Annotated in this window: 41 protein-coding genes and 1 other RNA gene; 19 read left to right on the top strand and 23 right to left on the bottom strand. The window is 62.5% G+C overall.

Annotated elements, in window-relative coordinates:
* Positions 1-18 precede the first annotated feature (18 nt).
* Positions 19-1,169, bottom strand: a protein-coding gene (locus AB5Y51_RS11680) for an IS3 family transposase (protein ID WP_319903933.1) whose coding sequence is annotated in 2 segments (ribosomal slippage) — positions 19-932 and positions 932-1,169 — 1,152 coding nt in all. Because the reading frame shifts where the segments join, the coding sequence is not laid out codon by codon here.
* A 95-nt stretch (positions 1,170-1,264) separates the two neighbouring features.
* Between AB5Y51_RS11680 and AB5Y51_RS11675 the strand changes: the two genes are divergently transcribed.
* The gene (locus AB5Y51_RS11675) at positions 1,265-2,338 is read left to right on the top strand and encodes a hypothetical protein (protein WP_368178484.1); all 1,074 of its coding nucleotides are present in this window, start codon (positions 1,265-1,267) and stop codon (positions 2,336-2,338) included.
* 411 nt (positions 2,339-2,749) lie between these two features.
* On the opposite strand, the gene AB5Y51_RS11670 is transcribed toward AB5Y51_RS11675, so the two are convergent.
* The 10 genes from AB5Y51_RS11670 to AB5Y51_RS11625 all read right to left on the bottom strand — a co-directional run bounded on the left by AB5Y51_RS11670 (position 2,750) and on the right by AB5Y51_RS11625 (position 13,442).
* Entirely contained in the window at positions 2,750-3,739 is a 990-nt protein-coding gene (locus AB5Y51_RS11670) for a tyrosine-type recombinase/integrase (protein WP_368178483.1), read from the bottom strand.
* Between the two features lie 212 nt (positions 3,740-3,951).
* Positions 3,952-4,048, bottom strand: an RNA gene (gene ffs, locus AB5Y51_RS11665) — signal recognition particle sRNA small type.
* 102 nt (positions 4,049-4,150) lie between these two features.
* Complete coding sequence (locus AB5Y51_RS11660; protein ID WP_042014760.1) at positions 4,151-4,939, bottom strand: sulfite exporter TauE/SafE family protein; 789 nt, start codon at positions 4,937-4,939, stop codon at positions 4,151-4,153.
* Positions 4,940-5,030: 91 nt separating this feature from the next.
* The gene (gene arcD / locus AB5Y51_RS11655; RefSeq protein WP_052815136.1) at positions 5,031-6,467 is read right to left on the bottom strand and encodes an arginine-ornithine antiporter; all 1,437 of its coding nucleotides are present in this window, start codon (positions 6,465-6,467) and stop codon (positions 5,031-5,033) included.
* A gap of 365 nt (positions 6,468-6,832) precedes the next feature.
* Positions 6,833-7,594, bottom strand: a complete 762-nt coding sequence (locus tag AB5Y51_RS11650) for an SDR family oxidoreductase (RefSeq protein WP_368178482.1) — start codon at positions 7,592-7,594, stop codon at positions 6,833-6,835.
* Between the two features lie 71 nt (positions 7,595-7,665).
* Positions 7,666-8,586: a 3-hydroxyisobutyrate dehydrogenase gene (gene mmsB / locus AB5Y51_RS11645; protein ID WP_368178481.1), complete on the bottom strand. Its 921-nt coding sequence runs from the start codon at positions 8,584-8,586 to the stop codon at positions 7,666-7,668.
* Positions 8,587-8,613: 27 nt separating this feature from the next.
* On the bottom strand, positions 8,614-9,714 hold the full coding sequence (locus AB5Y51_RS11640) for an enoyl-CoA hydratase/isomerase family protein (RefSeq protein ID WP_368178480.1): 1,101 nt from the start codon (positions 9,712-9,714) through the stop codon (positions 8,614-8,616).
* 78 nt (positions 9,715-9,792) lie between these two features.
* Positions 9,793-10,584: an enoyl-CoA hydratase gene (locus tag AB5Y51_RS11635; protein WP_041215244.1), complete on the bottom strand. Its 792-nt coding sequence runs from the start codon at positions 10,582-10,584 to the stop codon at positions 9,793-9,795.
* 118 nt (positions 10,585-10,702) lie between these two features.
* Positions 10,703-11,860 carry an acyl-CoA dehydrogenase family protein gene (locus tag AB5Y51_RS11630; RefSeq protein ID WP_368178479.1) on the bottom strand — a complete coding sequence of 386 codons (1,158 nt, stop codon included), beginning with the start codon at positions 11,858-11,860 and terminating at the stop codon, positions 10,703-10,705.
* Positions 11,861-11,930: 70 nt separating this feature from the next.
* The gene (locus tag AB5Y51_RS11625) at positions 11,931-13,442 is read right to left on the bottom strand and encodes a CoA-acylating methylmalonate-semialdehyde dehydrogenase (protein ID WP_368178478.1); all 1,512 of its coding nucleotides are present in this window, start codon (positions 13,440-13,442) and stop codon (positions 11,931-11,933) included.
* Between the two features lie 257 nt (positions 13,443-13,699).
* Between AB5Y51_RS11625 and AB5Y51_RS11620 the strand changes: the two genes are divergently transcribed.
* The 8 genes from AB5Y51_RS11620 (at position 13,700) to AB5Y51_RS11585 (ending at position 25,858) form a co-directional block, all read left to right on the top strand.
* Positions 13,700-14,848: an isovaleryl-CoA dehydrogenase gene (locus AB5Y51_RS11620; protein WP_368178477.1), complete on the top strand. Its 1,149-nt coding sequence runs from the start codon at positions 13,700-13,702 to the stop codon at positions 14,846-14,848.
* Positions 14,845-16,461 (top strand): carboxyl transferase domain-containing protein, encoded by a 1,617-nt coding sequence (locus tag AB5Y51_RS11615; RefSeq protein WP_368178476.1) that lies wholly within the window; start codon positions 14,845-14,847, stop codon positions 16,459-16,461. Before AB5Y51_RS11620 ends, AB5Y51_RS11615 begins: the two co-directional genes overlap by 4 nt.
* A 9-nt stretch (positions 16,462-16,470) precedes the next feature.
* On the top strand, positions 16,471-17,319 hold the full coding sequence (locus AB5Y51_RS11610) for an enoyl-CoA hydratase-related protein (RefSeq protein ID WP_048207575.1): 849 nt from the start codon (positions 16,471-16,473) through the stop codon (positions 17,317-17,319).
* 109 nt (positions 17,320-17,428) lie between these two features.
* Positions 17,429-19,393, top strand: coding sequence for a biotin carboxylase N-terminal domain-containing protein (locus AB5Y51_RS11605; RefSeq protein ID WP_368178475.1), 1,965 nt, complete (start codon positions 17,429-17,431; stop codon positions 19,391-19,393).
* Positions 19,390-20,361: a hydroxymethylglutaryl-CoA lyase gene (locus AB5Y51_RS11600; RefSeq protein ID WP_368178474.1), complete on the top strand. Its 972-nt coding sequence runs from the start codon at positions 19,390-19,392 to the stop codon at positions 20,359-20,361. The genes AB5Y51_RS11605 and AB5Y51_RS11600 overlap by 4 nt, the downstream gene beginning before the upstream one ends.
* Positions 20,362-20,415: 54 nt before the next feature.
* On the top strand, positions 20,416-20,829 hold the full coding sequence (locus AB5Y51_RS11595) for a MerR family DNA-binding transcriptional regulator (RefSeq protein ID WP_010674587.1): 414 nt from the start codon (positions 20,416-20,418) through the stop codon (positions 20,827-20,829).
* Positions 20,830-21,112: 283 nt separating this feature from the next.
* Positions 21,113-24,007 carry a DUF748 domain-containing protein gene (locus AB5Y51_RS11590; RefSeq protein ID WP_368178473.1) on the top strand — a complete coding sequence of 965 codons (2,895 nt, stop codon included), beginning with the start codon at positions 21,113-21,115 and terminating at the stop codon, positions 24,005-24,007.
* 1,254 nt (positions 24,008-25,261) lie between these two features.
* Positions 25,262-25,858: a GPR1/FUN34/YaaH family transporter gene (locus AB5Y51_RS11585; protein WP_029314465.1), complete on the top strand. Its 597-nt coding sequence runs from the start codon at positions 25,262-25,264 to the stop codon at positions 25,856-25,858.
* An 81-nt stretch (positions 25,859-25,939) separates the two neighbouring features.
* Here AB5Y51_RS11585 and AB5Y51_RS11580 read toward each other — a convergent pair whose 3' ends face one another.
* Complete coding sequence (locus AB5Y51_RS11580; RefSeq protein WP_048207569.1) at positions 25,940-26,749, bottom strand: zinc-dependent peptidase; 810 nt, start codon at positions 26,747-26,749, stop codon at positions 25,940-25,942.
* Positions 26,750-26,767: 18 nt separating this feature from the next.
* Positions 26,768-27,136 carry a GNAT family N-acetyltransferase gene (locus AB5Y51_RS11575; protein WP_233462931.1) on the bottom strand — a complete coding sequence of 123 codons (369 nt, stop codon included), beginning with the start codon at positions 27,134-27,136 and terminating at the stop codon, positions 26,768-26,770.
* Positions 27,137-27,511: 375 nt separating this feature from the next.
* Between AB5Y51_RS11575 and AB5Y51_RS11570 the strand changes: the two genes are divergently transcribed.
* Positions 27,512-29,005, top strand: coding sequence for a sodium:alanine symporter family protein (locus AB5Y51_RS11570; protein ID WP_041215253.1), 1,494 nt, complete (start codon positions 27,512-27,514; stop codon positions 29,003-29,005).
* A gap of 81 nt (positions 29,006-29,086) precedes the next feature.
* Here AB5Y51_RS11570 and AB5Y51_RS11565 read toward each other — a convergent pair whose 3' ends face one another.
* Positions 29,087-29,893, bottom strand: a complete 807-nt coding sequence (locus tag AB5Y51_RS11565) for a crotonase/enoyl-CoA hydratase family protein (protein ID WP_368178472.1) — start codon at positions 29,891-29,893, stop codon at positions 29,087-29,089.
* 157 nt (positions 29,894-30,050) lie between these two features.
* Between AB5Y51_RS11565 and AB5Y51_RS11560 the strand changes: the two genes are divergently transcribed.
* The 5 genes from AB5Y51_RS11560 (at position 30,051) to AB5Y51_RS11540 (ending at position 36,341) form a co-directional block, all read left to right on the top strand.
* Positions 30,051-31,838 (top strand): putative nucleotidyltransferase substrate binding domain-containing protein, encoded by a 1,788-nt coding sequence (locus AB5Y51_RS11560; protein WP_368178471.1) that lies wholly within the window; start codon positions 30,051-30,053, stop codon positions 31,836-31,838.
* Positions 31,839-31,840: 2 nt separating this feature from the next.
* Entirely contained in the window at positions 31,841-32,467 is a 627-nt protein-coding gene (locus AB5Y51_RS11555) for a 3'-5' exonuclease (protein ID WP_029314461.1), read from the top strand.
* A gap of 107 nt (positions 32,468-32,574) precedes the next feature.
* Entirely contained in the window at positions 32,575-32,886 is a 312-nt protein-coding gene (locus AB5Y51_RS11550) for a DUF485 domain-containing protein (RefSeq protein WP_039039049.1), read from the top strand.
* Positions 32,883-34,538, top strand: a complete 1,656-nt coding sequence (locus AB5Y51_RS11545; protein WP_039039048.1) for a cation acetate symporter — start codon at positions 32,883-32,885, stop codon at positions 34,536-34,538. Before AB5Y51_RS11550 ends, AB5Y51_RS11545 begins: the two co-directional genes overlap by 4 nt.
* A gap of 210 nt (positions 34,539-34,748) precedes the next feature.
* The gene (locus AB5Y51_RS11540; protein WP_010674576.1) at positions 34,749-36,341 is read left to right on the top strand and encodes an ABC-F family ATPase; all 1,593 of its coding nucleotides are present in this window, start codon (positions 34,749-34,751) and stop codon (positions 36,339-36,341) included.
* Between the two features lie 284 nt (positions 36,342-36,625).
* Here the strand turns inward: AB5Y51_RS11540 and ppiD are convergent, their stop codons facing one another.
* From ppiD to tig, 6 genes are all read right to left on the bottom strand, one after another.
* Positions 36,626-38,539: a peptidylprolyl isomerase gene (ppiD, locus tag AB5Y51_RS11535; protein WP_368178470.1), complete on the bottom strand. Its 1,914-nt coding sequence runs from the start codon at positions 38,537-38,539 to the stop codon at positions 36,626-36,628.
* Between the two features lie 149 nt (positions 38,540-38,688).
* The gene (gene hupB / locus AB5Y51_RS11530; RefSeq protein WP_005315375.1) at positions 38,689-38,961 is read right to left on the bottom strand and encodes a nucleoid-associated protein HU-beta; all 273 of its coding nucleotides are present in this window, start codon (positions 38,959-38,961) and stop codon (positions 38,689-38,691) included.
* Positions 38,962-39,201: 240 nt separating this feature from the next.
* A complete protein-coding gene (gene lon / locus AB5Y51_RS11525) occupies positions 39,202-41,556 on the bottom strand; it encodes an endopeptidase La (RefSeq protein WP_041215258.1) in 2,355 nt (784 codons plus the stop codon).
* 139 nt (positions 41,557-41,695) lie between these two features.
* Positions 41,696-42,970: an ATP-dependent protease ATP-binding subunit ClpX gene (gene clpX, locus AB5Y51_RS11520; RefSeq protein WP_368178469.1), complete on the bottom strand. Its 1,275-nt coding sequence runs from the start codon at positions 42,968-42,970 to the stop codon at positions 41,696-41,698.
* A 70-nt stretch (positions 42,971-43,040) separates the two neighbouring features.
* A complete protein-coding gene (gene clpP, locus AB5Y51_RS11515) occupies positions 43,041-43,664 on the bottom strand; it encodes an ATP-dependent Clp endopeptidase proteolytic subunit ClpP (protein ID WP_005324106.1) in 624 nt (207 codons plus the stop codon).
* A gap of 86 nt (positions 43,665-43,750) precedes the next feature.
* The gene (gene tig, locus AB5Y51_RS11510; RefSeq protein WP_010674572.1) at positions 43,751-45,061 is read right to left on the bottom strand and encodes a trigger factor; all 1,311 of its coding nucleotides are present in this window, start codon (positions 45,059-45,061) and stop codon (positions 43,751-43,753) included.
* A 430-nt stretch (positions 45,062-45,491) separates the two neighbouring features.
* Between tig and AB5Y51_RS11505 the strand changes: the two genes are divergently transcribed.
* Positions 45,492-45,926, top strand: coding sequence for a YccF domain-containing protein (locus AB5Y51_RS11505; RefSeq protein WP_039039046.1), 435 nt, complete (start codon positions 45,492-45,494; stop codon positions 45,924-45,926).
* Positions 45,927-46,010: 84 nt separating this feature from the next.
* Positions 46,011-46,601 carry a 5'-deoxynucleotidase gene (yfbR, locus tag AB5Y51_RS11500; RefSeq protein WP_010674569.1) on the top strand — a complete coding sequence of 197 codons (591 nt, stop codon included), beginning with the start codon at positions 46,011-46,013 and terminating at the stop codon, positions 46,599-46,601.
* Positions 46,602-46,731: 130 nt separating this feature from the next.
* On the opposite strand, the gene lolE is transcribed toward yfbR, so the two are convergent.
* From lolE to AB5Y51_RS11485, 3 genes are read right to left on the bottom strand one after another with little or no spacing between them, the layout of a single operon-like run.
* A complete protein-coding gene (gene lolE, locus AB5Y51_RS11495; RefSeq protein WP_324033076.1) occupies positions 46,732-47,973 on the bottom strand; it encodes a lipoprotein-releasing ABC transporter permease subunit LolE in 1,242 nt (413 codons plus the stop codon).
* On the bottom strand, positions 47,973-48,671 hold the full coding sequence (gene lolD / locus AB5Y51_RS11490) for a lipoprotein-releasing ABC transporter ATP-binding protein LolD (protein WP_368178468.1): 699 nt from the start codon (positions 48,669-48,671) through the stop codon (positions 47,973-47,975). Before lolD ends, lolE begins: the two co-directional genes overlap by 1 nt.
* 40 nt (positions 48,672-48,711) lie before the next feature.
* Positions 48,712-49,947 (bottom strand): lipoprotein-releasing ABC transporter permease subunit, encoded by a 1,236-nt coding sequence (locus AB5Y51_RS11485; protein ID WP_010674566.1) that lies wholly within the window; start codon positions 49,945-49,947, stop codon positions 48,712-48,714.
* A 76-nt stretch (positions 49,948-50,023) separates the two neighbouring features.
* On the opposite strand from AB5Y51_RS11485, the gene AB5Y51_RS11480 reads away from it, so the two are divergent.
* Positions 50,024-50,599, top strand: a complete 576-nt coding sequence (locus tag AB5Y51_RS11480; RefSeq protein WP_042863798.1) for a PilZ domain-containing protein — start codon at positions 50,024-50,026, stop codon at positions 50,597-50,599.
* A 42-nt stretch (positions 50,600-50,641) separates the two neighbouring features.
* Positions 50,642-54,106: a transcription-repair coupling factor gene (mfd, locus tag AB5Y51_RS11475; RefSeq protein ID WP_368178467.1), complete on the top strand. Its 3,465-nt coding sequence runs from the start codon at positions 50,642-50,644 to the stop codon at positions 54,104-54,106.
* Positions 54,107-54,571: the final 465 nt, after the last annotated feature.

Here is a 54,571-nt window from a genome sequence, read left to right as displayed (position 1 = left end):
TGAATCGCCCCTGGTTTTCTAGACACTTTGTTGCTGAAAAATAAACTGCCTTTCAAACTCTACCGGCGACAGCCCATCATTGGAACCATGACGCCTGATTGGGTTGTAAAACATCTCGATATAATCAAACACATCGCTGCGGGCTTCGTCTCTTGTCGCGTAAATCCTGCGCTTGATCCGCTCCCGTTTGAGCAACTGAAAGAAGCTCTCGGCGACCGCGTTGTCGTGACAGTTACCCCGTCGGCTCATGCTGCAACGCAGGTTGTGGGCCTTCAGAAAGTCCTGCCATTCACCACCGGTAAACTGGCTGCCCTGATCCGAATGCACCAGTACCGGCTGCTTGGGTTTACGCCGCCAGACGGCCATCAATAACGCATCAACCGCCAAGTCTGCCGTCATGCGTGACTTCATCGCCCAGCCGACGATCTGGCGAGAGAACAGGTCGAGCACCACCGCCAGGTACAGCCACCCTTCTTGAGTGCGAATGTAGGTAATGTCAGTCACCCAGGTGATGTTGGGGGCTGGCACCTTAAACTGACGTGCCAGCGTGTTTGGGGCAGCTTGCGTGCTCTTGCCTCCATAATGCCCCTTGCGGCGTTGATAGCCCGTTTGCGAACGCAGTCCCTCCCGCTTCATTAATTTGGCCACACGGTGCTTGCCGCAGGCTTCCCCTGCGTCACGAAGGTCGCGATGGATCTTGCGATAACCGTAGACAGCACCACTTTCCAGCCAGGATTGCTTGACCAATCCGGTCAGTCGTTCGTCCTCCTGCTGTCGTGGCGATGTGGGCTGTTTCAACCACGCGTAGAAGCCACTTCGGTGAACCCCCAGGGTTTGGCACAGGGTAACGACACTGTACCGGTCGAGTCGGGAGGTTATGAACGCGTACCTTTCCTTGACTCGCTGGCAAAGTACGCGGCGGCCTCCTTTAGAATATTGCGCTCCTCGGTGACCTGGCGCAGTTCAGTTTTCAGGCGGCGGATCTCGGCTTGCAAGGCAGACTCTTCTATTTGCTGGTCAGCAGGCTTACCGTACTGCTTGAGCCATGCATACAGGCTGTGGCTGGATACCCCGATGGCACGTGCAACGTCAGCCACCGGCCGCCCGCGCTCGGTGATTTGTTTAACGGCTTCGATTTTGAATGTTTCTGGATAACGCTGACGGGTCATAACACCTCCAATAGTTGCCTCATTTTAAGGCTGTGAGGTGTCTAGGGAACTGGGAGCGATTCAGCGGCATTGGTAAATCTACGCTAACATTCCAAATGGCTAATAGATATGCAGTAGATAATCCAGACGCCACAGTTATTATTATCGATTTAAGCCCTCAATGTGATGTATCTAGAATGATGCTAGGTGGAGGGCATTTAAATGGTGAGCAGAAAATATTAGATTTAATGCAACAAAGAAATAGACCTACAGTCTATAGCTATCTTGATGACTGTATAAATGATTTGCCAGCAGGACAAGGCTGGCCTGACACAGAAGAATTCATTTTAAATCCTAACACTCTAAGATCCCCTGAAGCAGAGCCATTACCAGATAATATTAAGTTAGTATGTGGTGATTTTGATTTAGAACGTATTACATATAGCCTAGATAATTTAAATCAACCACAAGCTAGAGGTGGTAGAGTTCCAACTGGAGCATTCTACTCTGCGTTTCTTTTACCTAGAACCTTTATTCGTAAAATGGTAGAGGATATAGAAGATTTATATGACAACGCTATTATTTTCATCGATACAGACCCATATTACTCTGTAGTAACAACGCATTTAGGGCTGCTTGGTGCTGACAATTTAATATGTGCATATTCACCATCGTCACAAGCTAGCCAATTTGCTGTATACCGTAGCTTAGAGTTTTTATATGCTCCAACATCTAGCCTTACTGCTGATGTTGACTTCCATTTAGCACACTATCCTCAACCTTGGTACGATAGTAAGAATAATGAAATCGAGCTGCCAGAAATTAAAGTTACGTCCTTGGATCTCATTATTAGCAATATGAATACGCCACAAGGTGGCCGAGGCGATCTTCCATATGCCCGTCCACAGCGATTGCATCGACAGGCATTCGATCACGTTGCAGATAGAGTTGCTGAGACACTAGATAATATTGGTGCTAGATTTAATTATGAGCATGACTATATGTGGGACCTAAAGCGACTTGGATTAATTTGTGATTATAATGGTATGGATTTGACTGCAATTGAACTCAGAGCCAGCTATCCTCAGCCGGGTGAAGACGATCCTTATTATGTCAATGCAACTGGCGGAACACCAATTCAATTGGAAGCCTATAAGGCTAGGCTTAAAGATATAACTGATCATTTATAAATTTTAAGGTGTGATGAGTTATTAAAAATATCATCACACCTTTATTAACAACCCTTCACAACTAGAAAACTTGTGGCTTCAATTGTGGAGTAAACTCTGAATTATAAATTTTAATTTTTTGATCTCTGCATAACATCAATCAGATTACCATAGTCATCTTTGGTTCTTAATGGGAATGCTTTTCCTGTATCTACTAAGTGTTGCGTACCTTCACAGTATAGAGTTTTGCATATATCCGAGAAGCTATAAAGATCTTGGGTTTTGACAAAGCGGCTTCAAGTGGCAATCAACTAAGTTATCGATTAAAGTAAACGCACTCCAAACCGTTCAGATAGCAGGACTCAGAGCTATAACTTGAATAAATGGTCATTAAATGACCACTCCGCATGTGCTATAGCGTTTCCTACATCATTAAATATTCCCTAATAATGCCGCTTCGATAACTGCTTGTAGCTTCTCCACTCCTATCCCACCACCGTACCGATCATAACTGATGGCTCCATTGGTATGACCAAGAATGGCCGCCGCATACTGTAGCGGCACACCATGATCCTTTAGCAATGTCGCCACGGTATGCCGCAGGCTGTGGAAATCTTTATCTACCGGACGATGACGGCTGAACCACTGACCCCAGAGATGGCTGTAACCATCTTGCCGATGTGGTAGCTCTGGGAACAACCGCCCCCCTGCCCTACCCTTCACGAACTCGATAAAGCCCGCCGCAATCAGCGATGAATGGATCGGCACAAGGCGGGCACTGTTAGCCGTCTTGAGCTTCTGGTCTGGGCGGCTGTCCCTAATGTTCAGGCACCATACCCCATCGACCTGCTGCACATCATCGGCATAGAGCTGGCAGATCTCGTTTGCCCTGGCTCCGGCATACATCCCGAGCAAAGCTATCCATTTGCGGTAAGCCTGCTGCTGCCGTGCCCACGCGATGAACTGGCGGCGTTCCTCTGCTGTGTACCCACTTCGAGTATTGACCTCCTTGACCCGTTGTAGCTTGAGCCCAGCGAAGTGATTGACGATCCCCTCGTGGTGGTTCGATAACCAGACGAAAAGCAGAGAGAGCTTTTGGAGATACTTGTTGATAGTCGTCGGGCTCTTCCCTGAGTTCAGCAGCTCGTCCTTGAACTTGACCACATCGGCCTTGCTGTATGCGGTGGGAGATCTATCCCCCAGCATCTTGATGAAGTAGCCGATGTAGTTCTTCTGATTGCTGAGTTCTTTGGGCGACCAAGAGACGGCTTTCTCTTTCAGATAGCGGTCACATAGGGCTGATAGGAGGGGTACAAGAGACTGAAGTTCCTGCTCAGATTGCAGGGGTTCAGGATCGTTTTGGAATTGCTTACAGGGGGATGAGATAGCACTAGATCGTACACAGGCAAGCAACTGGGCCACTTTGTTTCGTGCGACTAGTTTGTCTCGAGTTTGCAGAGATTTTTTGATCTCTTTCCGACGACCGCAGGGAAGAGTGGTGACTTTCCGGTAGTACCAGATGCCGTGACGGCTAAGACAAAGATTCACTTAGATCCCCCATAATCATCCACACAAAGTGGATCACCAAGAGAGCTAAATGCTGTAACTTATTGATCTACAGAAACAAGTGGTGGCCCTACCAGCCACATCCCGGCACTCGAGTCCCCCGCCTTGGCTGCTACCTTCCGGTCCTGACCAGGTCGACGGGTTATCAATGCGAGAGGACCAATAGGACCACCGGCGAGGAGAATAGGCAAACTGGCCCCTCAATGCAACGGCTTTCTGCCGCAGCGCGAGCTGTTCGCCTTATTTTTCAACAATCTGGCCAAGGGTTCAGCTAAAGAGCATGAATTTGGCACCCACCAGCAACATGAGCAGGGCAAAGGCCTGCTTGAGCCGCCGGGGTGACATTCTGTGTGCCAGTCTGGCGCCCAGACGGGCAAACTGGGTGCTGGTGAGCACGATGCCAAGCAGGGCCGGCAGATAGATGAATCCGACGCTCCACTCGGGCAGATCGGCGTCTCCCCAACCCGCATAGAGGTAGCTGAGGCTGCCTGCCAGGGCGATGGGCATGCTGCAGGCGGCGGAGGCGGCCACGGCGTTGCGCATGGGCACCGAATTCCAGGTGAGGTAAGGCACGGTCAGCGAGCCGCCACCGATGCCGAACAAGGCCGACATCCAGCCGATGACGGTGCCCGCGATCCCGGTACCAAGGGGGCCCGGCATGTGTCGCTCCGCTTTTGGCCTCAGATTGAGCCCCATCTGCAGGGCCATGGTCCAGGCGAAGCAGCCGATGATGATGTTGAGGGTGCTGGCGCTCAGCAGGTTGGCGGTCATGCCGCCGAGCCAGGCACCGACCAGCATGCCGGCGCCCAGGCGCCGAATCATCCCCCAGTCCACCGCTCCTGCCTCCTGGTGCGCACGCAGGGAGCTGAAACCGGTGAAGATCATGGTGGGCAACGAGGTGCCGAGGGCCAGATGGGTGATGATCTCCGGCGCCACGCCCTGTGCGTGAAAACTCAGGACCAGCACGGGAACGATGATGAGGCCGCCGCCGATACCGAACAGCCCGGCCAGCATGCCCGCGAAGGCGCCCAACACCAGATAGCCCACAAACAGCATAAACATTCCTTCAATAACGAAACAGCGGTCAACTTGACCGCCATTATCCATAAAAAAGAGATGGCATCTTGCCATCTCTTTATTGTGCCGATTAATGCAGGGGAATGGTACCGTCCATCACCTTGTAGAACGCCAGCACGGCGCAGCCGAGCAGGGCTGCCGTCATCCCCTGCTCCAGCCGATTGAGGCTGCGCAGGCCGTGGTGCTGGCGCGCCTTCCAGTAGATGAAGATCCCCGGGCTGTAGAGCAGCGCCACCAGCAAGAGGTACTCCACTCCGGCGGCATAGACCAGCCAGCAGCCATAGACGGTGGCCACCAGGGCCAGCAGCAGGTCGCGCTTGCGCTGATGGGGCTGGCCCGCGTAGGTCTCCCCTTTCAACGCCAGCTTGAGGCCGTAAGCACCGGAGAAGACATAGGGCACCAGGGCAGCCGAGGTGGCGATGTTCACCAACGCCAGATAGGTGCTGTTCTGGAAGTAGATGATGATGAGGAAGATCTGCACCAGGCAGGTGGAGCACCAGAGCGACACCTTGGGGGAGCCGTTCTTGTTCTCCTTGGCGAACCAGGCCGGGAAGACCCCGGTCTTGCCCGCGATGTAGGGCACTTCCGCCGCCAGCACGGTCCAGCTCAGCAGGGCCCCCATCACCGAGATCACCAGGCCGATGTTGATGAGCCAGGCGCCCCAGGGGCCGACCACGGCTTCCAGGATCATGGCGGTGGAGGGGTTCTTGAGGGCCGCCAGTTGCGGCTGGTTCATGACCCCCAGGGAGAACAGGGTCACCATGACGTAGAGCGCCAGGGCGCCGAGCAGCGCCAGCACGGTGGCGCGGCCCACGTCCTTGCGATGGCGGGCACGGGCGGAGACCACCACGGCCCCCTCGATGCCGATGAAGACCCACAGGGTCACCTTCATGGTGGACTTCACTTGATCCATCACGGAGCCGAGCTCGGGACTCCCCTGCCCCCAGAGATCCAGGGTGAAGGTCTCCATGTTGAAAGCGAGCAGGATGGCCACGCAGAAGACGATGAGGGGCACCATCTTGGCGATGGTGGTGACGATGTTCACCAGCGCCGCCACCTGGATGCCGCGCAGCACCAGGGCATGCACCGACCAAATGAGCAGGGAAGCGAGCGCGATGGCGACCGGGGTATTGCCGTCACCGAAGATGACATTGTCCGGCGTGTCGAAGAAGTAGCTCAGCGCACTGAACACCACGATGGCGTAGGAGACGTTGGCCAGCAGCTGGCACAGCCAGTAACCCCAGGCGGCGTTGAAGCCGACGAAATCCCCGAACCCTGCCTTGGCGTAGCTGAAGATGCCGCCATCGAGATCCGGTCGACGCATGGAGAGATTCTGGTAGACCAGGGCGAGGCAGATCATGCCGATCCCCGTGATGGCCCATCCCAGGGCGACGGCCCCGGCACTGGCGTGCGCTGCGATGTTTTGCGGCAGACTGAAAACCCCGGCACCGACCATGGAGCCGATCACCAGCGAAATGAGGGCACCCAGCCCCAGTTTCTTGTCCATCTCAAACCTGTTTTATTAGGCGGCGGCTGAGCATCCGTATTCATACAGCGCGCGACATGGGAGGGGCTAAAAATCCGTACCCCGTGAAAAAGGCGGCAACTATATTGCATGACTATTCCGGCCGCAATCCCTCTTGCCGTCAATCATGAGCCGCCTTGACCGCGCGCAATTTTACAGCACTGACCCGGGGTGCCTGTGAGCTGGTTCAAATTAAGAAAGACCCGTTGATATTTCACGACTTTTCATGATGCCGCCCCGCTTTTCAAAAGCCGGACCTGCATGGCTATGCACCCTTGCACTGAGGCCTTTCCCCTGCAAAAACGCCCCTGCTGGAGGGGCGTCAGAGAGGGTATATGCAGGGGGGACTAGAGCCTCAAGCCGCCGTCCAGCTCGATCATCCGCCCCGACAGATAGTCGTTGGCAAGGATGAACTGCACCGTCTGGGCCAGCTGCGCCGCCTGCCCCAGGGTGCCCACCGGGATGGCCTGTTGCATGCGGGCCATGGCTTCGGGCTTCATCGCCGCCGTCATGTCGGTGGCAAAGACGCCGGGGGCGATGCCCATCACCCGGATGCCGTGACGGGCCAGCTCCTTCCCCCAGGTGACCACCAGAGAGGCCACCCCCGCCTTGCTGGCGGCATAGTTGCTCTGGCCCATGTTGCCGGCGCGGGCGATGGAGGAGATGTTGATGATGACGCCCCCCTCCCCGCCGGTGGCCATCAGCGCCGCCCCCTCGCGCCCGCACAGGAAGGTGCCGGTGAGGTTGACGTCGATGACGCTCTGCCACTGGGCCAGGCTCATCTTCTCCGCCAGTGCCCCCTCCTTCACCTTGATCAGCATGCCGTCGCGCAGGATGCCGGCACAGTTGACGAGACCGTGCAGGGCCCCGAACTGATCCTTGATGGCGGCGAAGGTCGCCTCGACCTCCGGCTCGCTTGCCACGTTGCAGACGAACAGGGCGCAGCGGCCGTCACGGCTGCGCACTTCCGCCTCGGTCACCTCCAGATCGGTGCGGTTGACGTCGATGAGCGCAAGCACGGCCCCCTGCTCCGCCAGACTCAGGGCGATGGCGCGGCCCAGCCCCCTGCCTGCCCCCGTGATAGCAATGACTTTCCGTGTGATATCCATAAATGCTCCTGGTGAGATGGCCGGTGACTGTCGAGTCAAAGACTATCGGGTAAATAGGTAGATAGCGGCCCTTAACCCGGCGCTGTCTTGTCCCGATAGAGCTCGAGGATGCTGGAGAAATCCTTGTTCTCCTGGCCCAGGCTCCCGTGCAGGTTGAAGAGGTTGCGGGCCAGGGCCCCCATGGGCACGGCGCTGTGGGCATGTTCCGCCAACGCCATGGCGAGCCCCAAATCCTTGACCATCAGCCGGGTCATAAAGCCCCCTGTATACCCACGCGACGCCGGCACATTTTCCATCACCCCGGGCCAGGGGTTGTAGCGCTCCAAGCTCCAGTTGTTGCCCGAACTCTTGCCCATGATGGTGGAGAGCACGGCGGGATCCAGCCCCTCCTTGACCCCGAGCGCCAGCGCCTCGGCGGTGCCCGCCATGTGGATGGCGAGCAGCATGTTGTTGCACATCTTGGCGATCTGGCCAGCACCGAGGGCCCCGGCGTGAAACAGGTTCTGCCCCATGCAAGCGAGCACGGGTCTGGCCGCTTCAAAATCCGCTTGTTCGCCGCCGACGATGAAGGTGAGCGTGCCCGCCGCCGCACCGGCCACGCCCCCCGAGACGGGGGCATCGAGAAAACGGATGCCGCTCGCCTGCGCCGCCGCCCCCACCTGACGGGCCGAGGCCACGTCGATGGTGGAGCAGTCGATGACCAGGGCGCCGGGCAACAGGGCCGCCAGCAGATCCTGACCGCCCCGCTCACCGGCACCCTCCCCCAGCCAGAGGCTGCGCACATGCTCCCCCGCCGGCAGCATGCTGATCACCAGCTCGCAGCCGCTCACCGCTTCCCTGGCATTCCCGGCGGCAATGCAGCCAGCCTCAATGGCCCGGCTCAGGCTCTCGGGCACCAGATCAAACACCTGCACCGCGTGCCCCACCCTGGCCAGGTTGGCGGCCATGGGGCCCCCCATGTTGCCAAGCCCGATAAACCCAATCCTTGTCATGGTGTGCTCCTTGTGTGTGATCCCGCGTCAGCGGAGGCGCAAGGGGTTGTCCCCCTCGGGCCAGCGATAGAAGGCATCCAGCCAGGCCTCGCCCGCCTGCGGGGCCTGCCAGCGAGGGCATTTGTCCTTGTCGATGAGCAGAGTCCGCACCCCTTCCACGAAGTCCCCTCTGAGCACGCAATTGACCGAGAGGGTCAGCTCGTCGGCAAACACCTCGGCCAGGGACTGGCGCCGTGCCTGCCAGAACTGGCGCCAGAGAATGGCGCGGCTGATGGGGCTGCCGCGAAGGCAGGTCTCCCGTCCCTGAGCCAGCGCCGGTTCGTCCAGCTCGGCGCCCTCGAGGCGTGCCAGCACCCGGTGCAGGGAGCGGCCGGTCAACAGCGCATCGATGCGGGCCTGGTGGGGCAGCAGTACGGGAGGCGGCAATGCCTGGCCAAGGGATCGCTGCAAACCGGTGAGCAGCGCCTCGATCTGCTCGCCGGGGTCGCCTGCGGACCAGTCGAGGGCGGCAAGGCGCGCCGGCAGCTCGGCCCGCTCGCGGCTCCCCATGGCGTGATCCGCGAGCCCCAGGCCGATGGCGTCCGCCCCGTTGAAGCGGGCACCGGTGAGGCCGAGCCAGAGTCCGAGCCGTCCCGGCATCCGGCTCAAAAACCAGCTGGCCCCCACATCCGGATAGAGGCCGATGGTCACCTCCGGCATGGCGAACAGACTCTTCTCCGTCACCACCCGGAACCCGGCCCCGGCAAAGAGGCCGAGGCCGCCCCCCATGCAGATGCCGTCCGCCACGCAGACAAGGGGCTTGCCGTAGCAGTGGATGTGGTGATCGAGCTGGTACTCCTGCAGGAAGAAGTCGCGGGCATAGCCAAACAGTGCCGACTCGCTCCCCTCCTGCTTGCGGTAATAAAAAGAGCGGATGTCGCCACCGGCGCAGAATGCCTTCTCGCCGGCCCCTTGCAACAACACGCAGACGATGGCCGGATCCTGCTCCCAGCGGGTCAACGCCCCCTGCAACAACTGGATCATCTCAAGGCTCAGGGCGTTGAGGGAGGCGGGGCTGTCCAGAGTCAGCATGCCGATGTGGCGGCCATCCGCCGTGGGGTGGGTCTCGATGCGCACGGGCTCACTCATGGTCGGCCCCCGCAGACCGGGTATCTGCCCCTGCGACATGGCGGGTCGCCATCAATACCTCATTCATCCTTCACTCCCTCACTCTTTCGGCCTGGATTGGTCATAACGCCAGCGCGGGGCCCGCTTCTCCAGGAAGGCCGCCACCCCTTCGCGCTGGTTGGCATCGTCAAACAGGGCAAGAAAGAGGCTGCGCTCGAGCGGCAGCGCCGCGTCCCTGTGGGTGCTTCGCCCCTGATTGATGAGCTGTTTGCAGGCGCGCAGGGCGCTCGGGCTCTGGCGCTCCACCAGCTGGGCCATCTGCTGCGCCGCCTCCCAGGCGTGCCCCTCGGTCACCACCTCCTCCACCAGCCCCATCTCGTAGGCCAGGGTGGCGCTCACCTTCTCGCCGCAGAGGATCATCCGCTTGGCCCAGCCCGGCCCCACCAGCTCGGTGAGGCGCTGGGTGCCGCCGGCGCAGGGCAGCAAGCCCACCGAGGCCTCCGGCAGGCCCAGCTTGGCCTGCTGCTCGGCGATGCGGATGTCGCAGGCCAGCGCGACCTCGAGGCCGCCTCCCATGGCATAGCCGTTGATGGCGGCGATGCTGACCCCGTGAAAGCGAGCCAGCGCCTCGAAGGCGTGACCAAAGGCCTCAGCCACCTCGCGGGCATGCGCCAGGCTGCCGTCGGCGAACATCTTGAGATCGGCGCCGGCGCAGAAGAATTTCTCTCCGGCACCGCGGATCACCAGGGCCACCACGTCGGGGCGACCATCCAGCTCCACCATCATCTGCAAGAAGGCTTTCAGGCTGGCGAGCGTCCAGGTGTTGGCGGGTGGGTGATCGAGGGTGATGTAGGCCACGTGGCCGTGATATTCGAGCCTGATCCTTGTCATTGCGTTGTCCTTGTCAAAAAACCTGCCCCATGATGACAGGGTTGAATGGAGCCAACCTGCACCTGGCTCACAAAGCCTGAGGACGTGCCGACTGCGTCCTCAGAGCAGGCCCCTCCCGCTACTCCAGCGACAGGCCAGGGTCGGCCAGCAGGCGGCGGGCGATGATGAGCCGCATCACTTCATTCGTCCCCTCCAGAATGCGGTGCACCCGGGTGTCGCGCAGATAGCGCTCGAGCGGATACTCGCGGATATAACCATAGCCGCCAAAGAGTTGCAGGGCGTCGTCGCAGATGCGGTGACCCACGTCGGTGGCAAAACGCTTGGCCATGGCGCACCAGGCGCTCTTGTCCGGGCTGCCCCCATCGAGTTTGGCGGCCGCCTGGCGCACCAGCAGGCGGGCGGCGGCGAGCTCGGTGGCCATGTCGGCCAGGCGAAACTGCACGCTCTGGAATTCGCTGATCGGGTGTCCAAATTGCTGGCGCTGCTGCACATGGGCCAGGGCATCGTTGAGAGCCTGCTGGGCTGTGCCCAGCGAACAGCTGGCGATGTTGATGCGCCCCCCATCGAGCGCCTGCATGGCGAACTTGAACCCTTCCCCCTCCTCCCCCAGCCGGAAGCGAGCGGGAATGCGCACGGCATTGAAGTTCACCTCCCGGGTCGGCTGGCTGTTCCAGCCCATCTTTTCCTCCGCCTTGCCGTAGCTCACGCCGGGGGTCTGGGCCGGTACCATGAAGGCAGAGATCCCCTTGGCCCCCTCGCCACCGGTGCGGGCCATCACCACCAGCACGTCGGTGCTGCCGGCGCCCGAGATGAACACCTTGCTGCCGTCGAGAAGGTAATCTTCGCCATCGCGCACGGCGCGGGTCTTGAGGGCCGCAGCGTCGGAGCCCGCCCCCGGCTCGGTGAGGCAGTAGGAGCCCAGCAACTCGCCGCTGGCGAGCCTCGGTACCCACTCCTCGGCCACCTCGGCAAGCAGCCAGCTGCCCAGCATCCAGCTCACCATGTTGTGGATGGTGAGATAGGCGGTGGTGGAGGTGCAGCCCATGGCGAGGCGCTCGAAGATAAGGCTGGCATCGAGCCGGCTCAGGCCCAGGCCGTCATACTGCTCCGGGGTATAGAGGCCGCACAGGCCCAGCGCCGCCGCCTGCTTGATGGTGGGGATGGGGAACTCGTGCTCCCTGTCCCAGCGCGCGGCATGGGGTTTGAGCGCCAGATCGGCGAAGGCGCCGGCCGACTCGACACAGGCCCGTTGGGATTCGGTCAGGGTAAAATCCATCTTGTTCGCTTCCTTTGTACTTGTTCCGTCGATCCGTTGCTACCAATGGGGGCGCCCGGGCAACCTGCCATTAGCGCAGTTGAATGGTCATATTGGGGCCGCTGGGAATGTCTTCATCGAACCAGCGTTCGGTGACCGTCTTGGTCTCGGTGTAAAAACGCACCGCCTGCTTGCCGTAGGCGTGTAGATCCCCGTAGAAGGAGCCGCGCCAGCCGGTAAAGGAGAAGAACGGCAGCGGCACCGGGATGGGTACATTGATCCCCACCTGGCCCACCGCCACCTCATGGCGAAACTTGCGGGCGGCGGCGCCACAGCCGGTGAAGAGGGAGGTGCCGTTGCCGTAGGGGTTGGCGTTGATGAGGGCAAGCGCCTCATCCAGGCTCCCCACCTCGAGACAGGCCAGCACGGGCCCGAAGATCTCCTCCCGGTAGATGCGCATCTCGGGGGTCACGCCGCGAAACAGAGTCGGTCCCACCCAATTGCCCACCGGGTAGCCGGGCACGTCGCAAAAACGGCCGTCCAGCAGGCACTCGGCTCCCTCGGCAATCCCCGCCTCGATAAGCCCCTCCACCCTGACTTTCGCCTCCGGGCTGATGAGGGGGCCATAAGCCGCCTCGGGATCGTGCCAGACGCCGGGTTTCACCTTGGCGAACTCGGCGGCGAGCTCGGGGATCCACTCCCGGGCGCTCCCCACGAACACCGCCACGCTGATGGCCATGCAGCGCTGACCGGCGGCGCCGACTCCGGCTCCCACCAGGTTGCCGAGCACCTGCGCCTTGTTGGCATCCGGCATGATCACCATGTGATTCTTGGCGCCGACAAAACACTGGGCCCGCTTGAGTTGCGACGTGGCGCTGCGATAGACGTGGCCGCCGACCCGGGCCGAGCCCACGAAACTGACTGCCTTGACATCGGGATGGGCCAGCAGCGCATCCACCTGCTCGGCGCCGCCATGCACCACCGACAGAATGCCCCTGGGGGCCCCCGCCTCGGTAAACAGCTCGGCCAGGCGCATGGGGGTGAGAGGATCCTGCTCGGAGGGCTTGAGCACAAAGCCGTTGCCGCAGGCCACCGCCAGCGGGAACATCCAGAGCGGGATCATGGCCGGAAAGTTGAACGGCGTGATGCCGACGCAGACCCCGAGGGGCTGCACCCAGGAGTGGCCATCCACCCGGCGCGCCACGTTGCCCATGGTCTCCCCCAGGGTCTGGCTGGCAATGGCACAGGCCTGCTCCACCACCTCGATGCCCCGCCAGACGTCGCCCTTGGCATCCGCCAGGTTCTTGCCGGTTTCCTGGGCCAGCAGGGTCGCCAGCTCGTCGTGATGCACTTTCAACAGATGCTGGTAGTTGAACATCACCCGAGCCCGCTCGGGGGCCGGCACCTCCCGCCACAGCAGGTAGGCGTCGTGGGCGGTACGTACCGCATGCTCGATCTCGGCCGGGGTAGCCTTAGGCACCCGCGCCAGCAGACTCTGATCCGCCGGGTTGGTCACCTCTATCCACTCGTCGCTTGCGGACGGACACGCCTCGCCACCGATGTAGAGCGGCAGATCCCCGTACTGGGTGTGATGCTGGCTCATGCCCCCCTCCTAGCCCGTTGGCAGGCGATGGCAGGCCACTGCAGGCCGGCCACATCAATCTTGCTGTTGCACATCCTGTTCACTCCTTGCGCTCCTCTGCCCGGGTAGCCCCTTGCGGCGGGCTGCCATCGAATTTACCTTAGACTAACAATCAATTTACGTTTACGCTAACGTAAACTTGAATCACGAATGGACTGACCAGTCATCACCCTGATGGCAGGGGAAATCGGCAGTCCACTGCACCAAGGAGAGCACGGATGCATGCCCTGATGGATGAAACCCTCCAGGCCCTGACCGAACAGGTCGAGGCTTTCTGCCAGAAAGTGATCGCACCGCGCGCCAGCGAGATCGATCAGAGCAACGCTTTCCCCCGGGATCTCTGGCCCCGCATGGGTGAGCTGGGGCTGCACGGCATCACGGTGGCGGAGGAATATGACGGGGTGAACCTCGGCTATCTGGCCCATGTGCTGGTGATGGAGCAGGTGAGCCGCGCCAGCGCCTCGGTCGGCCTCTCCTACGGCGCCCACTCCAACCTCTGCATCAACCAGATCCACCGCCACGGCACCCCTGATCAGAAGGCGAGATACCTGCCTGATCTGGTCAGCGGCAAACACGTGGGGGCGCTGGCCATGAGCGAGCCGGGTGCCGGCTCCGACGTGGTGAGCATGCGCCTCACCGCAGTGCGCGAGGGGGATCACTTCGTGCTGAACGGCAACAAGATGTGGATCACCAATGGGCCCGATGCCAACACCTTCGTCATCTATGCCAAGACCGATGCCGCCGCCGGGCCCAAAGGGATTTCCGCCTTTATCGTCGAGGCGGGGACTCCCGGTTTTTCCACCGCCCAGAAGCTCGACAAGCTCGGCATGCGCGGCTCCAGTACTTGCGAGCTGGTGTTCGACAACTGCCGGGTGCCGCAGGAGAACCTGCTGGGCCCCCTGCACGGCGGGGTCAAGGTGTTGATGAGCGGTCTGGACTACGAGCGGGTGGTGCTGGCGGCCGGCCCCCTTGGCATCATGCAGGCCTGCATGGACGTAGTGCTCCCCTATGTGCGCGAGCGCAAGCAGTTTGGCCAGGCCATCGGCGAGTTTCAGCTGGTGCAGGGCAAGCTCGCCGACATGTATACCCGCCTCGCCAGCAGCCGGGCGCTGGTCTACTCGGTGGCGAGCGCCTGCGATCAGGGCCGCACCAGCCGCAAGGATTGCGCCGCCGCCATCCTGTTTGCCGCCGAGAACGCCACCCAGATGGCCCTCGATGCCATCCAGCTGCTCGGCGGCAACGGCTACATCAACGAATACCCCACAGGCCGCCTGCTGCGGGACGCCAAACTCTACGAAATCGGCGCCGGCACCTCGGAGATCCGCCGCTGGCTCATCGGCCGCGAGCTGATGGGAGATAACACATGAGCAGGATCCACTCCCGTCTCGACACCGCGAGCCCCGACTATGAGGCAAATCGGGCCGCCATGCAGGCCCTGGTCGACGATCTCAATGCCCGCCTGGAGGAGATAGCCTTGGGCGGCGGCGCGGCCAACAACGCCCGCCATCAGGCCCGCGGCAAGCTGCTACCCCGGGAGCGCATCGACCAGCTGCTGGACCCGGGCTCCCCCTTTCTCGAGCTCTCGGCCCTGGCGGGCTGGCAGGTCTATGACGAACCGGTGCCCGCCGCCGGCCTCATCACCGGCATCGGCCGGGTCTCGGGACGCCTGTGCATGCTGGTGGTGAATGACGCCACCGTGAAGGGCGGCACCTACTACCCCCTCACGGTGAAAAAGCACCTGCGTGCCCAGGCCATCGCCGAGCGGCTGCGCCTCCCCTGCCTCTATCTGGTGGATTCCGGCGGCGCCTTCCTGCCCATGCAGGACGAGGTGTTCCCCGACCGGGAGCATTTTGGCCGCATCTTCTACAACCAGGCTCGCATGTCGGCCCAGAGCATCCCCCAGCTGGCGGTGGTGATGGGGCTCTGTACCGCCGGGGGCGCCTATGTGCCCGCCATGGCGGACGAGTCCATCATGGTCAGGGAGCAGGCCACCCTCTTTCTGGCGGGCCCGCCCCTGGTCAAGGCCGCCACCGGTGAGGAGATCAGCGCAGAAGCCTTGGGGGGCGCCGAGGTGCACTGCGTCCACTCCGGGGTGGCGGATCACATGGCCCGGGACGATGCCCATGCCCTGGCCATCGCCCGCACCCTGGTAAGCAACCTGGGGGACAACCAGACGGCGGCGCCACCCGCCCCATCCGCTCCCTCCTATGATGAGCCGCACTACCCCATCGAGGAGCTCTACGGCCTGGTGGGCACCAGTCTCAAGCGCCCCTATGACGCACGAGAATTGATCGCCCGACTGGTGGATGGCTCTGTGTTTGACGAGTTCAAGGCGTTGTTCGGCACTACCTTGGTGACGGGTTTTTCCCGCATTGAGGGCATGCAGGTGGGGATCCTCGCCAACAACGGCGTGCTGCACAGCGACAGCGCCCAGAAGGGAGCCCACTTCATCCAGCTCTGCAACCAGCGGGGGATCCCGCTGCTGTTTCTGCAAAACATCACCGGCTTTATGGTGGGGAGTACGGCGGAGAAAGAGGGGATCGCCAAGCACGGCGCCAAGCTGGTGACCGCCGTGGCCTGCAGCCGGGTGCCCAAGATCACCCTGATCGTCGGCGGCAGCTTCGGTGCCGGCAACTACGGCATGTGCGGGCGCGCCTATGAACCGGATTTTCTCTTCAGCTGGCCCAACAGCCGCATCTCCGTCATGGGGGGCGAGCAGGCGGCCGGGGTGCTGGTGCAGGTGCGCCGGGACAAGCTGGCCGCCGAGGGCAAGACTCTGGGCGAGCCGGAGGCGGCCGCCATTCGCGCCCCGGTGATCGCGCAGTACGAGCGCCAGGGTCACCCCTATTACGCCAGTGCTCGCCTGTGGGATGACGGCGTCATCGACCCGGCCCAGAGCCGCACCGTGCTGGCCCTGGCGCTGGCGGCCTGCCAGGGGGCCGAGCCGGGCCCCCGGCAGTACGGCATCTTCCGGATGTAAGGAGTTCATATGTCAGACCCGCTCTTCAACGATCCCCTTGCCCATTTTCGCCTGGAGCGCCACGGCCCGGTGATCGAGCTGGTGCTCGCTCGCCCGGCCCGCCACAACGCCCTCGATGCCGACCTGATGCAGGGGCTGCTCGACTGTCTCGACGAGCTGGCCCACGGCCAGCCGCTGGCCGACCGCCCCCACGTGCTGCTACTGCGCGCCGAGGGGCCGCATTTTTGCGCGGGCGCCGATCTCGAGTGGATGCGCAAGATGGCCGGGGAGGCGTTCGACCCCCGCGCCTTTGACAAGAATCGCGAGGACGCCCGGGTGCTGGCCCACCTGATGCAGGCACTGGACGAGCTGCCCTTCCCCACGGTGGCCCTGGTGCAGGGGGCCGCCTACGGTGGAGCCTTGGGACTTATCTGCGCCTGCGACATCGTGCTGGCCAGCGAAAATGCCCGCTTCTGCCTCTCCGAGGTGACCCTGGGACTGGTGCCTGCGGTGATCAGCCCCTACGTGGTGCGCGCCATGGGGATGCGCCAGGCCCGCCGCTACATGCTGAGCGCGGAGCCTTTCGATGCCATCACCGCCTGCCGACTCAACGTGGTGCACAGGCTCAGCCAGCCTGATCAGTTGCTGGCGGAGGGACGCGCCATGGCCCTGCGGTTGTGTCGCAACGGCCCCCAGGCGATGAAGGAGACCAAGCGGCTGCTGGCCGCCCTCGAAGGGCGCCCAGGCCACCAGCACGAAGAGCAGACCGTCGAGACCATCGCCCGGGTACGGGTCGGCCTCGAGGCCCAGGAGGGGATCCAGGCCTTCTTCGACAAACGCCCCCCAACCTGGCGCCCCCGTTTCAAGGACGAAGCATGACTCAATACCACCCCATCAAGCCCCTGCTGATCGCCAGCTGTGGTCAATATCACTGGAGTGTGGATCAACACGCTTCGCACTTGTGCACCTTGAACAGCAGGGAGGTAGCATGACCAACCACACTCCCATCAAGCGCCTGCTGATCGCCAATCGAGGTGAAATCGCCGTGCGCATCATCAAGACAGCACGGCGCCTCGGCATTCACACCATCGCCCTCTACTCCGACGCCGACGCCCGCGCCATGCATGTGCGCGAAGCCGACGAGGCCTGGCATCTGGGGCCGGCCCCCGCCCGGGAGAGCTACCTCGACACCGGCAAGGTGCTCAAGATTGCCAAAGAGGCGAATGCCGACGCCATCCACCCGGGCTACGGTTTCCTCTCCGAGAACAGCGACTTTGCCACCGCCTGCGAGCAGCGGGGCCTGCGCTTTGTCGGCCCAAGCGGCGGCGCCATCCTCGCCATGGGGGACAAGTCGGGGGCCAAGGGGCTGATGCAGGCAGCCGGCGTCCCCGTGCTGCCCGGTTATCACGGCGCGGATCAGCACCCCGACTTTTTGCGCGATCAGGCGAGCCAGGTGGGCTTCCCGCTCCTTATCAAGGCGGCCAGCGGCGGCGGTGGCAAGGGGATGCGGCGGGTCGATCAGCTGGCCGACTTTGACGCGGCCCTGGCGGCGGTCAAGCGGGAGGCGAGTGCCGCCTTTGGCGACGACCATGTGCTGCTGGAGCGCTATCTCCCCTGCGCCCGCCACGTGGAGGTGCAGGTGTTTGCCGATGCCCTCGGCAACGCCATCTATCTGGGGGATCGGGACTGCTCCTTGCAGCGCCGCCACCAGAAGGTGATCGAGGAGGCCCCCGCCCCCGACATCTCCCCTGCCCTGCGCCGCGCCATGGGCGAGGCGGCCGTGGCGGCGGCAAAGGCCATCGCCTATCGGGGGGCGGGCACCATCGAGTTTCTGCTCTGCAAGGAGGCGTTCTTCTTTATGGAGATGAACACCCGGTTGCAGGTGGAGCATCCGGTTACCGAAGCCATCACCGGCCAGGATCTGGTGGCCTGGCAGTTGGCGGTGGCCGAGGGCAAACCGCTGCCCCTCACCCAGGAGCAGGTGGTGCTGCGCGGCCACGCGGTGGAGGCGCGCCTCTACGCCGAGGACGTGGCCGCCGGTTTTCTGCCCGCGAGCGGCCCCATCCACTGGCTCACCTGGCCCAAGGGGGTGCGCATCGACACCGGCGTCAGCGCCGGCGATGAGGTGAGCCCCTATTACGACCCCATGATCGCTAAGCTCGTCGCCCACGCACCGAGCCGCAGCGAAGCTTTTGCCACCCTGGCCGATGCCCTGGCAGCCCTGGATCTCGGCCCTCTGGTGCACAACGGCCCGCTCCTGCAACGCCTGTGCGAAGCGCCAGAGGTGCTGGCGATGCGCCACCACACCCAGTGGCCCATTCCCACCGACACCCTGCCCGTTCCGGCGCTCGCCTGGCCCCTCGCCACCCTCTGGCTCGCCACTTGCAAGCGCGATGCCTCCCCCTGGCAGCAGGCCGCAGGCTTTCGGCTGGGCCCCACCCGCCGCTTTTGCGCCACGGTGCGCATCGGCGAGGAGGCCCGCACTCTCACCCTCGCCGAGCGAGGGGGCGCCCTGCTCTGGCAGGGCGAGCAGATCCCGTTCGAACTCGGGGCTGATCAGATCCGCCTGTGCCAGGGTGGACATTGGCAGCGCTATCCGGTGCAGCCCCTCGGCGAGGGCGCCTGTTTGCTGCACCTGGCGGGCAGGCGCATCCGCTTCTCGCTCGATGATCAGCATCATCAGCTCCACCATGATCACGACACGAGCCATGTCCCGGGCATCCTGGCCCCCATGCACGGCATCGTGGTGGCGCTGCAGGTCGAGGCCGGCCAGCCGGTCAGCAAGGGGCAACCCCTGCTGGTGCTGGAGGCAATGAAGATGGAGCACGTCCTCAAGGCCGACCGGGACGGGGTGATTGAGGCCCTGCAGTGCCGCCAGGGGGAACAGGTGAGCCAGGGCGCCGTGCTGATGCGCTTTGCCAAGGACCATACCGCGCAGGAGGAGCGCTCATGAGCCACACGCACGAGAACCGGGACGACAAGGTCAGCCTGGTGGAGATGGGGCCGCGGGACGGCCTGCAAAATGAGACCGCCACCCTCTCCCTGGCGCAGCGGCTGGCGCTCATCGCCCGCCTGGCCGAGAGCGGGTTGCAGCGCATCGAGGTGGGGGCCTTCGTGTCGCCCAAGAAGGTGCCTCAGATGGCGGATTCCGCCGCACTCTTCAACGCCCTGCCGCGCAGGGGGCCGACCCGCTATGGCGCCCTGGTGCCCAATCTGCAGGGTCTGCAGGCCGCCATCGCCGCACGCGCCGACGAGATAGGCCTCTTCACCGCCTGCTCGGACGGCTTCACCCGGGCCAACATCGGCATCAGCGTGGAGGAGTCCCTGGTGCGCTTCGCCCCCCTGGTGCAGGAAGCGCGCAGCCTCGGCATCAAGGTGCGCGGCTACCTCTCCACCGTCATCGCCTGCCCGTTCGACGGCCCGACCCGCCCGAAACGGGTCGCCGCCCTGGCCGAGCGGCTGCTGGATCTGGGCTGCCACGAGATATCCCTCGGCGACACCATCGGCGTCGGCACCCCGGGCACCGTGGCTCCCATGCTGGATGCGGTGCTGCACGAGATCCCGGCGGGCCGGCTTGCGGTTCATTTTCACGACACCTATGGCCAGGGGCTGGCCAACCTGCTGCCGGCGCTGGAGCGCGGGATCCGCACCATCGACTGCTCGGTGGCCGGGCTCGGCGGCTGCCCCTATGCCCCCGGCGCCTCCGGCAATGTGGCGTCGGAAGAGGTGGTCTATCTGCTGCACGGCCTTGGCATGAGCACCGGCGTCGACCTCGACCAGCTGGCCGCCACCGGCCAGTGGGTCAGCGAGCTGCTGGGGCGCCCCAACGGCTCACGGGTCGGCCAGGCCCTGCACGGGAGGGGACTGCGCCTCGCACAAGAGCGCGAGCAGCGCACCCCGGGAGGCCATCATGCATCATGAACCCGGCCCTTGCCGCTGTGCCAGGACCCCGCCAGCTCATCAGGAGGGCGCACCATGAGAGCCAGACACGCCAGTGGCAAGGAGAGGACCTACAGCATCTCGGAGCTGGCCCAGGAGTTCGACATCACCCCCCGCACCATCCGCTATTACGAGGACGAGGGGCTCATCACCCCGACCCGGGAGGGGCAGACCCGCATCTACAGCCACAAGGACAGGATCCGCCTGAAATTGACCCTGCGCGGCAAGCGCCTCGGGTTCAGCCTGGCGGAGATCCGCGAACTGTTCGACATGTACGACACCGACCGCTCCAGCCGGATGCAGCTTCACTCCATGATCCAGCTCATCGAAGCCAGACGCCACTCCCTGCGCCAGCAGCTGGAGGACATCCAGATGGTGATGGCCGAGCTCGATGCCGCCGAGCAGCGCTGCATCCACTCCCTCGGCGGCTTGAAAACCGACGGGGATTGACAGACTCTGGGGGTATCTCGCCCCCGGTATCCCGGTTTTCCAGTGGATATTCGCAGTGGCAGGCCCTGACCCGGCAACCCCCTTGTTCCCCACATCGCCCATCGCGACATGCCGGACAGACTGGGCGGTTTGGGCAAGCGGCGAGGTGGGGCAAACGGGGGAAATCCGGCCTTGATCGCACAATAATTCCCCAGCCCGGTCAGAGTGCGGCGCACCTCATGAGTCCTTCCCATGAACCGGGCACGATTAATTGCTACCATATGCGCATCAAATGGAGACCACCATGCTCAAGCCTCTGCCCGCTCGTCTGCTGCGCTATGCCCTCTATCTTCTCGCGCTCCTGCTCATCGGCATCACCATCCTGCTCTGGCAGGCGCCGACCCTCATCCAGCGCCATCTCCCCGGCTGGCTTGCCACCCATTACGGTCTGCACCTCTCCCTTGGCAAGATAGAGGTGGGGATCCGCTCCCCCTCCCTCGTGCTGGGGCCCAGCGCCCTGCTCGATGACCAGCAGCAAGCACTGGTGTCATTTGAAGAGCTGAAGCTCATTCCCGCCTTGAAAGCGAGCTGGCAGCAGCGCGCCCTGGTACTGGAAGAGGCCACCCTGACCGCCCCCAGGGCAGATCTGGTGCGCCTCGAGGATCTCAAGGGGGAGGCGCGCTTCAACCTGACCGATGCACTGGCCTCCCTGCTCTCCCCTGCGCCGGAGCAAACGCCGCCAGCTAGCGCCGAGCCCGTGCTGGTGACCATCGGCAAGCTGTCCGTCGAGCAGGGCCGGCTCAGCTACCGGGACAGCCGCAAGCAGAGCTGCCCGGGGTGGGTCCCGCCCCTCACCCTGGACAAGCTCGCCCTGCACCTGCCCGGCTTTTCCAGCGCAGAGGGGGTGCTCAACCCCTATCGCCTGAGCGCTACCGTCAACGAGAAGAGCCCCCTCAAGGCCGAAGGGGAGTTCGACATGATGAGCGGTGCCGGCAAGGGCCACCTCAGCCTTGGCAAGGTGGCCATCGCCCCCTTCGCCCCCCTCTGGGCCCCCTATCTCAAGGCGACCCTCGCCAAAGGGGAGGCCAGCGCCGAGCTCGCCTATCGCCTCACCCAGGGCAAGCAGGGACTGGACTGGCAGTTGTCAAAGGGCAAGCTGACCCTGGCCAACTGGCAGCTCACACGCAACAAGGGGGAGGAATTTGCCCGCTTCAAGCAGTTGGCGCTGACCGGGATCCGCATTGATGGCAACAAGCAGCGCCTTGAGCTCGATGCCGCCATCCTCAAGAGCCCGGCCATCACCGCCGTCCTCGACCACCAGCAACAACTGGATCTCGCGGACCTGCTGATCCCCCAGAAGACCCCCAAGGGGGGCAAACAACCGGCTACCCCCACCAAGCCCTGGCAATGGGCCCTCAAGCAGACCCGCATCGACCAGGGCAGCCTCACCCTGACCGAAGCCACCAGCGGCAAGCCCCTGAAACGGGCCATCTCCGCCCTCGCCCTCACCCTGGGGCCCCTTGGCAGCCAGACCGCCCAACCCAGCCCCCTCACCCTCAACGCAGCCCTCGACACCAGGACGACGGTGGCGTTTGACGGCACCCTGGGGCTGACCCCCTTCACCCTGAACGGCGCCATCCGCCAGCAGGGGCTGCCGCTGACCCTGGCTCAACCCTACCTGCAGGATCTGCTGCGCATCAGCGTGCGGGACGGCGAGCTTGCCAGCCGCACCAGGCTGGACCTGGTCACCGACCGCCAGGGGGCCATCAGCAAGCTGGAGATAAGCGGTGGACTCGAGGTCGCCGGGCTCAACGTGCTGGATCGGGCCGACAACCAGCGCCTGCTCCAGATAGAGAATCTGCAATTGAGCGGCCTGCACTATGATGGCCTGAGCCAGCAACTGCGCATCGCCGACATCCTGCTCAGCAAACCCTATGCCCGTATCGAGATCAACGAAGAGGGGATCACCAACGTGCAGCAACTGCTGCTACCGCAACCCGCCGCGAACGCCAGGGAGAGCGCCCCCGCCCCGCACATCGTCATCGATCAGATCCGTACCGCCCAAGGCAACCTGCGCTTCGCCGATCGCAGCCTGAGCCCGGAGTTCGTGGTGGACATCGCCTCCCTCGACGGCCAGAGCCGCCATATCAGCAACACCCCGGGGCAGCGCTCCGAGCTCGCCTTCAACGGCAAGGTGGACCGCTATGCCCCCGTCACCATCCGGGGGGGCGCCAACCTGCTCATCGAGGATCCCGTGCTGGACGTGGCCGTGGCCTTCAACAATCTGGAGCTCACCACCTTTACTCCCTACTCCAGCACCTATGCAGGCTATGCCATCGACAAGGGGCAGCTCTCCATGAAGCTCAACTACAAGCTGCAGGGCAACCGGCTGGAGGGGGACAACGACATCACCATCAAGAAGCTGCAACTCGGGGAGAAGGTCAAGAGCGAGCAGGCCAAGGATCTGCCCCTCGGCCTCGCCATCGCCCTGCTGAGCGATTCGAACGGCGTCATCAAGATGAACCTCAAGGTGAAGGGCAATCTGGATCAGCCTGATTTCAGCCTGGGCAACATCTTCTGGGACGTGCTCGGCAATACCCTCGGCAAGGCCATCACCTCCCCCTTCTCCCTGCTTGCGTCCCTGACGGGGGGCACCAAGGATCTCGACGAGCTCCCCTTCCTGCCTGGCGATCCCGCCCTGACCCCGACCCAGCAGACCAAGCTGACCACCCTCGCCCAGGCCCTCAAGGAGAGACCCAAGCTCAGCATGAACATCCGCGGCAAGGTCAACTTCAACGAAGAGCGCCCCATCCTCCAGCGCCAGAAGCTTGAACGGCTGCTGGCCAAGATCACCGGCAGCCCGGTGGATTTGACGCTGCTGGAGCAGGATCCCGCCATGCAGTCCGCACTGGCAGAGGCCTATGAAGCCAAGTTCAACGAAGATCTCGGGGATCTGGCCGACCGCTTGCGACTCGATGAAGGGAGCGAGGCCCTGCGCGCCCAGGCGGTGCTCCTGCTGCGGGATCAGCAGCTCATCACCGCCAAGTCCCTGCGAAACCTCGCCATGCGCCGCGCCCAGAACACCAAGGAGTATCTGGTGGATACCCAGGGCATCGCGCCGGAGCGCCTCTTCGTGCTCGACAGCCAGGTGAAAGAGACGGACAAGGAAGCCAAGGTGGTGCTGACCCTGGACAACTGATCCGACCCCCGCCCGATACCCCTCTTGTTTGCCCCGACGGCATATGGCCCGAGGGGCTCCCGCCCCCGACCGGATAACGCCTTCCTGGCCATTTAAGGTGCCCACCCAGGTATCGGGCGGCGTCAGTTGCTCGGCCCTTTCTCGTCCCTTTCTTTCCCGCCGGGGCGAGCGGGCGGTGGCTGGCCCCGCGCTTTGCCCCTGCTGTTCCCTTTGTGCCTAACGGCGGCGACATCATGGTGGAGCTGCCTTATCCCTGTTTGCTTGCCTGCTTGCAGCGGGATGATCAGGATGGTGGCTCTCTACTTCGGGTAGCGTCTCTCCACGAAGGAACAAGGGAAGCGGACCCTGTCCCTTGCTGAGTCTTTCACCGTGGCGGGAACGAGGTGGGCTCTCCTTATCCCTGGCTACCGGTCTGACCGAGCAGAGGCAGGAGGTGGCCTTGGCTGCTTGCCTCCCCTTCTCTAACCTCCCCCTGACCCCTGCCATCAGGATTTGTCTCTCGCTAGCCGTCCCGAACAATCCAGTTATCCGGCATGTCGGCATGTCGGCATGTCGGCATGTCGGCATGTCGGCATGTCAAAATAGATGGCCCGATCAGATATACAGTGTCTAATCGGGCCAATCCTGAACACCCTCTCGCGCACGCCACAGGGCCAACCCCGCGCCCCCTTCCATTTCGAAGTGTCTTTACTGGGCCCATGGCCCATCCCGCCTCTGGCTTTCTGACAAGGGCAGCCTCTGAGCCCACCCGTTGATCTTGCGCCCCTTTCGCCCGTGGCAGTCAACACGGCGCGCCTGCGGGTTTCTCAGGCGCCCCGCCCTTGTGTAAGGAACACGGTGGCGAGCGCGGGGTTGACGAGAAAATGGGGAGCGCAACGGACACTGCGATGGCAAGCGATACGGGAGGTCCATGGGTCACAAACAGGAGGGAAACACTCTGGTCTGATGGCATATGAACTCATTTTTCAATCAAGCCGCCATAACGCGACCATCCGGGGCGTGTTTCCCTCACCAATCCCAGTCACCACCATCGTTGCCGACTTTCATACCAAGGTGCCTTTTATACAAAATCGCAACGTTGAAAACGTTTTTCGTTCACCACTCGTCTACCTGAATGGCACGAATGGTTGGCCACTTAAACTTTCGTGTTCTTTTTTTACCATTTCTGTGTGTCCCCCCCTTGCCCGGGACCCTGAGCCTGCCTAAAATCGCGCGTCTTTTATCAACCCCACCTCTATTGTTGGAGAACACCACGTGAGCGAAAAATTGGCCAACCCTGCCCCTCTGGGTCTGATGGGTTTCGGTATGACCACCATTCTGCTGAACATTCATAACGCAGGTTTCTTCCCCATCAGCGCCATGATCCTGGCCATGGGTCTGTGCTATGGCGGTCTGGCCCAGATCATCGCCGGCATCATGGAGTACAAGCGTGGCAACACCTTCGGTGTCACCGCCTTCATCTCCTACGGCACCTTCTGGTGGAGCCTGGTGTTCCTGCTGGTGATGCCGACCATGGGTCTGGCCGAGGCCACTCCCCACGCCTACATGGGCTGGTACCTGCTGATGTGGGGCATGTTCACCCTGTTCATGCTGATCGGGACCGTCAACTTCCCCCGCGTGAAGCAGTTCGTGTTCGCCTCCCTGACCGTGCTGTTCTTCCTGCTGGCCGCCCGTGACTTCACCGGCAGCACCCTGATCGGCACCATCGCCGGTTTCGAAGGCATCATCTGCGGCGCCAGCGCCATCTACCTGGCCATGGCCACCGTGATCAACGAGCAGTTCGGTCGCACCGTGCTGCCCATCGGCGAGCAGAAGAAAGCCGCTCCCGCCCAGCTCAAAGCCGCTGCCTAAGCACCCGGCCAACATAGCTGTCATGAAAAAGGCACCCTCAGGGGTGCCTTTTGTGTTTCTGCCGCCCGGACACAGTGCCGGTCAGCCCTGCGCTCCGGGATCTCCCGCCAGCAACCGGGTGGCCGGGTAGCGGCCTGCGGGATCCTGGCCGTAGAAGCGGGCGAACTGGTCATAGACCGCGGGGTAGACGGCGCGCAGACGCAACGGATCGGTGAAGAAGCTCTCGCTGCACACCGCGAAGAATTCGGCGGGATGCGAGGCGGCGTAGGGGTCTATCTCGGTCACCTCCTCTCTGGTCAACTGATCGTTCATCTCGTCAAACGCACCTTGCAGCGCCCGGGTCCATTGCTGGGGATCCATACCCCGCGGCAAGGGCGGTGCACCGTCCGCATCCCCTCCCAGCATGTCGAGCTTGTGGGCAAGCTCATGGATCACCAGGTTGAATCCGTCCCAGTCCCCGTCCTGCTGCAATTCGCTCCAGGCCAGCACCAGCGGCCCCTGGGGCCAGGATTCACCGGCGTTCTCCTCTTCAAATTCGCTCACCAGCCCGAACTCGTCCTGCACCTCCTGACGACGGGTCACGGGCTCGGGGATGATGATCACCTCGTGGAACCCTCGATACCAATCGAACCCCAGGTGCAGGATGGGCAGCACTGCCTGCAGGGCCAGCACCCCCTGCTGGCGGGGCGTCAGTTCCACCCCGATCTGGGTGAGGGTCTTGCGCGAGAGAAAATGGCGCGCCAGCTCCATCAGCCTCTGCGCCTCTTCTTCTTCAAGCCCCTGCAAGATGGGCACCGCCGCCAGCGCCTCGCGCCACTCCTGCTCTTCGGGGAGACGGGGCTCCCGGGGAGATGCACCACCCAATACCTCTTTCAACCTGGACCAGAACACACGGACTCCTCTTGCCAATCAGACAGCTTTCACAAAACGTTTCGGACGCTCGCAATACCCTTGCGCCAGATAAAATCGGTGCGCCCCTTCGCGCTTGAGGCTGCTGGAGAGCTCCAGCTGGCCGCACCCCAGGGCTGCCGCCCGCTGCTCTGCCGCCGCCAGCAGCAGGGCCCCGATGCCCCCGCCCCTTGCACCCTCATCGACAACCAGCGCCGAGATCAGGCCCCAGGCTGGTGCAAGGTGCATGGGTTGCAAGTGGTGCCACACCAGCACCCCCACCGGGCTCCCCTCGCACAGGGCCACCAGGACCTCCCGCGCCGGATCGGGCTGGGCCAGCCTGGCGCTGACCGCCCCGTCAGGGTTGGGGTAGCCCAGCTGGGCAAACAACCCCGTCAATCCGGCCCCATCTTCCTCCCCGGCGAGGCGAATGATGTATCTGTTTTCCCTTGTTGCCACTCCTGGCCTCCTATTTGCATTACCTCAATCAGCCCTCTGGGCATGGCAAAGCGGCAGATGATGGGTATGTACCGAATCTTGTCCAGTTCCATTCACCATTTGTTAATGTCAATTCACAAATTAACAAAGTCACAACACTTTTCACTAGGAAGGCCCTGAACAAACCGATATGTTAAATCCCGCGGACTAACCAGTCGAAAGTCCCGCACAATCCTGAGTGACCCCCTTGGTCACCGCATATTTCAATGTTAAGGGAGCGAGGCATATAGACCTCGCCAAGACAGCGCAACAAAGGAGTTGTTGTACATGAATGAGATCGTCAATGCCATCAATGGCGTGATTTGGAGCCCAGCGCTCATCTATCTGTGTCTGGGGGTAGGCCTCTACTTCTCCCTGCGCAGCCGTTTCCTGCAACTGCGTCATATCAAGGAAATGGTGCGCCTGATGTTCGATGGCAAGAGTACGGATGCGGGCGTCTCCTCCTTCCAGGCCCTGGCCATGACCCTGGCCGGTCGCGTCGGTACCGGCAACATCGCCGGTGTGGCCACCGCCATCACCTTCGGCGGCCCGGGCGCCCTGTTCTGGATGTGGATGGTTGCCTTCCTCGGCGCCAGCTCCGCCTTCGTGGAGTCCACCCTGGGCCAGGTCTACAAGGAGAAGATCAACGGTGAATACCGCGGCGGTCCGGCCTTCTACATCGAGAAGGGGCTCGGCATGAAGTGGTACGCCTGGACCTTCGCCATCGCCACCATCTTCGCCTGCGGTGTGCTGCTGCCGGGCGTACAGGCGAACTCCATCGGCTCCAGCCTGCAGACCGCCTTTGCCATCGACCCCAACGTGACCGCCGCCGGTCTGGCGCTGCTGCTCGGTTTCATCATCTTCGGCGGCGTCAAGCGCATCGCCAACTTCGCCAGTACCGTGGTGCCCTTCATGGCGCTGGGTTACATCATCGTCGCCTGCGTCATCATTGCCCTGAACATCGGCCAGCTGCCGGGCGTGATCCTGCTCATCTGGAAGAGTGCCTTCGGGATGGACGCCGGCTTCGGCGCCATTCTGGGTCTGGCCATCATGTGGGGTGTCAAGCGCGGGGTCTACTCCAACGAAGCCGCCCAGGGCACGGGTCCGCACGCCTCCTCCGCCGCCGCGGTGAGCCACCCGGCCAAGCAGGGTCTGGTGCAGGCGTTCTCCGTCTACATCGACACCCTGTTCGTCTGCTCCGCCACCGGCTTCATGCTGCTCATCACCGGCCTGTACAACGTGCAGGGTCCGGACGGTGCCGCCCTCTACACCGGCATCGCCGGCGTGGCCGCCGGCCCAGGCTATGTGCAGACCGCCATGGAAAGCATGATGCCAGGCTTTGGCAACTACTTCGTCGCCATCGCCCTGTTCTTCTTCGCCTTCACCACCATCGTGGCCTACTACTACATCGCCGAAACCAACATCGCTTTTGTCAATCGCAAGATTAACCGCCCCTGGCTCACCTTCCTGCTCAAGCTGGCACTGATGGCATCCACCGTCTACGGCACCGTCAAGACCGCTGATCTGGCCTGGGGTCTGGGTGACATCGGCGTCGGCCTGATGGCCTGGCTCAACATCGGCGCCATTTTGATGCTGCAAAAACCCGCCTTCGCCTGTCTGAAAGACTATGAGGCCCAGAAGGCAATGGGACTGGATCCCGTGTTCCACCCGGAAAAGCTCGGCATCAAGAACGCCGACTACTGGACCGGCCGCCGTTCCGAGCAAAACCTGGAGCAGGAGCAATCCGGTCACCCCTTCGAACCGGACCGTCAGTCCACCTGAAGCGTTGACCCCTAAACAGATAACAAAATGGCAGCCTAGGCTGCCATTTTTATTTGTGCTCTCTTGAGAGTGAGCGCCGCTTCAGAGCGCGTTGCGGCGGGGTCCGAACGGCAGGCGCCAGCGAAACAGGCTGTTGAGGGTCGCCCGCCACTGGTTGGGGCGCCCCAGGATCTGCCTCTGCAACCGGGTCTCTTCCTTGAGCATTGTCTCGTCACTGCGAGCCCAGGCCTGGGTGTAGAGCTGCTTGATCCCCGCCAGTGCATCCGGCGACTTGGTGATGAGAGTCCGGGCAAAGGCCCGCGCCTCTTCCAGGGGATCCGCGCACACCCGGCTCACCAGGCCGAGGGACTTGGCTTCGCTGGCTTCCAGCTCGCGCCCGCTCATGGCAAGCTCCATGGCGGTATCCATCCCCATCAGGTTGCGCAGGGTGACGCTGCCGCTCATGTCGGGGATGATGCCCCACTTGATCTCCATCACCGAGAAGCGGCAATCCGGGGTGCTGAAGCGAAAATCGGCGCCGAGCGCTATCTGCAGACCGCCGCCAAAACAGACCCCCTGGGTCACCGCAATCACGGGCACCGGCAGTTGATGCCAGCCATAGGCCACCCGCTGGGCCAGGTTGGTCGCCTCGTCCGCCTCGCGCTTGAGGATCTCCAGCGCCGCCACCGGCTGCCTCAGCATGGATTTCACATCCAGCCCGGCGCAGAACGCCCGCCCCTCCCCGTGCAGGATCACGGCCCGCAACCCTTTTTGCCGGGATACCGCGCTCAGCGTCTCGTCGATGGCGTCGAACATGGCCCGATCCAGCGCGTTGAGCTTGTCCCCCCGGCAGAGCACCACCTCGGCGATCCCCTCCTGAAACACCCATTTGACCCTTGGCTTTTCCATCTCCGTCTTCGTCCTTTGATTCAACTGGTCATACCACAACGTTACCAGAGTGTTATGGGCAGGTACAGGGAGGCTGCCCCAGGCCTGCGACTAAAGTCGGCTGGCCCGGTGGTGGAGCCTTTGTCAGACTGGCCCCATGGTCACGGTGGAGCCTGTCATGTCACTTCTGTTCAATTTTGCCCGTCCACCGTTCGACGGCCTGGACGAGGAGGCACGCCAGCGGCTCGGTCAGCACCTCAGCATCTGCTACTTTCGCGCGGGCCAGACGGTGCAGCACGCCGGGGAGGAGCCCGCCGGGCTCTACCTCATCATCAAGGGGGCCGTGGAAGAGTCTGCCCCCCATCAATCCTTTGGCGACTATGGCGAGGGGGACATGTTCGACGTCCGTGCCCAGTTTGACGGGCACTGCCGCCACCGTTTCGCCGCCCTGGAAGATACCCTCTGCCAGCTCATTCCCCGCCCCGTCTTTCTGGCCCTGTGCGACGAGCACCCCCATATCGCCCGCTACTTCACCGCCACCCTGGCGGAACGCCAGCGGGAGCAGGAGCGGCGCAGTCAGCTCGGACAGCAGAACCTGGCGGAGTTCATCCTGACCCGTATCGCTCCCGACCATCTGCAGGCGCCGCTCATCGTGGAGAGCAGCCTCTCGCTCCTGGCCGCCACCGAGGCCATGGTGGCCAGGGGCACCGACTGCCTGCTCTATCCCGGAGCAGACGGCAGCCTGAGCCTGGCCACCCGCAAGACCCTGCTCCACGCCCTCACCCTCAAGGGATTGCCGCTCAGTGCGCCGCTGGCGGTGCTGACCCCCACCCCGCTGACGGGTCTGCCACTGGGGAGCTATCTGTTCGATGCCCTGCTGCTGATGACCCGCCACCGCATCAAGCGCCTGGTCATCTGGCAGGGGCAGGAGGTGGCAGGCATCCTGCATCTGACCCAGGTGCTCGGGCTCTTCTCCACCCACTCCCATGTGTTGACCCTGCGCATCGCCCGCGCCGACTCCCCGGCCGCCCTCGAGGCGGTCGCCCGGGAGCAGCAGCAGCTCATTCGCTCCCTGTTTGCCCAGGGGATCCACACCCTGTTCCTGATGAAGCTCATCGCCACCATCAACGAGCAGTTGATCGCCAAGGCCTTTTCCCTGGTGATCCCCGCGGCGCAGCAAGAGCAGGTGTGCCTGCTGATGCTGGGGTCGGAGGGGCGTGGCGAACAGATCCAGAAAACCGATCAGGACAATGCCCTGATCCTGCCGGATGGCCTGCCGTGGCCCACCCAGTCGGCGGATCTGGCCGCCTTCAGCGCCCTGCTGGCGCGCCTGGGTTATCCCCCTTGCCCGGGCAGGGTGATGGTCAACAACCCGGCCTGGGTGAAGCCGCTTGGCGGCTGGCTGCAAGGGATAGAGCAGGCCTGTGTGCGCGCCAGCGAAGCGGATCTGCTCTGGCTCGCCACCCTGGCAGATGCCCAGGCCATCACGGGAGATCGCGCCCGGCTCGCCCCCGTCGCCCGCCACCTGCGGGCCTGCCTCGCCGACCGGCCGGATCTGCTGGCGGAGATGGCAAGGGCCGCCGTCGCCTTTCACGCCCCCCTCACCCTCTTTGGCAGGCTGGAGCAAGCCCCGGAGGGGCTGGATCTCAAGCGGGGCGGCCTCTTCCCTCTGGTCCACGGCGTCCGGGTACTCTCCCTGGAGGCGGGGATCCTGGAGACCTCGACCACAGGACGCATCGAGGCCCTGGTGGGCCAGGGACGCCTCAGCCGGGACTATGGCACCAATCTGGCGGAGGCCTTCCGGCTGTTCATGCGGCTTCGGCTGCGCAGCCAGTTGCAGGAGGGAGACGGACGGGTGCGGGTGGCAGACCTCGGCCCCGCAGAGCGGGATCTGCTGCGCCATGCCCTGCACCAGGTGAAGAAGTTCCAGCAATGGCTCACCTTGCACTTTCGTCTTAGGCAATAGCGATGTGGATGCACTGGCGCCGCCGCTGGCTTGGCAGGACGTTTCGGGAGGGGGAGTTTGCCCCGCTCTTTGCCCGCCCTGCTGGCGACGAGTGGGTGGCGCTGGACTTCGAGACCACCAGCCTGGATCCGGCGCTGGCGGAGATCGTCTCCATCGGGGCGGTGCGTATCCGGGGCAACCGGATAGAGACGGGCGATGCCCTTGCCATCCGAGTCCAGGCTCCCGCCAGCCTGAGCGCCGGGTCCGTGGTGATCCACGGCCTGCGCCATCAGGATCTGCAACAGGGAATGGCACTGGAGCCCGCGCTGCGCGCGCTGCTGGAGTTCATCGGCCCCCGTGAGCTGGTGGGGTATCACATCGCCTATGACCTGCGCATTCTCAACCTCGCCTGCCAACGGCTGTGGGGGCTCACCCTGCCCCAGCGCGGCATCGAGGTGAGCCGCCTCTATCACGATCACCTCTATCGCCGCTATCCCGATGCCGCCATCGATCTGCACCTGGCCGCGATCTGTCGCCATCTGGCGCTGCCAGCCCTGCCCCCCCACGACGCCCTGAGCGATGCCGTCACCGCCGCCCTTGTCTTTGTACGCCTGCATCAGGGCGGCCCGCTGGCTTATCCCAAAGTCTAATTGTTCAGAAATAACATTTAATTCACATTTTGCTTACATGGACAGCCGTGCTGTCCGGTAGGGAACCCCTCATCCACCGCTGACATTCACTGTCATGGAGAACTGCAATGGAACAGCAACCGTATCTTCGGATCCAGCAAGATCCCAACTTCCAGGCACTGGTCGCCAAACGCCAGCGTTTTGCCTGGACCCTCTCCATCCTGATGCTGGGGCTCTACCTGGCGTTCATCCTGCTCATCGCCTTTGCACCTGGCTGGCTTGGCACCCCCTTGAGCGAAGGATCCAGCATCACCCGTGGCATCCCGGTCGGGATTGGCCTCATCGTATCGGCCTTCGTGCTGACCGGTATCTACGTATTTCGTGCCAACGGCGAGTTCGACGAACTGAACCAGAAGATCCTCAAGGGAGCGCAATCATGAAAGGCAAGTTTCTGCTGCCGCTGGCAGGTCTGATCTCCACCCCCTTGCTGGCGGCCGACGCCATCAGCGGCGAGGTGCAACGCCAACCCCTCAATATCTCGGCCATCGTGATGTTCGTGGTCTTCGTGGCCGCCACCCTGTTCATCACCTACTGGGCCTCCAAGCGCAACCGCTCGGCTTCCGACTACTACGCCGCCGGTGGGCGCATCACCGGCTTCCAGAACGGTCTGGCCATCGCCGGTGACTACATGTCCGCCGCCTCCTTCCTCGGCATCTCCGCCCTGGTCTATACCTCGGGCTATGACGGTCTCATCTACTCCATCGGCTTCCTGGTGGGCTGGCCCATCATCCTGTTCCTGATCGCGGAGCGGCTGCGCAACCTCGGCAAGTACACCTTTGCCGACGTGGCCTCCTACCGCCTCAAGCAGACCTCGGTGCGCAGCCTCTCCGCCAGCGGCTCCCTGGTGGTGGTCGCCCTCTACCTCATCGCCCAGATGGTCGGTGCCGGCAAGCTCATCGAGCTGCTGTTCGGCCTCCAATACCATGTGGCCGTGGTGCTGGTCGGCATCCTGATGGTGCTCTACGTGCTGTTCGGCGGCATGCTGGCCACCACCTGGGTACAGATCATCAAGGCGGTGATGCTGCTCTCCGGTGCCTCCTTCATGGCCATCATGGTGATGAAGTCCGTCAACTTCGACGTCGGGACCCTGTTCAGCGAAGCGGTCAAGGTGCATGCCAATGGTGCGGCCATCATGAGCCCGGGCGGCCTGGTCGCCGACCCCATCTCCGCCATCTCCCTTGGGCTGGCCCTGATGTTCGGTACCGCCGGTCTGCCCCACATCCTGATGCGCTTCTTCACCGTGAGCGATGCCAAGGAAGCCCGTAAATCGGTGTTCTACGCCACCGGCTTCATCGGCTACTTCTACATCCTCACCTTCATCATCGGCTTTGGCGCCATCCTGCTGGTCAGCACCAACCCGGACTTCAAGGACGCCACCGGCGCCCTGCTGGGGGGCACCAACATGGCGGCGGTCCATCTGGCCGATGCGGTGGGCGGCAGCCTGTTCCTGGGCTTCATCTCCGCCGTGGCGTTTGCCACCATACTGGCGGTCGTGGCCGGGCTGACCCTGGCGGGGGCCTCCGCGGTCTCTCACGACCTCTATGCCTGCGTCATCAAGGAAGGCAAGGCCAACGAGGCCGACGAGCTGCGCGTCTCCAAGATGACCACCCTGGTGCTGGGTGTGGTCGCCATCGGCCTTGGCATCCTGTTCGAGAAGCAGAACATCGCCTTCATGGTGGGCCTGGCGTTCTCCATTGCGGCGAGCTGCAACTTCCCGGTGCTCTTCCTCTCCATGTTCTGGTCCCGCCTGACCACCCGTGGCGCCGTCTATGGCGGCTGGCTCGGTCTCATCAGCGCCGTGACCCTGATGATCCTGGGCCCCACCGTCTGGGTGAAGGTGCTGGGTCATGCCCAGGCCATCTTCCCCTACGAATACCCGGCGCTCTTCTCCATGGGGCTGGCCTTCATCGGGATCTGGTTCTTCTCGGTCACCGACAAGTCCCAGGCAGCCTCCGACGAGCATGCCAAGTTCTTCCCGCAGTTCGTCCGCTCCCAGACCGGGCTCGGTGCCTCCGGCGCCTCCGCCCACTAAGTGGCATCCCACACATCCAAGCCGGCCCAGTGCCGGCTTTTTTCATGACCGCCCCCTCGCCTCCCCTCTGCAAGAGAGGCCGGAGCCCGTTGCCGGCCTGGTCGTGAAACCTTCCCCCCTGCAATGGGGCCAGATCACAGTTCCTGCTAAAACTTTCGGGGGATCTGTGCCATAATGCGCGCCATTTGACAGACCAACCGGGACATTCCAGTGCTTTCAAGCAACAACATCACCATGCAGTTCGGCGCCAAGCCGCTGTTTGAGAACATCAGCGTCAAGTTTGGCGGCGGCAACCGCTACGGCCTCATCGGTGCCAACGGCTGTGGCAAGTCCACCTTCATGAAGATCCTCGGCGGCGATCTCGAACCCACCGGCGGCAATGTGAGCCTGGATGTCAACGAGCGCATCGGTAAGCTGCGCCAGGATCAGTTCGCCTACGAAGAGATGCGCGTACTGGACGTGGTCATGATGGGCCACACCGAGCTGTGGGCCGCCATCGCCGAACGCGATGCCATCTACGCCAACCTGGAAGCCACCGACGACGACTACATGAAGGCCGCCGAGCTGGAAGGCCTGGTCGCCGAATATGATGGCTACACCGCCGAATCCCGCGCAGGCGAACTGCTGCTGGGTGCCGGTATTCCCATCGAGCAGCACAACGGCCCGATGAGCGAAGTGGCCCCGGGCTGGAAACTGCGGGTACTGCTGGCGCAGGCGCTCTTCTCCAACCCCGACATCCTGTTGCTGGACGAACCGACCAACAACCTGGACATCAACACCATTCGCTGGCTGGAGCAGGTGCTCAACGATCGTGAAAGCACCATGATCATCATCTCTCACGACCGTCACTTCCTGAACTCCGTCTGCACCCACATGGCGGATCTGGACTACGGCGAGCTGCGGGTCTACCCGGGCAACTACGACGAGTACATGCTGGCTGCCACCCAGGCCCGCGAGCGCCTGCTGGCCGACAACGCCAAGAAGAAGGCCCAGATCGCCGATCTGCAATCCTTCGTCTCCCGCTTCAGCGCCAACGCCTCCAAGTCCAGCCAGGCTACCTCCCGCCTCAAGCAGATCGACAAGATCAAGATTGAGGAAGTGAAGGTATCCAGCCGTCAGAACCCCTTCATCCGCTTCGAGCAGGACAAGAAGCTCTACCGCAACATCCTGGAGATCGAAGGCGTCTCCAAGGGTTATGGCGACGGTCCCCTGTTCAAGGGGCTCAACATGATGCTGGAAGTGGGCGAGAAGGTCGCCATCCTGGGGACCAACGGGATCGGTAAGTCCACCTTGATCAAGACGCTGGTCGGTGCCCTGGCACCGGATACCGGCACCATCAAGTGGTCCGAGAACGCCCAAATCGGCTACTACGCCCAGGATCACGCCGAAGATTTCGACACCGATCTCAATGTGTTCGACTGGATGGCCCAATGGAAGCAGGAGAACGAAGACGAGCAGGCGGTGCGCTCCGTGCTGGGTCGTCTGCTCTTCTCCCAGGACGACATCAAGAAGCCGGTCAAGGTGCTTTCCGGTGGTGAACAGGGCCGCATGCTGTTCGGCAAGCTGATGATGCAGCGCCCCAACATCCTGATCATGGACGAACCGACCAACCACCTGGACATGGAATCCATCGAATCCTTGAACCTGGCGCTGGAGATGTACAAGGGCACCTTGATCTTCGTCTCCCACGACCGCGAGTTCGTCTCCTCCCTGGCGACCCGCATCCTGGAACTGACCGAAGACGGCATCCGCGACTTCGGCGGCACCTACGAGGATTACCTGCGCACCCAGGGTGTGGTGTAATCCTCCGCTTTCAAGCAAAGCGATCAGAACCGGCGCCTCGTGCGCCGGTTTTTTTATGCCTCCTTGATCACGCCCCACAGCAAGAGAAGGATTGGGGATAGGGAGAGCAAGAGTACAGCGCGCTGTCATACACCTGTCCCGCTCATCCCCAGCTAGGATAGGCAGCACAAGCCCGTGCCTGGCCCTTCCCTCCTGCGCCCGCCCGCTCTGCCGGGCTGTCGATGGCACAAAAAAAAACGGCTCCATCATGGAGCCGTTTTCACACTTGGGGCCGTGAGGCTGACTTACTCGACAGTGGCTTCCACGTCGGTGAAGTATTCGATCTTGGCCGCCTTGCGCAGCTCGTCGATCAGCGACTTGTAGTCGGCCTGTGCCTTGCCCTGACCCAGCTGACCTTGCAGCAGGCTCACCATCTGGGACGGCTCCTTGATGACGTTGACCTTGTCCAGCGCCACCACCACACGATCACCGTTGGCTTCGGTCACCAGCTCGACGCTCGGCTTGCCATCGGTCGGATGGGGCATGCGGAACGCCTGGGTCACCAGGTTCTGGTCCATCTCCTGGGCGAAACGGGATACGCCGGTATGGGTATCCACTTTCAGACCCAGCGCGGTCAGGTCGGCCTGAACGTTCTCACCGGCCTTGAGCTTGTCCAGCAGACCCTGGGCCTTGCCACGGGCCACTTCACTGGCCTTGTCGTGCTTGATGGCGGTGATCACCTGCTCTTTCACCTCGGCAAGCGGCTTGGCCGCCTTCGGCTGGTGACCCATGATGTGCAGCACCAGGGCCTTGCCGTCGGCCAGCTCGATCACGTCGGAGTTGGTATTGTCATCGCGCAGCTGTTCGGAGAACGCCACGGAGAGCACCTTGGGATCATTGAGCGGTGCCGGCGCATCGGCTTGGCTGAAATAGCCGGTGGACTGCACCTGGAGGCCCATGGCTTCGGCGGTCAAGTCCAGGGAGTCCGGGTTCTCGAAGCTGCTGTCGGCCATCTTCTGCTGTTCGGCAAAGAACTGCTCCTTGGCCTTCTCAGACTGCAGACGGGCGATGGTATCGCTCATCACGTCCACGAAGGGCTTGGTCTTGGCAGGCTCGACGCCCAGCAGCTTGATGATGTGGAAGCCGAACGGGCTCTTCACCACGGCGGAGAGATCGCCGGCCTTGGCCAGCGCGAACGCGGCTTTCTCGAAGGCAGGATCCATCACCCCTTTCTCGAACCAGTCGAGCTCCCCGCCCTTCTTCGCAGAGAAGGTATCGGAGGAGTCGGCCTTGGCAAGCGCGGCGAAATCGTCACCTGCCTTGGCCTTGGCCAGCACGGCCTCGGCTTTCTGCTCGGCGGCCTTTTCATCCTTGCCAAACGGGATCAGGATGTGCGCCACCTGACGGCGCTCGGGACGCTGGAACAGATCCTGATGCTGGTCGTAGTAATCCTGGGCATCCTGCTCGGTGACCTTGATGTTCTTGCCAAGGTTCGCGGCATCGAGCAGCAGATAGTCGACCTTGACCGTCTCGTCGTTCATGAATCGAGCGCTGTTGGCCTTGTAGAACTGCTCTACCTCGGCATCGCTCACCTCGATCCCGTCCACATAGGCGGAAGCGGCCAGACGGATCAGGCGCAGGTCACGGGTCTGGTTGTAGAGGCGATCCAGTTGCTCGGCTTCACCCTTGAGGGCGAACTCCGATCCCAGCACGGCGCCCATCAATTGCTGGCGCACCATGTCCTGGCGCAGGAAGTCGCGGAACATCTCGGGGGTCATGCCGGCACGGCGAATGAGCTGCAGGTAGCGGTCATTGCTGAACTTGCCGTTCTCGGCAAACTCGGGCATGGCGACGATGGCCTGCTTGATCTGCTCATCGCTGACGCGCAGACCCAGGGAGCGGGCCTTGTCATCGATCAGCGCCTGATCGATCAGACGGTCCAGCACGCCACGGCGGAACTGTTTCATGTAATCGGGATTGGCGGCCAGCTGGTTGAAGGCCTCACCCATTTGGGATTCCATGCGGGCCCGCTCATTGCGGTAGGCATTCTCCAGTGCGGGGGCACTGATGTCATTGCCGTTGACGGTGGCGGGGGCGGTACGTGCCGGGCCATTGAGGTAGCTGCCTACCCCGGCCAAGGCAAAGGAGAGGATGATCAGGCCCAAGATAACCTTGGCTACCTTGCCCTGCGCCCCTTCGCGTAGTTTATCCAACATCATGTTTGTACTTATGCTCCCGAACTCGATGGGCGTAAATAATGAAAAGGCGCACCGATTGCGATGCGCCTTGGTCAAGCAGTATGAGGGAGAGCCCTCTCACTTGTCTGGTCAGAGACCAAGGACGGTGCCGATAGATATCAGCGACCGGCTTAGTTGACCGCGTCTTTCAGGGCCTTGCCGGCTTTGAAGGCAGGAACTTTACCGGCAGCGATTTCGATAGTCGCACCAGTTTGCGGGTTGCGGCCGGAACGGGCTGCACGCTCGCGAACGGCGAAAGTACCGAAACCAACCAGAGCAACCTGGTCACCCTCTTTCAGGGCTTCGCCCACGGCATCGATGAAGGCATCCAGCGCACGGCCAGCGGCAGCTTTGGAGATATCAGCACCGTCTGCAATCTTGTCAATCAGTTGAGATTTATTCACTCTTATATTCCCCTTTTATCGAACATCGCTGCGGCGCTGATTTCCCTGGCCACAACAAGTGGAGGTTTTATAACAAGCCTCCTGATCAGTTGCAAGTGACAATCTGGCGCAAACCCGCGCCACATCACGCATTGCGACTCATCATGAGTACCCGATCGGTGGTCAAGGCTACTTCCGTTGTCCGGTGCATGCAAGCCTTAACCACCCCCCGAATGCGCCAAATTTGCGGCGCATCAACATTTACACGACAGAAACGCGTTCGAAACCTTGCGGATTGTCCTGCAACGCCAGTGCAAGCACCTCATCAATCCAGCGAACCGGATAGATTTCAAGATCTTGTTTGACGTTGGCCGGGATCTCCTCGAGGTCACGTTCGTTCTCTTTCGGGATCAGCACACGCTTGATGCCACCACGGTGGGCCGCCAGCAGTTTCTCCTTGAGACCACCGATGGGCAGCACCTCGCCACGCAGGGTGATTTCACCCGTCATGGCCACGTCGGCACGCACCGGGTTGCCGGTGAGGCTGGAAACCAGGGCGGTACACATGGCGATACCGGCGCTCGGGCCGTCTTTCGGGGTCGCCCCTTCCGGCACGTGCACGTGAATGTCGCGCTTCTCGTAGAAGTCGCCGTTGATACGCAGCTTCTCGGCACGGGCCCGCACCACTGTCATGGCCGCCTGGATGGACTCCTGCATTACGTCACCGAGGGAACCGGTGTAAGTGAGCTTGCCCTTGCCCGGCATGTTAGTGGTCTCGATGGTGAGCAGATCGCCCCCCACTTCGGTCCACGCCAGCCCGCACACCTGGCCAATCTGGTTCTGGTCGGTGGCCTTGCCATAGTCAAAGCGCTGTACCCCCAGGAACTCCTTGAGGTTCTCCTGGTTGACCTGAACATGCTTGATGCTCTTGTCCAGCAGGATGCGTTTGACTGCCTTGCGACAGATTTTGGAGATTTCACGCTCCAGGCTGCGCACACCCGCCTCGCGGGTGTAGTAGCGGATCACCCCGATCAGCGCCGAATCCTCGATGGTGATCTCGGAAGGCTTCAGGCCGTTGCGCTGGATCTGCTTGGCCACCAGGTGCTGCTTGGCAATGTTGAGCTTCTCGTCCTCGGTGTAACCGGACAGACGGATCACTTCCATCCGGTCCAGCAGCGGACCTGGGATATTCATGGAGTTGGAGGTGGCCACGAACATCACGTCCGACAGGTCATAATCCACTTCCAGATAGTGATCGTTGAAGCTGCTGTTCTGCTCGGGATCCAGCACCTCCAGCAGGGCGGAAGCGGGATCGCCACGCATGTCCGAGCTCATCTTGTCGATTTCGTCGAGCAGGAACAGGGGGTTCTTCACGCCGACTTTCGCCATCTTCTGGATGAGCTTGCCGGGCATGGAGCCGATGTAGGTACGACGGTGACCACGGATCTCCGCCTCGTCACGCACCCCACCGAGGGCCATGCGCACATACTTGCGGCCGGTGGCCTTGGCGATGGACTGGCCCAGGGAGGTCTTGCCCACCCCGGGAGGCCCGACCAGGCAGAGGATGGGGCCCTTGAGCTTGTTCACACGCGCCTGCACCGCCAGGTATTCGAGGATGCGATCCTTGACCTTGTCCAGGCCATAGTGATCCGCATCCAGCACCTCCTGGGCCTTGCCCAGGTCTTTCTTGACCTTGGAGCGGGTCTTCCAGGGCACCTGCACCATCCAGTCCACATAGCTGCGCACCACGGTGGCTTCCGCCGACATGGGTGACATCATCTTGAGCTTGGCGAGCTCGGCCTGGGCCTTCTCGCGGGCATCCTCCGGCATCCCGGCCTCTTCAATCTTGCGATTGAGGGCTTCGAATTCATCCGGGCTGTCTTCCAGCTCACCCAGCTCTTTCTGGATGGCCTTCATCTGCTCGTTGAGGTAATACTCCCGCTGGCTCTTCTCCATCTGCTTCTTGACCCGGGAGCGGATGCGCTTCTCGACCTGCAACAGGTCGATCTCCGACTCCATCATGGCCATCAGAAACTCGATGCGCTCGGACACGGAGGCGATTTCCAGCACCTTCTGCTTGTCTTCAAGCTTGAGCGGCATGTGGGCAGCCATGGTATCGGCCAGGCGCGCCGCATCGTCGATCGCCGAAATCGAGGTGAGTACCTCGGGCGGGATCTTCTTGTTGAGTTTGATGTAACCTTCGAACTGGCCGATGGCAGAGCGCACCAGCACGTCCTGATCCTTCTCCTCGATGGGGGCGGACGCGATGTACTGGGCCTCCCCGACAAAGAAGTCGCGATCGTCGATCATCCGCTCAAGGCGGGCACGCTGGCCCCCCTCCACCAGCACCTTGACGGTGCCGTCCGGCAGCTTGAGCATCTGCAGAATATTGGCCACTGTCCCGACGGAGAAAATTTCCTCCACCGTCGGTTCGTCAGTCGACGCATCCTTCTGGGCCACCAGCAGGACTTTCTTGTCCTGCTCCATGGCCGCTTCCAGACAGCGAATGGATTTTTCCCGCCCCACAAAGAGTGGAATGACCATGTGGGGATAGACCACCACGTCACGAAGAGGCAGGACGGGAATCTCGATGCGTTCTGAACGCTCTAGGTTCATATATGTCCTCTCGGCTTGTTATACCGTTGGCAAAGGCTTGGCTGAGTATATGGGGGCGCAAAGATGAGATTCAATCGCCTTGGCCGTAAAAAGCATGAAAGGGGCAAAAAGCCCCTTTATGTGATTAAAAATCAGACAGTTACTCTGAGGCTGCGGCCTGAGTCTCGGGATTGTCGTAGATCATCAGGGGCGCGGAGTCTCCCTTGATCACCGTCTCGTCGATCACCACCTTGCTGACCCCTTTCAGGGAGGGCAGGTCATACATGGTGTCTAGCAGCACGGCCTCGACAATGGAACGCAGACCCCGGGCACCGGTTTTACGCTCCATGGCCTTGCGTGCAATGGCATTGAGCGCGTCGTCACGAAACTCCAGCTCCACCTCTTCCAGGGCAAACAGCGCGGCATACTGCTTGGTCAGCGCGTTTTTCGGCTCTTTCAGGATCTGGATGAGGGCAGCCTCGTCAAGCTCGGTCAGGGTCGCGACCACCGGCAGACGACCGATGAACTCGGGGATGAGACCGTACTTGATGAGATCTTCCGGCTCCACCTTGGCAAAATTCTCGCTCAGGGTTGCCTTGGCATTCTTGGATTTCACCTCGGCGCCAAAACCGATGCCGGTGCCCTTGACGGAGCGCTGCTCGATCACCTTGTCCAGCCCCGCGAAGGCACCACCACAGATGAAGAGGATCTTGGAGGTGTCGACCTGCAAAAACTCCTGCTGCGGGTGCTTGCGACCGCCCTGGGGCGGCACGGAGGCGATGGTGCCTTCGATCAGTTTCAGCAGGGCCTGCTGCACCCCTTCCCCGGAGACGTCGCGGGTGATGGAGGGGTTGTCCGACTTGCGGGAGATCTTGTCGATCTCGTCGATGTAGACGATACCGCGCTGGGCCTTCTCCACATCGTAGTCGCACTTTTGCAGCAACTTCTGGATGATGTTCTCCACGTCCTCGCCCACGTAACCGGCTTCGGTCAGGGTGGTGGCATCGGCCATGGTGAAGGGCACATCCAGCAGACGAGCCAGGGTCTCGGCCAGCAGGGTCTTGCCGCTGCCGGTGGGGCCAATCAGCAGGATGTTGGATTTGCCGAGCTCCACGCCACCGGACTCGCTGCCGCTGCGAAGACGCTTGTAGTGGTTGTAGACAGCCACTGCCAGAACCTTCTTGGCGTACTCCTGACCGATCACGTAGTCGTCCAGATGGGCGCGGATTTCATGAGGGGTCGGCAGCTCGTTACCATCGCGCTTGGGAGAGATCTCGCGGATCTCCTCGCGGATGATGTCGTTGCACAGCTCGACACACTCATCACATACGTAGACGGAAGGGCCAGCGATCAGCTTGCGCACTTCATGCTGGCTTTTGCCGCAGAAAGAGCAATACAGCAGCTTGTCGCCCTCACCCTTGCGTTTCTCTGTCATTCAGCGACCTCGTTTTATCAATAGAGGATGGATCGTCCTGTTGAGTTTACAACAGGACGGGGTACCCTGCTCAGCCGCGCTGGCTCAGGATGCCGTCAACCAGACCATAGGCAACGGCCTGTTCGGCGGACATGAAGTTGTCACGGTCGGTGTCGCGCTCGATGGTGGCCATGTCCTGACCGGTATGGAACGCCAGACGATCGTTCAGGGTATTCTTGATTTTCAGGATCTCCTGGGCATGGATCTGGATGTCAGAAGCCTGCCCCTGGAAGCCGCCCAGCGGCTGGTGGATCATCACTCGGGCATTGGGCAGGCAGAAACGCTTGCCTTTGGCGCCACCGGCCAGCAGGAAGGCCCCCATGGAGCAGGCCTGCCCCATGCAGACGGTGCTCACGTCCGGCTTGATGAACTGCATGGTGTCATAGATGGACATACCCGCAGTGACGGCGCCACCCGGCGAGTTGATGTAGATGCTGATGTCCTGATCCGGGTTCTCGGACTCCAGGAACAGCAGTTGGGCCACCACCAGGTTCGCCATGTGATCCTCGACCTGACCGGTCAGGAAGATCACCCGCTCTTTCAGCAGACGGGAATAGATGTCGTAGGAACGCTCCCCTTTCGCGGTTTGCTCTACCACCATCGGGATGAGCGCATTGCGTGGGGATTCAGTCACATCGTTATAGTTCTTGTACATAAGGCATTGTCCCTAAAATAAAATGGCCCGAGTGGAGATCACACGAGCCATTATACTTAACAGTTTTGACCTTAAGTCAAATGTTCTTAGGCAGCGGCACCGGACTTGTTGATCACTTCGTCGAAGGCAACTTCTTTCTCGGTGACTTGCGCCTTGGACAGGATCAGATCGATGGCTTGATCTTCAATGGCCAGGTTGCGCACGCCGTTCAGCATCTGCTCGTTCTGCTGATAGTACTCGATCACTTCTTTCGGATCTTCGTAGGCAGTGGCCATGGACTCGATGATGCTGGTCACACGGGCGTCGTCAGCCTTGATCTCGTTGGTGCGGATGACGTCACCCAGCAGCAGACCAACGCGGACACGGCGCTCGGCCTGGGCCTGGAACAGCTCGGCCGGCAGCTCGGGGGCGTTGCCGCCCTGGAAGCCACCGAAGCGCTGCAGAGCCTGCTGACGCAGGGTGTCGATTTCCTGGGCAACGGCAGCCTTCGGCAGATCGATCTGGTTGGCTTCAACCAGGCCGTTCAGTACCTGCTCTTTCACGCTGTTTTTCAGGGCCTGGGCCAGTTCGCGCTCCATGTTCTTGCGCACTTCAGCCTTCAGCTCTTCAACGCTGCCGCTCTCGATGCCGAAACGCTTGACGAACTCTTCGGTCAGCTCGGGCAGCACTTGCTCTTCAACCTTGTGCAGCTTGGAGGCAAACTTGGCAGCCTTGCCCTTCAGGGCTTCGGCGTGGTAGTCAGCCGGGAAAGTCACCTCGATGGTGAACTCGTCGCCCGCTTTCTTGCCCAGGATGGCGTCTTCGAAGCCCGGGATCATGCGGCCAGCGCCCAGTTCCAGAGTGAAGCCTTCAGCCTTGCCACCGTCGAACTCTTCACCGTCGATGGAACCGACGAAGTCCATGGTCACACGCATGCCATTGGCGGCAGCCACAGCGGCTTCAGTCCAGGTGGCGTGCTGCTTGCGCAGGGTGTCGATCATGTTTTCCAGGTCGCTGTCCTTCACGGTGGCAACCGGCTTCTCGACCTTGATGCTCTCCAGACCGGCAACTTCGAACTCCGGATACACTTCGAAAGTGGCGGTGAATTCGAAATCCTGACCTTCTTTGATCTCTTTCGGATCCATGGTCGGGGCGCCAGCCGGGCTCAGTTTGTTCTCGATGATGGCCTTGATGAAGTTGTTCTGCATCATTTCATCGGCAACGCGGGCGTGAGCCATGGCACCGAACATCTTCTTGATGATGGCAACCGGAGCCTTGCCAGGGCGGAAACCGTCGATGCGACGGGTTTTGGCCAGGCCATTCAATTCTTTGCGCACGGCGGCGTCAACGGTAGCGGCCGGTACAGTGATGGTAAGACGGCGTTCCAGACCCTGGGTTGTCTCTACAGAAACTTGCATTCTTTTACCTCGTTCAACTCAGCACTGCGTGCTGACCCTTTATTGCCCCCGGGCAAGCCCGGAGTCTTCCTGTTTATAAAGACAACGACTGTCTTTGTGATGAGAAAATATGACGCGACATTATAGCGGCGTGCAGTGGTCGCGTCGAGCCGCACATCCCCCATCCGGGGCACAGACAGCACAATTTGCGCAAGACTTTCTCCTATATGGGGAAGCCTTGCACCGAGTTCAAGCATTCCATCCGCAATAATTTGCACTGGCTCACTCTTTTTCACGGCGAACGGGCCATTTTGATCGCCATCCGCCGCCAATCGGGCACAAAAATGGCGTGCTGCGACCCAAATTGTCCACCTTCTCGCCTGTGCCATTGCGTCCCCCGGCAGGGCTCGCTATGGTGACAGCCAATTCACGTGCTGCTGGAGTCACCCACATGTCCTTTTTCCGCTTCTTGTTCAATCTGCTCTGGTTCGTGCTGGGAGGCGTCTTCATGGGGCTGGCCTGGTGGCTGGCGGGGCTGCTCTGCTTCGTCTCCCTCATCGGGATCCCCTGGGGACGCGCCTGCTTCGTCATCGGCACCTTCACCTTCTTCCCGTTTGGCAAGCAGGCGGTGAGCCGCAAGAGCATGACGGGCCAGAGCGACATCGGCACCGGCGCCCTGGGGCTGATTGGCAACATTCTCTGGTTTGTGCTCATCGGGGTCTGGCTGGCCATCGGCCACATCGCCTCGGCGCTGGCCTGTTTCGTCACCATCGTCGGCATCCCGTTCGGCATCCAGCACCTCAAGCTGGCCCTCATCAGCCTGGCCCCCATCGGCCAGATGATAGTGACCAACCACGAGGCCGAATCGGGCCGCTACATCCGCTGACGGCCCATCTCAGGCTATCCTTGCGGGTGGAAAAAAGGGCAGACTAGGGTCTGCCCTTTTTCATTTCCCCATTCGAGGTCTTCCATGCTGCCCAGCCATTTTTTTGCCAACCTCGCCCGTATGCGCCTCATCTACCGCTGGCCCCTGATGCGCAACATCCAGCCCGAAAACATCGCCGAGCACAGCCTGCAGGTCGCCATGGTGGCCCACGCCCTCGGCCTTATCAGCAATCGCCTGTTCGGCGCTCAGGTGGATGCAGACCGGGCCGCCGTCATGGCCCTCTACCACGACAGCAGCGAGGTGCTGACCGGGGATCTGCCCACCCCGGTCAAGTACTTCAATCCCGAAATCGCCCGCGAATACAAGAAGATTGAGCTTGCCGCCGAGCAGCGCCTGCTGGGCATGTTGCCGCCTGAGCTGGTAGAGGACTTTCGCCCCCTGCTCGACTCCGGCGCCCAGGACGAGGCCCTCACCAGCCTGGTGAAGGATGCAGACACCCTCTGCGCCTACACCAAGTGTCTGGAGGAGCTGAGCGTCGGCAACCGGGAGTTCGAGCCCGCGCGAAAGCGCCTCGAGCAGATGCTGGACGCCAGGATGAACCCCGCCATGCGCTACTTCATCGATGTCTTCGTGGGGAGTTTTTCACTGCCTCTCGATGAGTTGAATGCCCATTGATGCCATCAACACGGCACCGGGCATCATCTCCTCCTGCGTATTGCCTCGATAACCGCCACGTCGGGGGGTTCCCCACAAAAGAGTGACAATAAAAAGGGCCCCGCAGGGCCCGTTATCACATCCATGGGTATCAATGCCCCAGCTCCCGGGACGGCACCAGGCCGCTCGCCCGCCAGGCGGGATAGAGGGTCGCCACCAGGCTCATCAGGATGGCGGCGCCGGTCACGATGAGCAAGTCCTGCATGTGCAGCTCGGTCGGCAGGAAGTCGATGAAGTAGATGTCGGGATTGAGGAAACGGTGCCCGATCACCCCTTCGATGGCGCTCAGGATCTGGGTCAGCTTGCTGGAGAGCAGGCCGCCCAGCAGGGCGCCTAGCAAGGCTCCCGCCACCCCGTTCACCATCCCCTGGATGACGAAGGTAAGCCGGATCTGGCCCGGGCTCGCCCCCATGGTCTTCAAGATGGCGATCTCGCTGCGCTTCTCATTCACCGCCATCACCAGAGTAGAGACGATGTTGAAGCAGGCCACCGCCACCACCATCAGCATCACCACGTACATCACGGTGCGCACCATCTGGATGTCCTGATAGAGATAACCCTGACGGCTCATCCAGCTACTGATATAGACGTAGTGCGGGAATTTCTGGGCCGCCGCCACCGTGATGGACTGGGCCTTGAGCACGTCGTTCACCTTGAGGCTGAACCCCTCCACCGCGCTGCCCATGCCGGTGATGGCCTGGGCGTCCGCCAGGTGCATGAAGCCGAGCAGGCCGTCGAGCTGGCCGCCGATCTCGAGCAGCCCGACCACGGTGAGCGCCTCCCGTTTCGGGTTCTTGATGCCGGCGGCATCCCCCGCCTGGGGCAGCAGCAGGGTGACGGTGTCCCCTGTCTTGACCCCCAGCTTGTCGGCGATGATCTTGCCGAGGATGACCCCGTGTTCACCCGCCTGCAGCTCGCGAAGGCCCCGACCCGTCATGAAGTTGCCCGCATCGGAGAGATTGGCTTCCAGCTCCGGCAGCACCGCACGCAGCTGGACCCCCTTGAGGGAGGAGCCGTGCTCCAACAGGCCGTCCAGGCGAATGACGGGGGCAGCTGCCTCCACCCCGGGCTGGGCCAGCAGGTAGTCCCTGAGCCTCGGCCAGTCAGGCAGCGGCGCTTCCATGCCGATGAGCTCGCCGTGGGGGACCACGGAGAGCACCCGGTTCTTGAGCTCCCGCTCGAACCCGTTCATGGCGGAGAGGCCAAGAATGAGGGCCATCACCCCGAGGGCGATCCCGATGAGGGAGGAGGCCGAAATGAAGGCGATGAAGCCGTTGCGGCGGCGGGAGCGGCTGTAACGCAGGCCCAGGAACAGGGGCAGCGGCTTGAACATCAGGCGACCTCCGCCATGATGCCGCTCACCAGGGTGACCCGGCGGTGGAGCTTGGCGGCCAGGCTCAAGTCATGGGTCACCACCACGAACGCGGTGCCAAGCTCGCGATTGAGCTCGCACAAGAGCTCATAGACGGCGGTGGCGCTGGCATGATCCAGGTTGCCGGTGGGTTCGTCCGCCAGCACCAGGCTGGGTTCGTTGACCAGGGCACGGGCGATGGCCACCCGCTGGCGCTCGCCACCGGAGAGCTCGGACGGTCTGTGTTTGAGACGGTGGGAGAGCCCCACCCGCCCCAGCATCTTGCTCGCCTTCTCGGTGGCGCTGGCCACCGACTCACCGGCGATCAGCAGCGGCATGGCCGCATTTTCCAGCGCGCTGAATTCCGAGAGCAGGTGGTGGAACTGGTAAACGAAACCCAGCTCCTGGTTGCGAAACCTCGCCTGGGTGCGACTGTCCCAGCCATGGATGTCCTGCCCCTTGAACAGCACGGCGCCGCTGGAAGGGTTGTCCAGCGCCCCCATCAGGTGCAGCAGGGTGGTCTTGCCGGAGCCCGAGCTCCCCACCACCGCCAGCATCTCCCCGGGGGCGACGTCCAGCTCGATCCCCTTGAGTACCTGGGTCTCCAGATTGCCCTCTTTGTAGACATGATTGAGGGCCTGGCAGCGCAGCAGCGGCTCGCAGGAGACGGATTGATTCATAACGGGGGCTCCACTTGCACCAGTAACAACAGAAGATGAATTATTCATAACGCAGCGCCTCCGCCGGTTTGACCCGGGCCGCGCGGGAGGCCGGGTAAAGGGTGGCACTGAAGCTGAGCAGCACGGCGCCCAGCAAAATGGTCATGACCTGGGCCGGCTCGACGATGACCGGCAGACCGCTGCCCCCCGCCGCCATATAGAGGTTGAGTCCAAGGGCATTGAGCAGAGGATTGAGGCCAAAGCAGAGCGCCAGCCCCGCCAGCCCCCCGAACAGGGCGCCGATGACGCCGCTCGACGCCCCCAGCACCATGAAGATCTTGACGATGCCGGATTCGCTCATCCCCATGGTACGCAGGATGGCCACCTCCCCTTCCTTGTCGGTGACCACCATCACCAGGGCGGAGAGGATGTTGAAGGTGGCGACCGCGATGATCAGCACCAGCATCAGCCCCATCATCCGTTTTTCCATGGCCACCGCCTGGAACAGCTCGCCGCGCTCGCGGCGCCAGTCCTGCCACTCCAGCCCGTCCGGCAACGCGGTCTTCACCACCTCGTCGGCGGCGAAGGGATCGTCCAGCCAGAGGCGGATGCCGCCCACCTTGTCTGCGGGCAGGCGCAGCATGCGCTGGGCATCCCCCAGGGCAATCAGGGCCACCTGGCTGTCCACGTCGGCGCCGACCCCGAAGATGCCGGAGACGGTGAAAAGACGCTGGGCCGGCACCCGGCCAAAGGGGGTAAAGCGGGTACCTTCGGTCAGGATGAGACGCACCTGGTCGCCGATGGAGACCTTGAGGCGGCTGGCCACCCCCTGCCCCAGCACGATGTGGTATTCACCGGCCTGCAGGCTGTCAAGGCGCCCACCCAGCATCTGGGCGTGCAGGATGTCATCCTTGGGCCAGCGGGCGGGATCGATCCCCTGCACGCTCACGCCGGTGAGCTGACCCGGGCTTTGCAGCATGCCTTCGCTGTCGAGCATGGGGGCCGTGGCCACCACGTGGGGCAGGCGGGCCAGATCGGGCAGACCTTCGGGCTCGGCCTCGATGCGTCCGGCCTGATTGGTCACCACCACATGGGGGATCACTCCGAGGATGCGCCCCTTGAGCTGGCCTTCGAACCCGTTCATCACCGAGATCACCACCATCAGGGCGGCGACCCCGATGGCGATGCCAAAGGTGGAGAACAGGGAGATAAAGGAGACGAAGCGGTTACTGCGTCGCGAGCCTGCATAACGCAGGCCGATGGCCAGCGACAGTGGCTGAAAAAGTCCGGTCTTCAAGGATATCTACGTTGCCAACGAAATAAGATACCGGATAATAAAGGGAAACCGTCTATGACAACAAGGGATAGCCTCCATGCAGGAACAGTTCTTCAGCGTCACCCATGCCACGCCGGTCAATGTGATCCCCATGCCGGCCGACTTTCGTCTGCCGACGCTGGAGGCCCTGGAGGCCGAGTTGCCCGAGCCGTTTCGCATCGCCTCCGCCATCACCTCCATCGATCTGGTGAGCAGCCGGCTGCTGCGCAGCCAGAACGAGTCCATGCACGATCTGGTGGAGATCATCAACCAGCAGTCCCGCAAGATCGACATGATCATGGGCTATGTGCTGGCGGCCCAGGATCACCCCGAGCACCGCTTCCACACCCTGCGCTTTGGCGCCGGGCAGCTCACCTACCTGCACCCCCACCAGGGGCACGGGGAGGCCCCCGCCCTGCACCAGATAGTGCGGCTCAAGATCTTCCTGCGGGAAGAGGCCTCCGCCGTCTACTGCTACGGCGAGGTCGTGCAGCGGGACGCCGGAGAGCACGGCACCCATGTGGTGCTCGACTACGTGCGCATCCGCGAGGATGACCGGGAGCTGCTGGTGCGCGCCAGCCTGCATGTGCAGTCGAAACAGCTCAAGCTGCGAGCCCAGGAACGTCAGCGCTAACCCAGGTCCATGTCAAAAGAACGCCAACAGTAAAAGACTCCGATGATGCCAATGACCCTCCCCGCCTTGCCCGCCAAAGCGGGCCAGAAGACAACGTTCGGCCAGCTGGTCGGCAGCAGCCTGGCGCTGGTTGCCGCCCGCCTCACCCGGGAAGCCCGAAGACCCGTCCTGCTGGTCACCGCCGATACCCCGAGCGCCCTGCGCCTTGAACAGGAACTGGGGTTCCTGCTGGCGGATCAGGATTGCCCGGTGCTGCTGTTCCCGGACTGGGAGACCCTGCCCTACGACAGCTTCTCTCCCCACCAGGACATCATCTCCCAGCGCCTCGAGACCCTCTACCAGTTGCCGCAGATGCGCCACGGCGTGCTCATCGTGCCCATCTCCACCCTGATGCTGCGCACGGCGCCCCAGGCTTATCTCGACAAATACAGCCTGATGGTTACAAGCGGCCAGCGCCTCAACCTGCAGCAGCTGCGCGGGCGTCTGGCGGAGGCGGGCTACGTGGCGGTGGAACAGGTGCTGGAGCATGGCGAATTCGCCGCCCGCGGCTCCCTGCTGGATCTCTTCCCCATGGGGAGCAGCCGCCCCTATCGCATCGATTTTTTCGACGACGAGGTGGACTCCATCCGCCCGTTCGACCCCGAGACCCAGCGCTCCAGCGAGCCGGTCAAATCGGTGAGCCTCCTGCCCGCACGGGAATTTCCCACCGACGAGGGGGCCATCGAGCTGTTTCGTGGCCAGTATCGCGAACAGTTCGAGATCTCCCGGGCCGAGGGCTCCGTCTATCAGGAGGTGAGCAAGGGGCGCTGGCCCGCCGGCATCGAGTACTACCTGCCGCTCTTCTTCAACCAGACCGCCAGCCTGTTTGACTACCTGCCAGGCAACACCCTGCTGCTCACCGTGGGGGAGATCTACCCCGCGGCCCAGCGCTTCTGGAACGACATCGGCCAGCGCTATGAAGACAGGCGCTGGGACAACACCCGTCCCCTGCTGCCGCCCCAGCAGATCTATCTGCCGGTGGAGCAGCTCTTCGCCGCCCTCGGGGACTATGGCGCCGTGCGGCTGCAGGAAGCGACCGTTGACGGCGGAGCGGGTCAGTACGATCTGCCCCTCGCCCCCCTGCCGGATCTGCAGCTCGACCACAGCAAGGAGCAACCCCTGCTGGCCCTTGACGGCTTCCTGCAAGGCTTTGCCGGGCGCACCCTGTTTGCGGTGGAGTCCGAGGGGCGGCGCGAGGGGCTCGGGGATCTGCTCGCACGGATCAACCTGCAACCCCGGGAGTTTGCCTCCCTTGATGCCTTCCTCTCGAGCGATGCGCGCCACGGGCTGCTGGTCTGCCCCCTGGAGCGGGGCTTCCTGCTGCAAGAGCCCGGCCAGACGCCCCTTGCCCTCATCACCGAAGCCGAGCTGCTCGGCGGCAAGATCCGCAGCAAGCGCCAGCGGGACAAGAGCAAGAACTTAAGCTCCGATGCGGTGATCCGAAACCTGGGCGAGCTGACCCAGGGCCAGCCGGTGGTGCACCTGGATCACGGGGTCGGTCGCTACCTGGGGCTCGAGACCATCGATGCCGGCGGCCTGCCCACCGAGTTTCTGACCCTGGAATACGCCGGCGGCGACAAGCTGTTCGTGCCGGTCACCAGTTTGCACTTGATCAGCCGCTACACCGGCTCGGACAACCCGCCCAGCCACAAGCTCGGCGGCGAGGCCTGGGTCAAGGCGCGGCGCAAGGCGGCGGAGAAGGTGCGGGACGTGGCGGCCGAGCTGCTGGATGTCTATGCCATGCGGGCAGCCCGTCACGGTTTTGCCTTCAAGCACGACCGGGAGGCCTACCGCCAGTTTGCCGCGAGCTTCCCGTTCGAGGAGACCGAGGATCAGCTCAATGCCATCAACGCTGTGCTCGGCGACATGTGTCAGGCCAAGAGCATGGACCGCCTGGTGTGCGGCGACGTGGGCTTTGGCAAGACCGAAGTGGCGATGCGGGCGGCCTTTGTGGCCGTGCACGGCGGCAAGCAGGTGGCCGTGCTGGTGCCCACCACCCTCCTGGCCCAGCAGCACTACGACAACTTCCGCGACCGCTTCGCCAACTGGCCGGTGCGGGTGGAGGTGCTGAGCCGCTTCCGCTCCGCCAAGGAGCAGAGCGCGGTGATGAAGGAGATGGCCGAGGGCAAGGTGGACATCATCATCGGCACCCACAAGCTGCTCGGCGCCGAGCTCACCTTCAAGGATCTGGGGCTGCTCATCGTCGACGAGGAGCACCGCTTCGGGGTGCGCCAGAAGGAGAAGATCAAGGCGCTGCGCGCCGACGTGGATATCCTCACCCTCACCGCGACCCCCATTCCGCGCACCCTCAACATGGCGATGTCCGGCATGCGGGATCTCTCCATCATCGCCACCCCGCCCGCCAAGCGACTCGCCATCAAGACCTTCGTGCGCCAGCACGAACCTGCGGTGGTGCGCGAGGCGGTACTGCGGGAATTGAAGCGTGGCGGCCAGGTCTACTACCTGCACAACGACGTGGAGAGCATCGAGAAGTGCGCCGCCGATCTTGCCGAGCTGGTGCCGGAGGCGCGCATCGGCATCGCCCACGGCCAGATGCGCGAGCGGGAGCTCGAGCGGGTGATGTCGGACTTCTACCACCAGCGCTTCAACCTGCTGGTGTGCACCACCATCATCGAGACCGGCATCGACGTGCCGAGCGCCAACACCATCATCATGGACCGGGCGGATCATCTCGGTCTGGCCCAGCTGCACCAGCTGCGGGGCCGGGTCGGTCGCTCCCACCACCAGGCCTATGCCTACCTGCTCACCCCCCATCCCAAGCTGATGACCAAGGATGCGGCCAAGCGGCTGGAGGCCATCGCGTCCCTCGAAGATCTCGGCGCCGGCTTTGCGCTCGCCACCCACGATCTGGAGATCCGGGGCGCGGGCGAGCTGCTGGGCGACGATCAGAGCGGCCAAATTGAATCGGTGGGCTTCACCCTCTATATGGAGATGCTGGAGCAGGCGGTGGAGGCGCTCAAACATGGCAAGGAGCCGTCGCTCGAGCAGCTCATGAGCCAGCACACCGAGGTGGAGCTGCGTCTGCCCGCCTTGCTCCCGGACGACTACATCCCGGACGTCAACATGCGGCTCTCCATGTACAAGCGCATCGCCAGTGCCGCCGACGAGCAGGAGCTGCGGGAGCTCAAAGTGGAGCTCATCGATCGCTTCGGCCTCTTGCCGGAGCCGACCAAGACGCTGATGGAGCTGGCCGCCTTCCGCCAGCGCGCCACGGCGCTGGGCATCCGCCGGGTGGAGATGAGCGAGCGCGGTGGCTATCTGGACTTTACCCAGGAAACCCGCGTCAACCCGGCCTATCTGGTCAAGCTGCTCTCCGAGCAGCCGCGCATCTACAAGATGGACGGACCGACCCGGCTGCGCTTCCAGGTGCCAACCCAGGACAGGGCCATGCGCCTCAAACTGGTGGACGGCCTGCTGGCGGATCTCGCCCGCCATGCCACCCCCTGAGGGGAAGCATGACGTCAGCAGGGCGCGACCTGCCGCCTACAACAACGGGAGCCCCAGGGCTCCCGTTTCGTTGCTGGCAAGGGGCGGCATCTCGCCCCCGGCCCGCCTTCTTGCCTCCCGATGCCTTGGTTCGCCCTCCTGGCAGCACCATTTTACCGCCAAATCCATCCACTGATGCGATACATTGAGTCATCACCCATCTGAAAAACAGATGGATGTGGGGATGATCGTGGGCAAAAAACGGGGTCAACGCGCCTCGATAGCCCCGCAGATGGCCCGTGCCGTATTTATCCCGCCCACGTATCCAGACCCGGTATTCCGGCAAGGGGGCCACCAGCCATTGCACCGCGACCGCCGAGGCGCCGCGTCGGTCCGTCAGTCCGTCAGTCCGTCAGTCCGTCAGTCCGTCAGTCCGTCAGTCCGTCAGTCCGTCAGTCCGTCAGTCCGTCAGTCCGTCAGTCCGTC

The organism is Aeromonas sp. R7-1, from assembly GCF_040908115.1.
Taxonomy (GTDB): Bacteria; Pseudomonadota; Gammaproteobacteria; order Enterobacterales; family Aeromonadaceae; genus Aeromonas; species Aeromonas caviae.
Note: the sequence above shows the minus strand (reverse complement) of the source record. Positions and strands in the feature narration are given on the sequence as shown.

Coding starts and splice junctions, on each gene's coding strand:
- AB5Y51_RS11675 (WP_368178484.1), top strand. CDS start 1,265: ATGGCTAATAGATATGCAGTAGATAATCCAGACGCCACAGTTATTATT.
- AB5Y51_RS11545 (WP_039039048.1), top strand. CDS start 32,883: ATGAAAGGCAAGTTTCTGCTGCCGCTGGCAGGTCTGATCTCCACCCCC.
- AB5Y51_RS11480 (WP_042863798.1), top strand. CDS start 50,024: ATGCAGGAACAGTTCTTCAGCGTCACCCATGCCACGCCGGTCAATGTG.
- lon (WP_041215258.1), bottom strand. CDS start 41,556: ATGAACCTAGAGCGTTCAGAACGCATCGAGATTCCCGTCCTGCCTCTT.
- arcD (WP_052815136.1), bottom strand. CDS start 6,467: ATGGACAAGAAACTGGGGCTGGGTGCCCTCATTTCGCTGGTGATCGGC.
- AB5Y51_RS11595 (WP_010674587.1), top strand. CDS start 20,416: ATGAGAGCCAGACACGCCAGTGGCAAGGAGAGGACCTACAGCATCTCG.
- clpP (WP_005324106.1), bottom strand. CDS start 43,664: ATGTACAAGAACTATAACGATGTGACTGAATCCCCACGCAATGCGCTC.
- AB5Y51_RS11600 (WP_368178474.1), top strand. CDS start 19,390: ATGAGCCACACGCACGAGAACCGGGACGACAAGGTCAGCCTGGTGGAG.
- ppiD (WP_368178470.1), bottom strand. CDS start 38,539: ATGATGTTGGATAAACTACGCGAAGGGGCGCAGGGCAAGGTAGCCAAG.
- AB5Y51_RS11650 (WP_368178482.1), bottom strand. CDS start 7,594: ATGGATATCACACGGAAAGTCATTGCTATCACGGGGGCAGGCAGGGGG.
- AB5Y51_RS11635 (WP_041215244.1), bottom strand. CDS start 10,584: ATGACAAGGATCAGGCTCGAATATCACGGCCACGTGGCCTACATCACC.
- AB5Y51_RS11610 (WP_048207575.1), top strand. CDS start 16,471: ATGTCAGACCCGCTCTTCAACGATCCCCTTGCCCATTTTCGCCTGGAG.
- AB5Y51_RS11605 (WP_368178475.1), top strand. CDS start 17,429: ATGACCAACCACACTCCCATCAAGCGCCTGCTGATCGCCAATCGAGGT.
- yfbR (WP_010674569.1), top strand. CDS start 46,011: ATGCTGCCCAGCCATTTTTTTGCCAACCTCGCCCGTATGCGCCTCATC.
- AB5Y51_RS11615 (WP_368178476.1), top strand. CDS start 14,845: ATGAGCAGGATCCACTCCCGTCTCGACACCGCGAGCCCCGACTATGAG.
- AB5Y51_RS11550 (WP_039039049.1), top strand. CDS start 32,575: ATGGAACAGCAACCGTATCTTCGGATCCAGCAAGATCCCAACTTCCAG.
- tig (WP_010674572.1), bottom strand. CDS start 45,061: ATGCAAGTTTCTGTAGAGACAACCCAGGGTCTGGAACGCCGTCTTACC.
- lolD (WP_368178468.1), bottom strand. CDS start 48,671: ATGAATCAATCCGTCTCCTGCGAGCCGCTGCTGCGCTGCCAGGCCCTC.
- AB5Y51_RS11660 (WP_042014760.1), bottom strand. CDS start 4,939: ATGCTGTTTGTGGGCTATCTGGTGTTGGGCGCCTTCGCGGGCATGCTG.
- mmsB (WP_368178481.1), bottom strand. CDS start 8,586: ATGACAAGGATTGGGTTTATCGGGCTTGGCAACATGGGGGGCCCCATG.
- AB5Y51_RS11555 (WP_029314461.1), top strand. CDS start 31,841: ATGTGGATGCACTGGCGCCGCCGCTGGCTTGGCAGGACGTTTCGGGAG.
- AB5Y51_RS11560 (WP_368178471.1), top strand. CDS start 30,051: ATGTCACTTCTGTTCAATTTTGCCCGTCCACCGTTCGACGGCCTGGAC.
- AB5Y51_RS11505 (WP_039039046.1), top strand. CDS start 45,492: ATGTCCTTTTTCCGCTTCTTGTTCAATCTGCTCTGGTTCGTGCTGGGA.
- AB5Y51_RS11570 (WP_041215253.1), top strand. CDS start 27,512: ATGAATGAGATCGTCAATGCCATCAATGGCGTGATTTGGAGCCCAGCG.
- AB5Y51_RS11625 (WP_368178478.1), bottom strand. CDS start 13,442: ATGAGCCAGCATCACACCCAGTACGGGGATCTGCCGCTCTACATCGGT.
- mfd (WP_368178467.1), top strand. CDS start 50,642: ATGATGCCAATGACCCTCCCCGCCTTGCCCGCCAAAGCGGGCCAGAAG.
- AB5Y51_RS11565 (WP_368178472.1), bottom strand. CDS start 29,893: ATGGAAAAGCCAAGGGTCAAATGGGTGTTTCAGGAGGGGATCGCCGAG.
- lolE (WP_324033076.1), bottom strand. CDS start 47,973: ATGTTCAAGCCGCTGCCCCTGTTCCTGGGCCTGCGTTACAGCCGCTCC.
- AB5Y51_RS11630 (WP_368178479.1), bottom strand. CDS start 11,860: ATGGATTTTACCCTGACCGAATCCCAACGGGCCTGTGTCGAGTCGGCC.
- AB5Y51_RS11640 (WP_368178480.1), bottom strand. CDS start 9,714: ATGAGTGAGCCCGTGCGCATCGAGACCCACCCCACGGCGGATGGCCGC.
- AB5Y51_RS11620 (WP_368178477.1), top strand. CDS start 13,700: ATGCATGCCCTGATGGATGAAACCCTCCAGGCCCTGACCGAACAGGTC.
- clpX (WP_368178469.1), bottom strand. CDS start 42,970: ATGACAGAGAAACGCAAGGGTGAGGGCGACAAGCTGCTGTATTGCTCT.
- AB5Y51_RS11590 (WP_368178473.1), top strand. CDS start 21,113: ATGCTCAAGCCTCTGCCCGCTCGTCTGCTGCGCTATGCCCTCTATCTT.